The organism is Pseudomonas sp. Hz4, from assembly GCF_054898165.1.
In genome coordinates, this window is the sequence record NZ_CM142719.1 from 1 (window position 1) to 56852 (window position 56852).

Below are 56852 nucleotides of genomic sequence, written 5' to 3' on the forward strand. Positions count from 1 at the left end.
ATGTCCCGACTCAATCCCCGGCAGCAAGAAGCCGTGAGCTACGTCGGCGGCCCTCTTTTGGTGCTCGCCGGCGCAGGCTCCGGCAAGACCAGCGTGATCACCCGCAAAATTGCGCATCTGATCCAGAACTGCGGCATCCGCGCCCAGTACATTGTCGCCATGACCTTTACCAACAAGGCGGCGCGCGAGATGAAGGAGCGGGTCGGCACCCTGCTCAAGGGCGGCGAGGGTCGCGGCCTGACGGTCTGCACCTTCCACAACCTGGGCCTGAACATCATCCGCAAGGAACATGCACGACTGGGCTACAAACCGGGTTTCTCGATCTTCGACGAGACCGACGTCAAAGCCCTGATGACCGACATCATGCAGAAGGAATACTCGGGCGACGACGGCGTCGACGAGATCAAGAACATGATCGGCTCATGGAAAAACGACCTGATCCTGCCGCCCGAAGCTCTGGAAAACGCACGCAACCCCAAGGAACAGACCGCCGCCATCGTCTACACCCACTATCAGCGCACGCTCAAGGCGTTCAACGCGGTGGACTTCGACGACCTGATCCTGCAGCCGGTAAAGCTGTTCCAGGAACACCCCGACATCCTCGAAAAATGGCAGAACAAAGTCCGCTACCTGCTGGTAGACGAATACCAAGACACCAACGCCAGCCAGTATTTGCTGGTGAAGCTGCTGATCGGCACGCGCAACCAGTTCACCGTGGTCGGTGACGACGACCAGTCGATCTATGCCTGGCGCGGCGCGCGGCCGGAAAACCTGATGCTGCTCAAGGACGATTACCCGTCCCTGAAAGTGGTGATGCTGGAGCAAAACTATCGCTCCACCAGCCGTATCCTGCGCTGCGCCAACGTACTGATCTCGAACAACCCGCATGAATTCGAGAAGCAGCTGTGGAGCGAGATGGGCCACGGCGACGAGATCCGCGTGATCCGTTGCCGCAACGAAGACGCCGAAGCCGAACGCGTGGCGGTCGAACTGCTGACCCTGCATCTGCGCACGGATCGGCCGTACAGCGATTTCGCGATTCTGTATCGCGGTAACTACCAGGCCAAGCTGATCGAACTGAAGCTGCAACACCACCAGATTCCGTATCGCCTGTCCGGTGGCAACAGCTTTTTCGGACGTCAGGAAGTAAAAGACCTGATGGCCTACTTCCGCCTGATCGTGAACCCGGACGACGACAACGCCTTCCTGCGGGTGATCAACGTCCCACGCCGGGAGATCGGTTCGACCACACTGGAAAAGCTTGGCAACTACGCCACCGGGCGAAAAATCTCGATGTACGCCGCCACCGATGAAATCGGTCTGGGCGAGCATCTGGATGCCCGCTTCACTGATCGCCTGTCGCGCTTCAAGCGTTTCATGGACAAGGTCCGCGAGCAGTGCACCGGCGAAGACCCGATCTCGGCGCTGCGCAGCATGGTCATGGACATCGACTACGAGAACTGGCTGCGCACCAACAGCTCCAGCGACAAGGCCGCCGATTACCGCATGGGTAACGTCTGGTTCCTGATCGAGGCGTTGAAGAACACGCTCGAAAAAGACGAAGAAGGCGAGATGACCGTCGAAGACGCCATCGGCAAACTCGTCCTGCGCGACATGCTGGAACGTCAGCAGGAAGAGGAAGACGGCGCCGAAGGTGTGCAGATGATGACCCTGCACGCCTCCAAGGGTCTGGAATTTCCTTACGTGTTCATCATGGGCATGGAAGAGGAAATCCTCCCGCACCGCTCCAGTATCGAAGCCGACACCATCGAAGAAGAACGCCGCCTGGCGTACGTCGGAATTACCCGAGCGCGTCAGACGCTGGCCTTCACCTTCGCTGCCAAGCGTAAGCAATACGGCGAGATCATCGATTGCGCACCGAGCCGCTTCCTCGATGAACTGCCACCGGACGACCTGGCCTGGGAAGGCACCGACGACACACCGGTTGAAGTCAAAGCTGTTCGCGGTAATACCGCATTGGCGGATATACGCGCGATGTTAAAGCGCTAGAATCGACTACTTTTTAACCAGCCTTAGACGCACAGCCGTCCTTAGAGGAAAGCTTCATGGAAGCACTGCACAAGAAAATTCGCGAAGAGGGCATCGTGCTTTCCGACCAGGTCCTGAAAGTCGACGCCTTTCTGAACCACCAGATCGACCCGGCCCTGATGAAGCTGATCGGCGACGAATTCGCCACGCTGTTCAAGGATTCGGGCATCACCAAGATCGTCACCATCGAAGCCTCGGGCATTGCTCCGGCGATCATGACCGGTCTGAACCTTGGCGTGCCGGTGATTTTCGCCCGCAAGCATCAGTCCCTGACCCTGACCGAAAACCTGCTGTCGGCGACCGTTTATTCGTTCACCAAACAGACCGAAAGCACCGTGGCGATCTCCCCCCGCCACCTGACCAGCAGCGATCGCGTGCTGATCATCGATGACTTTTTGGCCAACGGTAAGGCGTCGCAAGCGCTGATCTCGATCATCAAACAGGCCGGCGCTACGGTGGCTGGTTTGGGTATCGTGATCGAGAAGTCGTTCCAGGGCGGCCGTGCGGAACTGGATGCGCAGGGTTATCGCGTTGAATCGTTGGCTCGGGTTCAATCGTTGAAGGATGGCGTTGTAACCTTCATCGAATAACCCTCGCTGATGATCGTTCCCACGCTCCGCGTGGGAATGCCTCAAGGGACGCTCCGCGTTCCAGCTTTCGAATGGGACGCGGAGCGTCCCGGGCTGCATTCCCACGCAGAGCGTGGGAACGATCAGTCACAATCAGGTTTGCGTGGTGGCTTTCAGGCCGGTGAGCAGCAGCCGCTGAAACAAATCCTCTTTCAGCCCTTCCGGGTTGGTCAGCTGCATTCGTTCCAGATGCTCGGGAAACTCGGACGCCTGCGGCGCATCCAGTGCAGCTTTGCCCAGTTCCAGAATCTCCGTGAGCTTGAACTTGCTCTTCAACCAGTTCAGCGCCCGCAACAGGTCCCGCTCTTCAGCGGTGAAATCACAGCCCAACGGATACTCCGGAAACAAATTCGGATGCAGCGCCTGAATCGCCTGCAAACGCTGCGGGCTGTTATCGGTGAACCGTGGATCAATGCGGAAGTTCTTCGGCAGTTTACCAACGTTCTGCGCTTGCTCGATCAACCCCGGCTGGAAACGTGAATCGCTGATGTTCAGCAACGCCTCGATCACTGCCGCATCGGTCTTGCCCCGCAGATCGGCGATGCCGTACTCGGTGACCACGATGTCTCGCAGGTGTCGCGGGATCGTGCAATGGCCGTACTCCCAGACGATGTTCGAACTCACCTCACCGCCCGACTCGCGCCAGCTGCGCAGGAGCAACACCGAACGTGCCCCTTCCAGCGCATGGCCCTGGGCGACGAAGTTGTATTGCCCGCCGACACCGCTGAGCACTCGCCCGTCTTCGAGCTGATCGGCCACGCCTGCGCCTAGCAAGGTCATGGTAAACACGGTGTTGATGAAGCGCGCATCAAGGCGCTGCAAGCGTTTGAGTTCTTCCTGACCATAGAGCTCGTTGATGTAGCTGATGCGGGTCATGTTGAATTCGAGCCGCTTGCTTTGCGGCAGCTCGCGCAGGCGCTCATAGAAACTGCGCGGCCCGAGGAAAAACCCGCCATGCACCGAGATACCGTCAGTCTGCGCGGCTTCGTCCAGCGTGCCGGCATTCGCTTGTTGCTGGGTCGGCACATCGGGGTAGACTTTACGCCGCACAATCCCGGCGTCGGCCAGCACCAGCAAACCGTTGACGAACATTTCGCTGCAACCGTAAAGGCCTTTGGCGAAGGGTTCGACGCCGCCTTCGCGGTCGATGAGTTGCGCCCACTGGCTGAGATTCACGTCCGTCAGCAACGCCTTGTAACCGTCATTGTCAGCCTGCCGCGCCAGCAACGCAGCGGTCAGCGCATCGCCCATGGCACCGATGCCGATCTGCAAGGTGCCGCCATCGCGCACCAGCGTGCTGGCGTGCAGCCCGATGAAGTGATCCTGGAAACCCACCGGCATGTTCGGCGTGGAGAACAGCGTGGTGCTGTCCTTCTCGTCGATCAGCAGGTCAAACGTGTCGATACCGATTTCGGCATCGCCTGGCATGTAAGGCAAATCGTTGTGCACCTGGCCCACCAGCAGGATCGTTTCCCCCGCCGCCCGACGCTTGGCGATCATGGGGAACAGGTCGAGGGTGATGTCCGGGTTGCAGCTCAGGCTCAGGCGGTCGGGATGTTCGCTGTGGCTGGCCACCAACTGCGCCACTATGTTCAAACCGGCGGCGTTGATGTCCCGGGCGGCATGGCTGTAGTTACTGCTGACGTAATCCTGCTGGGCTTGTGTGCTGTGAAGCAGGCTGCCGGGCAGCATGAAGAACTGCTGAACATGGATGTTGGACGGCAGGCTGTCGCGGTGCAGGTCGGCAAGGAAAACCAGTTCCGGATAATCGCCGAAAACCCGCTCGATAAAGGGTTCGAGGAAGCGCTTTTGCAAACCGTCGCCCAAGGAAGGACGGCCCAGGCACAGGGCGGTGTAGATCGTCAGCTGCCGTTCGGGCAACTGCGCAATGCGTTGGAACAGCGCGTTGACGAAGTGGTTGGGTTTGCCCAGACCGAGGGGCAGGCCCATGTGGATATGCGCTGGCAACCGTGCCAATACGTCATCGACCGCCTGCTCGATAGAACACAGCTGCACCATCTGATCCTCCCTTATAGTCCGTGAATGGGGGATTGGACCGAGCTTGCCGGGCCTTTGCTGCAAAGAATAGTCCCAAGGTAAATCGCGGGCACAAAAAAGCCGCTCGCAAGCGGCTTTTTCGCTGAAGACGGAGGCTTATTTCAAGCCGGACATCTTCTGGATGGCGGCCTTGAGATCTGCATCAGAGCAGTCGGCGCAAGTACCTTTAGGCGGCATCGCGTTAAAGCCGGAGATCGCCTTCGCCAGCAAGCCATCAAGGCCGCCTTCTTTCTTGGCGCGGTCGCCCCAGGCTGCAGCATCACCGACTTTCGGCGCGCCCAACAGGCCGGTGCCGTGGCAAGCGTTGCAATGTTTTGCAATCACGGAATCAGGGGTTTTGGCATCACCACCACCCGCCGAAGCAGCGACTTCCATCCCCTTGCACTCTTTACCCTGAACGCAGACCTGGCCGACTGGCTCAAGGCGTTTAGCAATATCGTCGTTGGTCGCAGCTTGTGCGCTGACTGCCCAAAGGGCCAATACGGTTGCTGGTACGGCCAGCATTTTCATAATTAGATTCACGCGTTCACCCTCAATGGTGGCTAGTCACGCCCACGGCCACGGTTCGCAGGCGGGCGCAAGTATAACGGTAAGCCCGCCACACTGAAACAACCCCAAAGTCGAAGGGGTCTTATGCGTGGCGGAAAAACAACTCGGGCACCTGCGTAATGCTGGCGGGACGCCTCTTTTGTTAGAAATTCGCTGGCGTAGCTGCGCTGATTAGTCGCGCCGGCGCATCGAACGGATTACGGAAACGGTGCGGTTTAGTACTTTCAAAGTAGTAGCTGTCGCCGGCTTCGAGCACAAACGTTTCAAGTCCGACCACCAGTTCAAGTCGACCTTCGAGCAGAATCCCGGTTTCCTCACCCTCATGGGTGAGCATCTCGTCACCGGTGTCGGCGCCTGGCGGGTAGATTTCGTTGAGGAACGCGATGGCCCGGCTCGGATGAGCCCTGCCGACCAGCTTCATGGTCACTGCGCCATCGGAAATATCGATCAGCTCGTTGGCTTTGTAGACGATCTGAGTCGGTTTTTCCTGCAGGATCTCTTCGGAAAAGAACTCGACCATGGACATGGGAATCCCGCCCAGAACTTTGCGCAGCGAACTGATCGAGGGGCTGACGCTGTTCTTCTCGATCATCGAAATGGTGCTGTTGGTGACGCCCGCGCGTTTGGCGAGTTCACGCTGGGAAAGTCCTTTCAGCTTACGGATGGATTGCAGTCGTTCACCGACGTCCAAGCTTGCGCCTCCAAGATTCAGGTTGTTGGAATATTGAGCGTTATCATGGCGACAGCGTTCAGTATTTACAACACTTGGACCTGAATCCGGTTCGGCGAAGCGACTTTCGGTCGGAGCGCTTTGCGTCAAGCCCCGGAATAGAGCATTGGCACCCGGCGCAGGTTGCAGAAGATCTGGTAAGGAATCGTGCCCGCGGCCGCCGCCACGTCACTGGCGAGGATATTTTTGCCCCACAACTCGACGGTCGAACCGAGACCGGCTTGCGGCACATCGGTCAGGTCGATGCAGAGCATGTCCATCGACACGCGGCCAATCAACTGGCTGCGCTGCCCGGCAACCATCACAGGCGTACCGGTCGGAGCCTGACGTGGGTAGCCGTCGGCGTAACCCATGGCCACCACACCCACGCGCATCGGTTTCTGGGTGATGAACTTGGCGCCGTAACCGATCGGCTCGCCGGCCGGCAGTTCGCGCACGCAAATCACTTTCGATTCGAGGGTCATCACCGGTTGCAGGCGGGTCGCCACGGCATTGGCTTCTTCGAATGGCGTAGCGCCGTAGAGCATGATGCCCGGGCGCACCCAATCACTGGGAATCTGCGGCCAACCGAGCACTGCCGGCGAGTTGCGCAGGCTGACCTCGGCGGACAAGCCCTGACGCGCCGCTTCGAACACGGCGACCTGTTCGGCACTGGCCTGACTGTGCAGCTCATCGGCCCGGGCGAAGTGGCTCATCAAAACAATCTTCGCAACCTTGCCGCTGGCCAGCAGCCGTTGATAGGCCGCCTGATAATCCTTTGGATGCAAGCCAACCCGATGCATACCCGAGTCGAGCTTGAGCCAGACTGCGATCGGCTTGCTCAGTGCAGCGTTCTCGATGGCTTCGAGCTGCCACAGCGAATGCACCACGCACCAGAAGTCATGCTCAACGATCAGCGACAGCTCATCGGCCTCGAAAAACCCTTCCAGCAACAACACCGGCGCACGAATACCCGCGGCTCGCAGCTCCAGGGCCTCTTCAATGCAAGCCACGGCAAATCCGTCCGCGCAGGCTTCCAGTGCCTGGGCGCAACGCACCGCGCCATGGCCATAAGCATCGGCCTTGATCACCGCGAGGGCCTTGGCCCCCGTGACTTCACGGGCGATTTGGTAGTTGTGACGCAGGGCTTGAAGGTCGATCAGGGCACGGGCAGGACGCATGGCGGCAGACTTCTGGTCGGGTCATTGGGGAAGAAAAACCGGCGCTGGCTGATGGCGTGAACCGCCAGTAGCACCGGGAGAGGGATCTTTCTGACAGGCTTATGGCAGAGCGGCAACAACCGACAGCTCAACCAGTATTTCCGGTTCGCACAGCTTCGACTCAACTGTGGCACGGGCCGGTGCGACGCCTTTTGGCAGCCACTTGTCCCAGACCGCGTTCATGCCTTCAAAGTGTGCATCGATGTCTTTCAAGTAAATCGTCACCGACAGCAGGCGGCTCTTGTCGGTCCCGGCCAAGTCCAGCAAACGCTCGATGTTGGCAAGCGTTTCACGGGTCTGCTGTTCAATCCCGGCGTTCATATCGTCGCCGACCTGCCCTGCCAGATACACGGTACCGCTGTGGACTACGATCTGGCTCATGCGCTCATTGGTGAGCTGGCGCTGGATTGACATGTTTTGCTGACTCCTGAATTTTTTTGCCGTAACGGGAAATATCGAGGCCTTCGGCGCTGATTTGCGGCGTTTTCTTCACCATCAGATCAGCCAGCAAGCGACCGGAACCGCACGCCATGGTCCAACCAAGTGTGCCGTGACCCGTATTCAAAAACAGATTGCTGAACGGCGTAGCACCCACGATCGGCGTGCCGTCCGGGGTGGTCGGACGCAGACCGGTCCAGAAACTTGCCTGGGCCAGATCGCCGCCCTGAGGATAAAGGTCGTTGACGATCATCTCCAGGGTTTCGCGCCGACGCGGGTTCAGCGACAGGTCAAAACCGGCTATTTCAGCCATGCCGCCGACGCGGATGCGGTTGTCAAAACGGGTGATCGCGACCTTGTAGGTCTCATCGAGGATAGTCGAAGTCGGGGCCATCGCCGGGTTGGTGATCGGCACGGTCAGGGAGTAACCCTTGAGCGGATACACCGGAGCCCGGATGCCCAGCGGCTTGAGCAACTGCGGCGAATAGCTGCCCAGTGCCAGTACGTAGCGGTCAGCGGTTTCCAGCTTGCCGTCGATCCATACGCCGTTGACGCGATCACCGGCGTAGTCGAGCCGCTGAATGTCCTGGCCAAAACGGAATTCCACACCGAGTTTCACAGCCATTTCGGCCAGGTGGGTGGTGAAGATCTGGCAGTCGCCAGTTTGATCGTTCGGCAGGCGCAAGGCACCGGCGAGGATGTCGGTGACGCCGGCCAGCGCCGGTTCAACCCGAGCAATGCCAGCGCGGTCGAGCAGTTCGAACGGCACGCCGGACTCTTGCAAAACGGCGATGTCTTTCGCGGCGTTGTCGAGCTGAGCCTGGGTACGGAATAATTGTGTAGTACCGAGGCTGCGGCCTTCGTAGGCAATACCGGTTTCGGCGCGCAATTCGTCGAGGCAGTCACGGCTGTACTCGGACAGACGGACCATGCGCTCCTTGTTCACCGCATAACGGTTGGCAGTGCAGTTGCGCAGCATCTGCGCCATCCACAGGTACTGGTCGATGTCGGCGGTGGCCTTGATTGCCAGAGGCGCGTGGCGCTGCAACAGCCACTTGATGGCTTTGAGCGGAACACCCGGTGCGGCCCATGGCGAGGCATAACCCGGCGACACCTGGCCGGCGTTGGCGAAACTGGTCTCCATGGCAGGGGCTGGCTGACGGTCCACGACCACCACTTCAAACCCGGCTCGAGCCAGATAATAAGCACTGGCGGTACCGATGACGCCGCTACCCAAGACCATAACGCGCATTTTCATATCCTCATCGCGGCTTGCCGCTGACGTTCGTAGTTGTCGAGCATTGATGTGCGCAGTGTAAAAAAGATTAGGCAGTGCTTTTCACTATATAAGTGCCTATATTTGGCGACAATTCTCGGCAAAATCCCTTTTCACGGAGGCGCATCCCCTATGCGTACCAACACTCAAACGAAACGTGAGCTGGACAAGATCGACCGCAACATCTTGCGGATCCTGCAAGCGGACGGGCGCATCTCCTTCACCGAGCTGGGGGAAAAGGTCGGGCTCTCGACCACGCCGTGCACCGAGCGGGTCCGGCGTCTGGAGCGCGAAGGAATCATCATGGGCTACAACGCCCGGCTCAATCCGCAGCACCTCAAGGGCAGTCTTCTGGTGTTTGTCGAGATCAGCCTCGACTACAAATCCGGTGATACTTTCGAAGAGTTCCGACGCGCGGTCCTGAAGCTCCCCCATGTGCTGGAGTGCCACCTGGTGTCAGGGGATTTCGACTATCTGGTGAAGGCGCGGATTTCCGAGATGGCCTCGTACCGCAAACTGCTGGGCGACATCCTGCTCAAGTTGCCGCATGTGCGCGAATCCAAGAGCTATATCGTGATGGAAGAAGTGAAAGAGAGCCTGAATCTGCCGATTCCGGATTGAGCCCACGATCAAACGAGGACTTGCCGAGTGCTGGCCATGTACTCGTGAATTTGCTTCTCGACCCGCGGATGAATCAGCTCCACCGGTCCCCGCCCATTCGGACAAGGCAACGTCTTGGTGGTGCCGAACAGCCGACAGATCAGCGGCCGCTCGTCATACACGGTGCAGCCGTTGGGCCCCAAGTGGACGCAATTGAGTTCATCCATCGCGGCGTCCTGCTCGGCCCGGGTCTTGCGCGGCAGGCGAGACATTTCTTCCGGTGAGGTGGTCACCGGTCCACAGCAGTCATGGCAGCCGGGCACGCACTCGAACGAGGGAATCTGCTGCCGTAGCGTGCGAATTTTCTGACTGTTGCAGCTCATCGAAGCGGTGACCAAAAGCGGAATAGAGCGCGATTCTGACGCAAAAGCCCCAATCCAGACAGCACCGACCGACCAGTGTTGCCCGCGTCCGAAGGTCCGGCTTATGCTCCGTCAAATTTTCTAAACACAAGAATCAGGAACACGCACATGAATGCCCGTGCTCAGCAACCTGCCCCGAATCATCAGCACCCTGCCTCTTATTACGCCGCCAGCAGCCTGCCACAGCCCGATCGTCCGGTGCTCACAGGCGATTTGATGGCTGACGTGTGCGTGGTCGGTGGCGGGTTCTCCGGGTTGAATACGGCGCTCGAACTGGCCGAACGCGGCCTCAGCGTGATCCTGCTCGAAGCCCACAAAATCGGTTGGGGCGCCAGCGGACGCAATGGCGGGCAATTGATTCGTGGCGTCGGTCATGGCCTCGATCAGTTCGCTAACGTGGTCGGTGCGGACGGCGTGCGTCAGATGAAACTCATGGGCCTGGAAGCGGTTGAAATCGTCCGACAGCGGGTCGAGCGTTTTCAGATCGCTTGCGACCTGACTTGGGGCTACTGCGACCTGGCCAACAAGCCCCGCGACCTCGAAGGCTTTGCCGAAGACGCCGAAGCGCTGCGCGGCCTCGGTTATCGTTACGAAACCCGTCTGCTGCAAGCCAACGAAATGCACTCCGTGGTGGGGTCCGACCGCTACGTCGGCGGTTTGATCGACATGGGCTCGGGGCATCTGCATCCGCTGAACCTGGCTCTGGGCGAAGCGGCCGCCGCCCAGCAGTTGGGGGTGAAGCTGTTCGAACAATCGGCGGTCACCCGCATCGATTATGGCCCCGAGGTCAAGGTCCATACCGCCCAGGGCTCGGTTCGCGCCAAGACGCTGGTGCTGGGCTGCAACGCCTACCTCAATGAACTCAATCCCGAGCTCAGCGGCAAAGTGCTGCCCGCCGGCAGCTACATCATCGCCACCGAACCCTTGAGTGAAGAGCTGGCTCACTCGCTACTGCCGCAGAATATGGCGGTCTGCGATCAACGGGTGGCGCTGGATTACTACCGACTCTCGGCGGACCGACGCTTGCTGTTTGGCGGCGCCTGTCATTATTCAGGTCGCGACCCGAAGGACATCGCCGCGTACATGCAGCCGAAGATGCTGGAAGTTTTCCCGCAACTGGCCGGCGTGAAGATCGATTTTCAATGGGGCGGGATGATCGGCATCGGCGCCAATCGCCTGCCGCAGATCGGGCGGTTAAAGGATCAGCCGAACGTGTATTACGCCCAGGCTTATTCCGGTCATGGCGTGAATGCCACACACCTCGCGGGGCAACTGTTGGCTGAGGCTATCAGTGGTCAGCACAGTGGAGGCTTTGATCTGTTTGCCAAGGTGCCACATATCACCTTCCCGGGTGGTAAGCATTTGCGTTCGCCGTTGCTAGCGTTGGGAATGCTTTGGCATCGGCTTAAAGAGTTGGTCTGAGAATATGCCTGTGTTTCTTAGGGCCCAATCGCGAGCAAGCTCGCTCCCACAGTGAATTTGTGAACGACACAGATCACCTGTGGGAGCGAGCTTGCTCGCGATTGGGCCGGGAGAACACCACAGGACTCAGATCCGCCAAAAGGGTTTAAGCCCCTCCTCCCGGGCCGCTTCCCGATTCAACCCAACATCCCTGAGCTGCTCGGGCGTCAGCTCCAGCAACGCCTTGCGCGTGTGCAGACGATGCCAGAACAGACCCCAGCGACTCAGGCCGGACGGTGCGTTGCGCATGACCGCCTCGCATGCGCCGTTGTTTTGCCCTGCCGCCAGTTCCTGACTGTGTAATGTCAGCCGCACATCGCTCAAGCCGTTCATTTTGATTGCTCCTGTTTACTTGGGTAGCCAGAGCTTTCATGATGCGCGGACGACAAAAAGCATTACAGATTCAATGCCGTTGTATTAGTTCCATACAGATTTGCAGTATTGACCTCTGAATCGCTGATTTTTACCCCATCTGTACTGGTCAGCCCAACTACCCTACCGAGACTGCACCATGACCCTTTACGTCAACCTCGCCGAATTGCTCGGCACGCGTATCGAACAGGGCTTCTATCGCCCCGGTGACCGGTTGCCGTCGGTGCGGGCGTTGAGTGTCGAACACGGGGTCAGCCTGAGCACCGTGCAGCAGGCTTATCGGGTGTTGGAAGACAGCGGGCTGGCGACACCGAAACCGAAATCCGGGTACTTCGTGCCGGTCAGCCGTGAGCTGCCGGAACTGCCCGCCGTTGGCCGTCCGGCTCAACGCCCGGTGGACATCTCCCAGTGGGATCAGGTGCTGGAGTTGATTCGCGCAGTGCCACGCAAAGACGTGGTGCAGCTGGGCCGCGGCATGCCGGACATCACCTCGCCAACCATGAAGCCGCTGCTGCGCGGGCTGGCGCAGATCAGTCGGCGCCAGGACATGCCCGGCCTGTATTACGACAACATCCATGGCAATCTTGAACTGCGCGAACAGATTGCCCGCCTGATGCTCGATTCCGGTTGCCAGTTGAGCGCCGCAGACTTGGTGGTGACCACCGGTTGCCACGAAGCACTCTCCACCAGCATCCGCTCCATCTGTGAACCCGGCGACATCGTCGCGGTGGATTCGCCGAGCTTTCACGGCGCCATGCAGACCCTCAAGGGCCTGGGCATGAAAGCCCTGGAAATCCCCACCGACCCGATCACCGGTATCAGCCTTGATGCGCTGGAACTGGCCTTGGAACAATGGCCGATCAAGGCCATACAGTTGACGCCCAACTGCAACAACCCTTTGGGCTACATCATGCCGGAGTCGCGAAAACGTGCGTTGTTGACACTCGCACAGCGCTTCGACGTGGCGATCATCGAGGACGATGTGTATGGCGAACTGGCCTACAACTACCCGCGTCCACGCACGATCAAATCCTTCGACGAAGACGGCCGCGTCCTGCTGTGCAGTTCCTTTTCCAAGACCCTGGCGCCAGGGCTGCGTATCGGTTGGGTGGCACCGGGACGTTATCTGGAGCGGGTGTTGCACATGAAATACATCAGCACCGGCTCTACGGCGCCGCAACCGCAGATCGCGATTGCCGAATTTCTCAAGGCCGGGCACTTCGAACCGCATTTGCGGCGGATACGCACCCAATACCAGCGCAATCGCGACGTAATGATCGATTGGGTCAGCCGCTATTTTCCGCCCGGTACCCGCGCCAGTCGCCCGCAGGGCAGCTTCATGCTCTGGGTTGAGCTGCCGGAGGGCTTCGACACCCTGAAACTGAATCGTGCGCTGCACGATCAAGGCGTACAGATTGCCGTCGGCAGCATTTTTTCCGCCTCGGGCAAATACCGCAATTGCCTGCGCATAAACTACGCTGCCAAGCCCACACCGCAGATTGAAGACGCGGTACGCAAGGTTGGCACTGCGGCGATCAAACTGTTGGCCGAGACTCCCACGGACTGAGGAAGTCCTACCCCGCCCGGCAAACTACCTCGACGGTGGCGTAAGGCAAGGACGATTCGGGAAGCCCGGCGGTGTCGAGTTCAAGATGACAGGGTCGATTATCAGGCAGCATCACTTGCAGTCGAACTTCGTCAGGCGCATCGGCCAGGTACACCAGGCCGGCGTCCACCACGCTGGTCAGGTACTCGCCCTGGTTGCCATGAACCGATGCGCCTTTGGGCACCCAGTCGCCCTCGGCCGTACGCACATGCAGCATCAAACGACGCACCGAACTCACGCTGAAGTCCAGTCGCGGTACTGCGCCACGTCCGGCTTCGACTTCTTGATAGCCGTTGAGCACGTCCAAGTGACGCGGCAGGCTGACGGTGTCGATTTCGATACGACTGGTTTGGTAGGCCGGCAGGCTCGCCGCCACCGCCCGCCCGCCGCCATCGGTCCAGACCGGGCCTTGTGGCGTGCTGACTTTGACCCCGGCAGCATCGCCGACTTTGAGCAGGCCAAAGGTGTCACGCAACGGATAGGGTGACGGCGTCAGCCCTTCTTCATGGATCGCCAGGCCGCCGCGTAACGTGAGGTCGTAACTGTTGGCGCCAACGCCACTGCGCGAATAACCGAGGTCAACGCTGGTGTAACGGGGCAAGGCATTGAGGCGCCCGTTGAAATCCGTCTGACCACTGTCTGAACGGTCTGCACCGAGGCTGTAGCCCAGGGTATCGCTGATCTGTTCGGTATAACGGGCGCCGGTGCGCAGTCCGCTTCGCTCATCATGGCGCCCGTAGGTATTGAGGCTTCGGTTGCGCCCAAGGGGCAGACTGAGGCTGGCATAGAGGCCCGTGCCACGGGCGTCGTCACCGCTGTCGCGCTGCAAACTCAACGACAGGTTTGCACCACTGAACGCCCGTGACCACGAGGTGCTGACGCGCGAACGGTCCTGCCCGCCCCCCACGGCATACCGCGTCAGCGATCCGGAAAACGCTCCCCACAACGGATCGGAATGGCTCAACGACGCACCCCACTGGCGCTCAGAGCGACTATCGATGTCATCGGCAACAGACGCCAGTCCGGTGTCGGCCAGGTGTTGAAACCCTTGACTGCGCTGACTCGCCGTCAGGCTGGCGGACAACCCGGGACCCAATGCCGTGCTGAACATGGCTTGCAGCTCTCGGCCCTGACCGCTTTGTGGCGTTCGCGAACTCAGCTGCTGGAAACTCACCACTGAACTTCGCGTCAGCGCTTGCTGCACGCCCCAACCCAAGGATTGGTATTGACCAGCGCCCATCAACCCGCCACTCAACTGAGTCGCAGACCCCCACTGCCAGTCCTTGCTCACGGCAAAGAATGACGGCGCATCGCGCTCATCTCCGTCAAACCGTCGGACCTTGCCTGCCGCTATGCCATAGCCCGGCAACGTCCCGACGCTGACGGGGCGTACGTTGGCCGCCGGTACGCGGAAATCGCGCTGTTCGCCGCTCTCTTCGAAGACGCTGACCTCAAGGTCCAGTCGATTGCTGAGCAACGGCAAGTCGCGCAGAGTGAACGGCCCGCTGGGGACGAGGGTGGTGTAGATCACCACGCCACTCTGGCGCACCTCGACCCGCGCCGGCGAATAAGCCAGCCCTTGCACCGCCGTCCCGGCCCCCAGGCCTTCGCCATTGCGAAACGCGAGGGCCGTTTCCGGGAGGATCTGAAGGCCGGTGAACGCTTCCCCGGCAAACAGCGACGAACGCATGTTGAGCTGGCCCAGTTGCACGTTGGCCTGAAACCGCTCCCAGGTTCGCGAGGCCTGGGTATAAAGCGTTTCAAAACGCTCTACGCCCTGAAACGAGGTGTAGTTTTGCCGGCTGCGCACCACCCAATCGCCGGCGTTGAAGCCCAACTCGGTGCCAAGACTGCGAAACTGGCTGGATTGCCCGGAGGCAGAACTGGTGAGCATCAGCGCGTCGTAGTTGAGCAACCCGGCCATACCGCCCGAGGCCCAGGTTCGCGGCGGCGGCGCTGACGGGAGCAGCAGGTCGGTTGGCACCAACAGCTGCACTTGTTGTTTGCCCGGGGCTAGCTGTACCTGCACCCCCGCCAGACCATCAATGGCCCTTAAACACTGCGCACTGTCGGCGCTTGAGGGCAGATCCGATGGCGCGGCAATCCCGGCCTGATCAAGCAGATTTGAATCGAAGCATAATTGCCCGTCCGCATCGAAGGTCGCCACGACGTGTCCCGAAGGTGCGCCATTGACCCGCAGCGCCACTCGATTGCGCCCTGCCGAAAAGCGTGGCGCGCGACCAAAGTACTCCCCGACTTTCGGATCAATGCCACGTGCCTTGAGTACTGACTGGTCGAACTCGGTGGGTGCCTCACCCCAGGCGTTATCCATCGCCAACATGACCAGGGCAACGCCACCCACCAGACTCCAACCGCTGCCATGACTCACTACTGCAAACTCAGCGGCGCATCGTAGTTGCCGACGGCAAACCCATAGGTTGTCGCGGGAAATAGCCGTACATGGGTAGCCAGGATCGACGGCGCACTGAGGCTCAGCACCTCTCCTGGCAGGATATAGGTGCGCCCCAGGTCCAGCGTCGCGCCACCAGGAATCAGGTTCACTGACCTGGCCAGCCGTACCACATAGGGACTGGGATTGCTGACCCGCACTTGATTGCCGGCGCCCGTCCAGACCAACCGTTTCCAGGGCATGCGCTCTACCGGGAGATTGGCCGGACGCAGGATGACCGGGATGTTCTGCCGGATCCCGAGGCTGACGTGGGCATCACTCGCATTCTGCCGAGGCTTGATGCCTTCCAGCACCACACGCTTGAGCCGTTCGGTTTCCAGGGGTTTGGCACTACGCAGGATGAATCGCACTTGCTGGCTCTGACCCGGTTCGACGCGTGCCACCGGCGGGTTCAGCAACAACAGAGGTTCATTGTCCTCGGCGATATGTTCGATGGAGCTGTACAGCAACGCCGGTTGGTCGTCCGAGTTCCTGACGTTCAGGGTCGCCTCGCCCAACGCCTGGTCGATGACCACCACCGGCGTCTCGGGGATCATTCCGGCGGCATGCGAGCTCGGATTCGTGAACGACAGGCACAACGCGGCGCCGGCGCCGAGCACCTTGAAGGATTTAAAGGGGTACATGAAAGTCTCCAGAAGGCATCGACCGATGCTGTTAAACACAGCGCCAGCCGATACCCGGTGATGCAATGACGCCTGTCGATGACGGTTTTTCAGGCAAGCCGCCACCTAGGTTCGCGCCAGGCAAACCCCGTCAATCAGGCAGGTTCAGAGCACAGTGACGCAGTGGCTGCGTCGGCTCAGAGGTAATACATGTCAAAGGTGACCGAACCGTCGAGCAGGAACTCGTCGGTGGTCGGCGGCAGTTCGGAGGTGGCGCGAATGGCCGCGGCCACTTTCATCGGGAAGGTGTGCAGACGGGCTGCGGCCGGACCTGCCGTCGCACTCGGCCCCCAAGAGTAGGAGGTCGGCGCATTGGACATCAATCCACTGACCGGAACACGCCACACCGGGTTGGCCGGCGAACGCACCAGGAAAGTCTGCGGATTGCCGTCGGTCAGAGGCTGTCCAGTCAACAGACCGAAACCACCGATACCGATGCCCTGAGTACTGCCCAAGCCGTAGTAAAGAGCGTCGCTGGTCCGGCCATTGAACGTCAGACCCGCAACCTTGGTGGCGCCACGGTTATCGGTGACGGCGATTTCCACCGCAGCCGGCGCATCGCAAGCAATCTTCAGGGTGATATCCCGTGACGGCAGATTGTTTTGCGCGGTAGGGCTCAAGTTGGCGGAAAAGATTCGACCCAGATCGACATTGCTACCGCCGGCAAAAGCCGGAATGCACGATGTCGGGATGACCGTGCCGGAGACCGTCAGATCAACGCTGGCTGCCTGCACCGCCATAGGCGCCAGTGCAGCGGCCAAAACGCTTACCCAATAAAACTTTTTCATAATCAAATACCTGTGAGATAGCTGGAAACATGGACGCACGGGCCGCGCAAGAAAAAAGCCGCTGCCTGCTACCGCATCCGATGCCCAGTCATCATTCCGGGTTTTGTAGGACGTTTATGTAGGAAGCAACGTCAAATCAGCGCGGTTTTATCTACAGGCTTTGTAGTTTCTGAGGGCTCACGGAGAACCGTCGGACAACCCGAGACTTAAAGTCCTGCAAAAGTGATGAATCACAATGACGTGCCATACTTCGGTCATTGCAATCACTTGAGACGATCCGATTTGAGAGTCAGACCGGTCATGCCCTTCGTTCTGCTGCTCGCCTTGCTGCTCAATGGCTGTGCGAGCCTCGACGTCTCCCGCGAGCCCAGCCAGGCATTGCCGGCGGCAAATTCGGCGTTCGGCCGTTCGATCCAGGCGCAGGCTGCGCCCCATGAGGGGCAATCCGGCTTTCGCCTGCTGTCCGACAGCACCGAAGCCTTCACCGCTCGCGCCGAGCTGATTCGCAACGCCCAAAGCAGCCTCGATTTGCAGTACTACATCGTCCACGACGGCATCAGCACACGGATGCTGGTGGGCGAACTGCTCAAGGCTGCCGACCGCGGTGTGCGCGTACGCATTCTGCTCGACGACACCACCAGCGATGGCCTGGATCGGATTATTGCCACTCTGGCGGCGCATCCGCAGATCCAGATCCGTGTGTTCAACCCACTGCACCTGGGCCGCAGCACCGGCGTGACACGAACGGTGGGACGGTTGCTCAACCTCTCACAGCAACACCGACGCATGCACAACAAGCTCTGGCTGGCCGACAACAGCATGGCCATCGTCGGAGGCCGCAATCTGGGAGACGAGTATTTCAATGCCGAACCCAACCTGAATTTCACTGACATCGACATGCTCAGCGTCGGCCCGGTCGCCGAACAGCTTGGGCACAGTTTCGACCAATACTGGAACAGTGCGCTGAGCAAGCCGATTGAAGAATTTCTGTCCAGCAAACCGTCGCAAAAGGACCTGGAAAACACCCGGACCCGACTGCAAGAATCACTTGAGGAAACGCGCAAACAGAATCACGCGCTCTACCAGCAGTTGATGACCTTTACCACCCATCCGCGCCTGGACATCTGGCGCCGGGAGTTGATCTGGGCCTGGAACCAGGCGCTGTGGGATGCGCCAAGCAAGGTGCTGGCCGACGGCGAGCCCGACCCGCACTTGCTGCTGACCACGCAGCTGGCGCCCGAGCTCAATGGCGTCAGCAAAGAGCTGATCATGGTTTCGGCCTACTTTGTACCCGGTCAGCCGGGGCTGGTGTACCTGACGGGCCGCGCCGATGCCGGGGTGTCGGTGAAATTGCTGACCAACTCACTGGAAGCCACTGACGTGCCGGCGGTGCATGGCGGTTACGCGCCGTATCGCAAGGCACTGCTGGAGCATGGCGTGCAGCTGTTCGAATTGCGTCGCCAGCCCGGCGAAGGCGGCGGCAGCGGTCCGCATATTTTTTACAGCAAGTCCTACCGCGGCTCCGAATCCAGCCTGCACAGCAAGGCAATCATCTTCGACCAGCAGAAGTCTTTCATCGGCTCGTTCAATTTCGACCCGCGCTCGGTGCTGTGGAATACCGAAGTCGGGGTGCTGGTAGACAGCCCGGAACTCGCCGCACGCGTCCGCGAATTGGCTTTGCAAGGCATGGCGCCACCCCTGAGCTATCAGGCCAAGCTTGAGAATGGCCAGATTGTCTGGGTCACTGAAGATGACGGCAAACTGCACACCTTGACCAAGGAACCCGCAAGCTGGTGGCGGCGCTTCAATGCGTGGATGAGCACCACCGTCGGCCTGGAACGGATGCTCTAGGCCGGTTCGGTCACCGCGCCAAACGCGCCTTGGCGCGACAGCAGAATCACCAACCCCAGTGCTCCTGCCGCCATCAGCAGCGGCAACGCATGCCCGCTGATCCACTGACTGCCAGCACCGGCCGCCAGCGGCCCGATCAGGCAGCCGATACCCCACAGCTGCGCGATATGCGCATTGGCACGCACCAGTGCATCGTCGCGATAGCGCTCGCCGATCAGGATCAGTGACAAGGTGAACAAGCCGCCGGCACTGGCACCGAACAACACCCACAACGGCCAGATCAGCAACGTGTCGATCAACAACGGGATGGCCAAGCTCGAAATCAGCAGGACCACCGCACACCCGGTGAACAGCGTTCGTCGCGACAAGCGATCCGCCAGCGCGCCAATCGGCAATTGCAGCAAGGCATCACCCACCACCACCGTGCTGACCATCGCCAAGGCGATTTCCGTCGTGAAGCCCTGACGCAGGCAATAGACCGGCAACAAGGTCAGGATCATCGCTTCGAACGCCGCGAACAGCGACACCGCCCAGGCAATCGCCGGCAAGCCTCGGCAGAAGCCCAGCAAATCACTGAAGGTTACGCCGCAGGCTTCGCTGCTCGGTGCGCCACTGCGACCCAATAACAGGAACGGTGCCGCCGTCAGCAAGCCGACGCCGACCCAGAATCCGTAATCGTGTTCGGTGCCCACAACGCCCAGCAGCAACGGCCCGGCCAGCTGACTCAGTGCATAGCTGCTGCCATACAGCGCCACCAATCGCCCGCGCCATTGCTCGACCACCAGTTGGTTGATCCAGCTTTCACCGAGGATGAAGACCAGCGTCAGGATCACCCCGATCATCAGCCGCAATACCAGCCAAATCGGATAGCTCGGCAACAGCGCCAGTAAACCGATCGACAGCGCGCCGGCCCACAGGCAAAGGCGCATGAGGTTGGCCGTGCCCAGACGCGCGGCCAGATGACTGGAGATCTTGGCCCCCAGCAATACGCCCATGGCGGGCATCGCTGCCATAACGCCGATGGCGAAGGAGCCGTAACCCCAGTTTTCCAGGCGAAACGACACCAGCGGCATGCTGACGCCCAAGGCCAGGCCGACACTCAAGACAGACGCCAACACGGCGAAATAAGTCGCCCAACGCATGTTCCACGCTCCTGTGGATTGTTATTTTTTAACCGCCGCACAAAGCAATGTGGGAGCGAGCCTTGTGGTGAGGGGATTTATCCCCGTTGGGTCGCGCAGCGGCCCCAAAACCTGCAACAACGGAGTATCAGATACACCGCGTGCATTGGTTCTGCGACTGCTTCGCAGCCGAACGGGGATAAATCCCCTCACCACAAAGGCTTGCTCCCACAGGGATTTCTGTACGTTCGGGAGCCTGATTTGGCAGGCTCCCTTTAACGACTTACAACTTGATCCAGGTCGCCTTCAGTTCGGTGTACTTGTCGAACGCGTGCAGCGACTTGTCGCGACCGTTGCCGGACTGCTTGAAGCCACCGAACGGGGCCGTCATGTCGCCGCCGTCGTACTGGTTGACCCACACGCTACCGGCGCGCAGCGCTTTGGCGGTCAGGTGAGCCTTGGAAATATCCTTGGTCCACACCGCTGCAGCCAAACCATAAGGCGTGTCGTTGGCGATCTGGATGGCTTCTTCGGCGGTATCGAAAGTGATCACCGACAGCACTGGGCCGAAGATTTCTTCCTGAGCGATTTTCATCGCATTGCTGACGCCGTCGAAAATCGTCGGCTCAACGTAAGTGCCACCGGTTTCCTGAAGAATGCGCTTGCCGCCCGCCACCAGTTTGGCGCCGTCGGCGTGGCCGGATTCGATATAGGACAGCACGGTGTTCATCTGCTGCGTATCCACCAGCGCGCCGACATTGGTCGCCGGGTCCAGCGGGTTGCCCGGTTTCCAGGTTTTGAGGGCCTCGATCACCAGTGGCAGGAATTTATCCTTGATCGAACGCTCCACCAGCAGACGCGAGCCGGCGGTGCAGACTTCGCCCTGGTTGAAGGCGATGGCGCCGGCAGCCGATTCAGCGGCAGCTTGCAGGTCTGGAGCATCGGCGAACACGATGTTCGGGCTCTTGCCGCCGGCTTCGAGCCAGACGCGTTTCATGTTCGATTCGCCGGAGTAGATCAGCAATTGCTTGGCGATCTTGGTCGAACCGGTGAACACCAGGGTGTCCACGTCGTTGTGCAGGGCCAGGGCCTTGCCGACGGTGTGACCGTAACCTGGCAGGACGTTCAGCACGCCTTTCGGGATACCGGCCTCGACGGCCAGCGCAGCAATGCGGATAGCCGTCAGCGGCGATTTTTCGGACGGTTTGAGGATCACCGAGTTACCGGTGGACAGCGCCGGACCGAGTTTCCAGCAGGCCATCATCAGCGGGAAGTTCCACGGCACGATGGCGCCGACAACGCCGACCGGCTCGCGAGTGACCAGACCCAACTGATCGTGCGGGGTCGCGGCGACTTCGTCGTAGATCTTGTCGATGGCTTCACCGCTCCAGCTCAGGGCTTGAGCCGCGCCGGGAACGTCGATGTACAGGGAATCGCTGATCGGCTTGCCCATGTCCAGGGTTTCAAGCAAGGCCAGCTCTTCGGCGTGCTGTTTCAGCAGGCCAGCGAAACGAATCATGGTGGCTTTGCGTTTGGTCGGCGCCAGACGCGACCAGACGCCGGAATTGAAGGTGGCGCGGGCATTTTCAACAGCGCGCTGGGCATCGGCGGCGTCACAGCTGGCAATCTTGCCCAGCAGACGGCCATCGACCGGGCTGATGCACTCGAAGGTCTCGGCGGAGACAGCATCGGTGTATTCGCCATTGATGTAGGCGCGGCCTTCGATCTTCAGATCGCGAGCCCGTTGTTCCCAATCGGCACGAGTCAGGGTGGTCATACGAGTGTCCTCCTCTTGTTGAATACGAGCGCGCCGCGTTCTTCGCGGGCGTCCTCAGGAATTCCGCCCGGCCAGCCTGCATTTTCGGCCCAAGGCAACCGCCACCCTAAACCAGTGGCCGGGGTTGTTTCAATATATTTGACACAAGGTCGGCAAACGGCCTTGCGGTGTTCATTTTAATAAACATAGACTTTGGGTCTTTTCAGCCATCGCGCCGCAATCACGGGGAATTACAACAATGAATATCCAGGATGTCGTCGACTTCAGCCTCGCCACTACCGAGCCCGAGCGCTACAAACCGGACCAGGCAAAAATCCTGAAGGGCGATCCCGAACAAGTGGTCTACAACCACTACAACAGCCCTTGCGGCCAGTTGAATGCGGGCGTGTGGGAAGGCGCAGTCGGCCAGTGGCATGTGAACTTCACCGAGCATGAGTACTGCGAAATCATTCAGGGCGTTTCAGTGCTGCGCGACAACGAAGGCAACGGCAAGACCCTTCGTGCGGGTGATCGCTTCGTGATCCCGGCCGGGTTCAGAGGCACCTGGGAGGTGCTGGAGCCGTGCCGCAAAATCTATGTGGCGTTTGAACAGAAGGCCTGAGGCCTTTCTTCAAGCCACAAAAAAGGCCCGTATCTCGCGATACGGGCCTTTTTCGTAAGTCGGAAAAATCAATTACTTGATTTTGCCTTCTTTGTAGATCACGTGCTTACGAACAACCGGATCAAATTTCTTGATCTCGATTTTGTCCGGAGTAGTGCGCTTGTTCTTGTCGGTAGTGTAGAAGTGACCAGTACCGGCGCTCGAGATCAAACGAATCAATTCACGCATGATTATCTCCCTTAGATCTTGCCAGCTTTGCGGATTTCGGCCAGCACGACAGTGATGCCACGCTTGTCGATGATACGCATGCCTTTGGCAGATACGCGCAGACGCACGAAACGTTTCTCTTCTTCAACCCAGAAGCGGTGATGCTGCAGGTTCGGCAGGAAACGACGACGGGTTTTGTTGTTTGCGTGGGAAATGTTATTCCCAGTCACCGGACCCTTACCGGTAACTTGACATACTCTCGACATGCCTCAGCCCTCTAAAACCACATGCCCAACCCGGCATGGGTTGGCCGCTTAATCTCTCAGTCATTTGGCGCCAGGCGCCGCGTTTCTTTAGAGGTCTTACCGGCTACACCTACAAGTGAAGGAACCGGGCCCCTAGAAAAGAGCGCTGCTTTATACCAGAAAGACTAGAGAGCAACAACATTCCGTGTGCGTTGAGTTGATAAAAACCCCACTTTTCTGGCTCCGAGCGCCTTGGATAAAGGCTGTCGTCGACAGAGACCGCTCGTCGCAGAGAATCGGCCAACACGCCAATCCAGGATTTTTCTCAGCCCGCACTCACGGAAAACAATCGCCTATAGTCCCCTTAAAATGAAAAAGGGGATAGTCATTTGCAAAAGAGCCCACTAGGGTAAGCCTTTTCCAGACTGCACTTGCAGATGGGCCTTCGATCTGTAAAGGAATCCGACCATGCGCCTCGCTGCCCTACCGCTGTTGCTCGCCCCTCTTCTGCTGAGCCCAATGGCCCATGCCGCCGCGCTGAGCGTCTGCACCGAGGCAAGCCCGGAAGGGTTCGACGTGGTGCAATACAACTCGCTGACCACCACCAACGCCTCGGCTGACGTGCTGATGAACCGTCTGGTGGACTTCGATACCGCCAGCGGCAAAGTGGTTGCCAGCCTCGCGGACAGCTGGGAAATCACGCCAGACGGCCTGACCTATGTCTTCAAATTGCATCCGCAGGTGAAATTCCATCGCACCGAGTACTTCAGCCCGACACGCGAACTGACCGCCGAAGACGTGAAGTTCAGCTTCGACCGCATGCTCGACCCGGCAAACCCATGGCACAAAGTCGCCCAGAGCGGATTCCCGCACGCCCAATCGATGCAGTTGCCAGCGTTGATCAAGAAGATCGACGCCCTGGACCCGCTGACCGTGCGCTTCACCCTCGATCACCCGGATTCGACCTTCCTCGCGACGTTGAGCATGGGCTTCGCCTCGATTTACTCGGCCGAGTACGCCGACAAACTGATGAAGGCCGGCACGCCAGAGAAGCTCAACAGCCAGCCGATCGGCAGCGGTCCTTTCATCTTCACGCGCTTCCAGAAAGATGCCTCGATTCGCTACAAGGCTAACCCGGATTACTTCCGCGGCAAGCCGTCGGTGGACCCATTGATCTTCGCCATCACCCCGGATGCCAACGTACGGTTGCAGAAATTGCGCCGCAACGAGTGCCAGATCGCCCTGTCGCCCAAGCCTCTGGACGTACAGGCAGCGCTGAAAGAACCGACGCTGAAAGTCGAAAAGACTGACGCCTTCATGACCGCGTTCGTCGGCATCAACAGCCAGCATCCGCCGCTGGACAAGCCTGAAGTGCGCCAAGCGATCAACCTCGCCTTCGACAAGGCCAACTACGTCAAGGCCGTGTTCGAAGACACCGCCGAACCCGCCAATGGCCCCTACCCGCCTAACACCTGGAGCTATGCCAAAGGCTTGCCGGGCTACCCGTATGACGTCGAAAAGGCTCGGGCATTGATGGCCAAGGCGGGGCTCAAGGACGGTTTCCAGACCACCATCTGGACCCGACCATCCGGCAGCCTGCTCAACCCGAACCCGAGCCTCAGCGCTCAAATGCTCCAATCCGACCTCGCTGAGATCGGTATTCAGGCCGAGATTCGGGTAATCGAATGGGGCGAACTGATTCGCCGCGCCAAGGCTGGTGAACATGACCTGCTGTTCATGGGCTGGGCCGGCGACAACGGTGACCCGGACAACTTCCTCACGCCGCAGTTTTCCTGCGCCGCGGTCAAGTCCGGCACCAACTTCGCCCGCTACTGCAACCAGGACCTGGACAAGCTGATCAGCGCCGGCAAGACCACCGGCGAGCAAGGTGTGCGTACCAAGCTCTACGAACAGGCCCAGGCGCAGATCCAGCAGCAGGCACTGTGGCTGCCGCTGGCCCACCCAACCGCCTTCGCGCTGACGCGCAAAGACGTCGAGGGGTATCAAGTCAGCCCGTTCGGCCGCCAGGATTACTCGAAGGTAGTCCTCAAGCCATAAGCCCGACACAGAACCTGTGGGAGCGAGCTTGCTCGCGATGGCATCGTGTCAGTCACTCTATCCGGCGGCTGAACGTGCGCAATCGCGAGCAAGCTCGCTCCCACAGGGACTTGCTCAAGCCGCCCCTCCTCCTACATCCACCCGTACTCGGCCATGGACAACGGATCGCCATCGCCGATGATGAAATGGTCGAGCACCCGCACATCGATCAGGTCCAGCGCCTCTTGCAGGCGCTTGGTCAGCAGTCGGTCGGCCTGACTGGGGTTGGTGTTGCCCGACGGATGGTTGTGGCAGAGGATCAACGCTGCGGCGTTGTGGGCAAGTGCACGTTTGACCACCTGTCTTGGATGGACACTCGTGCTGTCGATAGAGCCGCGAAACAACGCTTCAAAGGCCAGCACTTGATGCTTGGAATCCAAAAACAGACACCCGAACACCTCGTGAGGCTCGTGGCGCAGCATCGACTTCAGGTAATCACGAACTGCCTGCGGATTTTCCAGTGCCGATTTTTGGCGCGCACGTTCGGCTAAATGCCGTCTGCCCATTTCCTGTACCGCTTGCAACTGAGCGAATTTCGCTGGTCCGAGCCCCAATTGTCTGCTGAATGCTTCCTGATCGGCCTCGAGCAGTGCGCGCAGGCTGCCAAACTGATTCAACAGGTGTCGCGCCAGATCTACCGCGCTTTTACCCGACACGCCGGTTCGTAAAAAAATCGCCAGCAATTCGGCGTCCGAAAGACACCCAGAGCCCAACTCAAGTAACCTCTCCCGCGGGCGCTCGGCCGCCGGCCAATCACGAATACTCATAGCACCTCCCTGTGTGTGGGCGCCGCTGTTCCGTAGCGGTCGCTGTGATATCGTAGCCCATCTTTTTTGCTGGCGATTTCATCCCTGGGGAGGGGGTATCGCCATGCAGTCACCATCGAATTGAAAGGCAGACCTATGCAGCGGCTGTATCGGAAACGCATCGTTCTGGGCGTCGGCGGCGGTATCGCTGCCTACAAGAGCGCCGACCTGGTTCGCCGCCTGATCGACCAAGGCGCCGAAGTGCGCGTGGTCATGACCCGTGGCGGCAGCGAGTTCATCACCCCGTTGACCATGCAGGCCTTGTCCGGACACCCGGTTCACCTCGATCTGCTGGACCCGGCGGCCGAAGCCGCGATGGGCCACATCGAGCTGGCCAAATGGGCCGACCTGGTGCTGATCGCCCCCGCCACCGCGGACCTGATCGCCCGTCTGGCCCAAGGCATTGCCAATGACCTGCTGACCACCTTGGTGCTGGCCACCGACGCCGTGGTCGCCGTTGCCCCGGCGATGAACCAGGCCATGTGGCGCGATCCAGCGACCCAGGCCAACCTGCAACTGCTCGAAAGCCGCCACCTGAAAGTCTTCGGCCCAGCCTCCGGCAGCCAGGCCTGTGGCGACGTCGGCATGGGCCGCATGCTCGAAGCCACCGATCTCGCCCAATGCGCAGCCGACTGCTTCCAGCGCCAGGCGCTGACCGGCAAACACGTGCTGATTACCGCCGGGCCGACCCAGGAAAACATCGACCCGGTGCGCTACATCACCAACCACAGCTCCGGAAAAATGGGCTTTGCCCTGGCCGAAGCCGCGGTAGAAGCCGGTGCCCGCGTGACGCTGATCACCGGTCCGGTGCACCTGCCAACGCCAGATCGCGTTACCCGCATCGACGTGGTCAGCGCCCGCGACATGCTCGCCGCTTGTGAAGCCGCGATCCCCTGCGATCTGTTCATCGCTTCTGCGGCAGTCGCGGACTACCGCCCGGAAGTCGTCGCCCCACAGAAACTCAAGAAAGACCCTACGAACGGCGACGGCTTGTTGCTACAGATGGTGCGTAACCCAGACATTCTGGCCACCATCGCCACCCGCCATGACCGTCCGTTCAGTGTCGGTTTCGCCGCTGAAACCGAACACCTGCTCGATTACGCTGCCCGCAAGTTGAAAGACAAGAACCTCGATTTAATCGTCGCCAACGACGTCGCCAACCCGAGCATTGGCTTCAACAGCGAAGAAAACGCCTGCAGCGTGATCGACCGCCAGCTACACGCCACACTTTTCGCCCAGACCAGCAAGAGCAAGATTGCCCGCCAGCTGATCACTTTTATCTCCGAACGTCTGAACCAGGTTTAATTTACATGCACGCTTTGCAAGCCAAGATCCTCGACCCCCGCATCGGTACCGACTTCCCGCTGCCGCAGTACGCCACACCAGGCTCCGCCGGCCTCGACCTACGCGCCATGCTGGAAAAAGACACCGTCATCAAGCCGGGCGAAACACTGCTGATTCCAACCGGGCTGTCGGTGTACATCGGCGATCCGGGCCTGGCGGCGCTGATTCTGCCGCGCTCCGGCCTGGGCCATAAGCACGGAATCGTGCTGGGCAACCTCGTCGGCCTGATCGACTCCGATTACCAGGGCCCGCTGATGGTGTCGTGCTGGAACCGTGGCCAGACCGACTTCAACATGGTGGTGGGTGAGCGTTTGGCCCAGCTGGTTTTGGTGCCGGTCGTTCAAGCGCACTTCGAGATGGTCGAAGAGTTCGTTGAAACCGAGCGCGGCGCTGGTGGTTTCGGGCATTCCGGCAGCCATTGATCACGGGGGTTCAGGCTGGGCTCCCTGCCCGGCTTGACGCCATGTTTTTGCATTCCAGGACGAAAATTGCACTAGCCTCATCTGGAAGGTTTACCGCCCAATATCAAGGCATTGGCCAGCCAATCACTTGCTAATGTTGGGGGCATGGCCTTTGCACACCACGAACTCTCAGTGGAAAACGCCGTCATACCCTTCAGTTTGAACCTGCCGACGAGTTCTTCGCAGCAGGTCCAGCCACCCTTCGAGATGGAGCATTACCAGTAATGAGCAGCCCAGCCCAAGTCGCACCCAAGTTCCCCGACAGCATCTTCCGGGCCTACGACATTCGCGGCACCGTCCCGGAATTCTTGAACGCTGAAACCGCTTATTGGCTAGGTCGCGCCATCGGCTCCCAGAGCCTGGCCCAGGACGAACCGAACGTTTCCGTTGGCCGTGACGGTCGCCTCTCCGGCCCCGAATTGGTGGAGCAACTGATCAAAGGCCTCGCCGACAGCGGTTGCCACGTCAGCGACGTCGGCCTGGTGCCAACACCTGCGCTGTACTACGCCGCCAACGTGCTGGAAGGCAAATCCGGCGTGATGCTCACAGGAAGCCACAACCCGTCGAATTACAACGGCTTCAAGATCGTCATCGCTGGCGACACCCTGGCCAACGAACAGATCCAGGCCCTGCACGAACGCCTCAAGACCAACAACCTGAGCAGCGGCAAGGGCAGCATCACCAAGGTCGAAATACTCGACCGCTACAACACCGAAATCGTCCAGGACATCAAACTGGCTCGTCGCCTCAAAGTGGTCGTCGATTGCGGTAACGGTGCGGCCGGCGTGATCGCCCCCCAGTTGATCGAAGCGCTGAACTGCGAAGTCATCCCGCTGTTCTGCGACGTCGACGGCAACTTCCCGAATCACCACCCGGACCCGGGCAAGCCTGAAAACCTCGTGGACCTGATCGCCAAGGTCAAGGAAACCAACGCTGACCTCGGCCTGGCTTTCGACGGCGATGGCGACCGCGTCGGCGTGGTGACGAACACCGGCAGCATCGTCTTCCCGGACCGCCTGCTGATGCTATTCGCCCGTGACGTACTGGCGCGCAACGCTGACGCGGAGATCATCTTCGACGTCAAATGCACCCGTCGCCTGACGCCGCTGATCAAGGAATACGGCGGCCGTCCGCTAATGTGGAAGACCGGTCACTCGTTGATCAAAAAGAAAATGAAACAAACCGGCGCTCTGCTGGCTGGCGAGATGAGCGGGCACATCTTCTTCAAGGAGCGCTGGTTCGGTTTCGACGACGGCATTTACAGCGCCGCGCGTCTGCTGGAGATCCTCAGCAAAGAAAAATCCACTGCGGAAGAGCTGTTTGCGACCTTCCCGAACGATATTTCTACGCCGGAAATCAATATCCATGTGACCGAAGAGAGCAAATTCAGCATCATTGATGCACTGCACGACGCGAAATGGGGCGAAGGCGCCAACCTGACCACCATTGACGGCGTGCGAGTCGACTACGCCAAAGGCTGGGGCCTGGTGCGCGCGTCCAACACCACACCGGTGCTGGTGCTGCGCTTCGAGGCCGATGACGAGGCTGAATTGCAGCGCATCAAGGATGTTTTCCACGTCCAACTGAAGCGTGTTGCACCTGATCTCCAACTACCGTTTTGACCTTCTGAAGCGCCCTTATTTGAAGTGCCGGAGCCCTGAATGACCCTCGAACGCGAAGCCGCCGCCAACACCGCCAAGGTCCTGTCCGAAGCGCTGCCTTACATTCGCCGCTACGTCGGCAAGACGCTGGTGATCAAATACGGCGGCAACGCGATGGAAAGCGAGGAGCTGAAAACCGGCTTCGCCCGCGACATTGTGCTGATGAAAGCTGTCGGCATTAACCCGGTGGTGGTTCACGGCGGCGGCCCGCAAATCGGCGACCTGCTCAAGCGTCTGTCGATCGAGAGCCATTTCATCGATGGCATGCGCGTGACTGATGCGCAAACCATGGATGTGGTGGAAATGGTCCTCGGCGGCCAGGTGAACAAGGACATCGTCAACCTGATCAACCGTCACGGCGGCAGCGCCATCGGCCTGACCGGTAAAGACGCCGAGCTGATTCGTGCGAAGAAACTCACCGTGACCCGCCAGACGCCGGAGATGACCCAACCGGAAATCATCGACATCGGCCAGGTCGGCGAAGTGGTCGGGATCAACACCGACCTGCTGAACTTGCTGGTCAAAGGCGATTTCATTCCGGTGATCGCGCCAATCGGCGTCGGCGCCAACGGCGAGTCGTACAACATCAACGCCGACCTGGTGGCCGGTAAAGTTGCCGAAGCGCTGAAAGCTGAAAAGCTGATGCTGCTGACCAACATCGCCGGCCTGATGGACAAGCAAGGCACGGTCCTGACCGGCCTGACCACCCAACAGGTCGACGACTTGATCGCCGACGGCACGATCTACGGAGGCATGCTGCCGAAGATCCGTTGCGCGCTGGAAGCGGTTCAGGGTGGTGTGGGCAGTTCGTTGATCATCGATGGTCGGGTGCCGAATGCAATTCTGCTTGAGATCTTCACCGATACGGGTGTGGGTACTTTGATCAGCAATCGCAAGCGTCACTGATTCCAGAACGTCAAAAGATCGCAACCCTTCGGCAGCACCCACGGATGTACGAATATTCCGTAGGAGCTGACGAAGTCTGCGATCTTTTTTTGTGCGCAGGAAATGCCTTACCTGACTCAGCGAAACGTCTGACATCGTAAAGGAATCAATCTGCATAGGATCTTCCCTGTACCCACAGGAGATCTCACCATGCAAAAAGTTTACGCACCCAATGGAAGCGACGTATCCGCAGGCACCTACGAATGCGCCGACTGCGGCTACGAATACTCCAACCAATCGAAAAAATCCTTGCCTCCTTGTCCGCAGCGCCTGGATTCAGTGCACCTAAAAAACGGCTGGAAAATCCTCACGGGCCAAGGGGACGCAGAAGAAGATCCTTACCCGAAGAAGTCCGGCAAGTGATCACGGGGGGCGAACCATGCAGATCTCGTTCACTATCGACGCCCAGGCTTTCGAACAGGAGCAAAAGGAGCCGGTCAAAAAGACATTGAGGATTTCCGACCACGAAATCGCTCACGCCCTACAGCGAATAGCCAAGGCGAGTCTGACCGAATACTTGAAAATGCTGGTCGAAGGAGGCATGCCCAGCAGAGCGGATGAGGCCAAGCAGGATCGCTTGCTGTATTTGATTCAAAGCTACTTCGGGCAGACCTTGCCGACCGAATCGCAGATATCGACGATTTTCCAGCTGACCCAGAGCCAAAGCAAAACCCTGCTGAAAAACACGGTTTCACGCTTTCGTAATCAGTTGGATGAGATCCTTCAACACAGCATGCGAGCGGTGATCGAGTCAGCGGAGCATGCGCAGACGGTTTATCTGGTGGTCATCAGCTCTGATGTCATCCGTGATGAGTTGAACATGCTGATCACTCAAAACGAGCCCACGTTCAAACCCATCACCAAACGCAAGGGCAGCGCCGGGCAGTTCGAAATCAGCGAGGATTCCCACGACCTGCTGTGCACAACGCTGGGGACCAATGCCGTTCAGTGACATCGTCGCGGTCAGCGGCTTGCTGCTGACCCTGACCACCTTTATGTTCAACCTGGCATGGCCGAGGCTGCATGAAGCGTTGGAACTGGATGAAAAACAGCCAGGTCCGCTCGCCAGAAAACGTAGCCGGAAAACCGTAGTGAACGTTTTGTTCGGCTGCACCCTTCCACTGACGACAGCCTTCATGGCGCTGTTTTACGTCAACTTCCCTGCCGCCGTGAGGATCATGGGAAGCAGTACGCTGGATCTGTGGGATTTTGATGTGGATCGCACGCTTTACGTGTTAGTCGATCTGGCGCTGCTGGTGTTTGCGCTGTTCAACTTGGGATTGGCACTAAAACTGATAGATAAATGGCGAAGACTGCGCTGACGACATAAAACAAAAGACCCCGCTCAGCCTGGCTGGGCGGGGTCTTTTTTTGCCTGCGCTCCTTGGTTCGTGCCTCAGACGCCGAACTGAGCCCGATAGGCTTCAACAGCTGGCAAATGCTGCTTGAGCTGCGGATCATCCGCCAGGAATTCCAGCACCTGGTTCAACGAAACAATGCTGACCACCGGAATACCGAAATCACGCTCCACTTCCTGGATGGCCGACAACTCGCCATTGCCACGCTCCTGACGGTTCAGGGCGATGAGCACGCCCGCAGCCTTGGCGCCGTCCTGGGACGCGATGATCTGCATCACCTCACGGATCGCCGTGCCTGCGGTGATCACGTCGTCGATGATCAGCACGTCGCCGGTCAACGGTGCGCCGACCAGGCTGCCGCCTTCGCCGTGGGCCTTGGCTTCCTTGCGGTTGAAGCACCATGGCAGATCACGGTCGTGATGTTCAGCCAGGGCCACTGCGGTGGTCGCCGCCAAAGGGATGCCTTTGTACGCGGGGCCAAACAATACATCGAACGAAATACCGCTCTCGACGATGGCTGCCGCGTAGAAACGACCCAGCTGCGCAAGGGCCGAACCGGAGTTGAACAGGCCGGCATTAAAGAAGTAAGGACTGGTGCGCCCGGACTTCAGGGTGAACTCGCCGAAGCGCAAAACGCCGCGATCGATGGCAAAACGAATGAAATCGCGCTGATACGCTTGCATGAAAAAAACCCCAAATACCACGGATTTAGCTAATTAGGTTGACGCCGTGTATCATACACGCACGCGATTTTTGGGGCCATTTATGCGGATCATCAGTGTGAACGTCAATGGTATTCAGGCTGCAGTGGAGCGAGGTTTGCTCAGTTGGCTGCAAGCACAGAATGCCGACGTCATCTGCCTGCAGGACACCCGCGCCTCCGCCTTTGAACTGGACGATCCAGCCTTCCAACTGGATGGCTACTTCCTTTATGCCTGCGAAGCCGAAGTTCCCGCCCAAGGTGGCGTGGCTTTGTATTCGCGGCTGCAACCGAAGGCAGTCATCAGCGGTCTCGGGTTCGAGACAGCCGACCGCTACGGGCGCTACCTGCAAGCCGATTTCGACAAGGTCAGCATCGCGACCTTGCTGCTCCCTTCGGGGCAGAATGGCGATGAAGACTTGAACCAGAAGTTCAAGCTAATGGACGATTTCGCCCGTTATCTGGATAAACAGCGACGCAAACGTCGCGAGTACATTTACTGTGGCTCGCTGTACGTGGCGCAACAGAAGCTGGATATCAAGAACTGGCGCGACAGCCAGCAATCCCCGGGTTTCCTGGCACCTGAACGTGCCTGGATGGACGAGATTGTCGGCAACATGGGCTATGTCGATGCCCTGCGCGAAGTCAGCCGTGAAGGTGACCAGTACAGCTGGTGGCCGGATAACGAACAGGCTGAAATGCTCAACCTCGGTTGGCGTTTCGACTATCAGTTGCTGACACCGGGTCTACGCCGCTTCGTACGTAGCGCGCGTTTGCCTCGCCAGCCACGGTTCTCGCAGCACGCGCCGCTGATCGTGGACTACGACTGGACGCTGACTATCTAAGCGTCTTTTCGCAGACACAAAAAAGCCGACTTCAGTGTCGGCTTTTTTGTGCGCGCTGAAAAAACCTGTGGGAGCGAGCTTGCTCTCACAGGGGATTGGTGATGCTGCTTATTTCACCAACCGCCAAGTGAAGGGATAGCGATAAGGCACCCCTTCATTGGACTTGAGCCCGGCAATGATGGACAGCACCATCGCCCCGATTAGTACTAGCGGCAGCAGCGCAAAACCGATCAACACCAGCATAAGCAGGTAACAGATACACGAGACCAGGGCCACGGTGATCTGAAAGTTCAGCGCTTCCTTGCCTTGGGCGTCGATGAAAGGATCGGTTTCACGCTTCCACTGCCAGAGTATCAACGGCCCAATCAGGTGACCAAACGGCAACCAGACGCCGAGAAACGCCGAGAGGTGACAAAACATCGCCCACTGCCGAACCTCTTTGCTCGGGGTGGGAAGCAGCTGTTGCTCGTCACTCATAACGTCCTCCTTGCCTGGAGCGGTCCGATCAGTCGGCCAGTGCAGCCGTTTGCAGTTCGAAGATTTCGGTCATGCCTTTCTTCGCCAGTTCCAGCATCGCGTTCAGCTCTTCCGGCTGGAACGGTGCGCCTTCGGCAGTGCCCTGAACTTCGATGAAGCCGCCAGTACTGGTCATCACCACGTTCAGGTCAGTCTCGGCAGCGGAGTCTTCCAGGTAATCGAGATCGAGCACAGGCTCGCCCTGATACATGCCCACCGATACGGCAGCGATCATTTGCTTCAACGGGTCGCCGCCTTTCAGGCCGCCGCGCTTCTTGATCACTTTCAACGCGTCGACCAGTGCAACCATCGCACCGGTGATGGACGCAGTGCGGGTGCCGCCGTCAGCCTGGATCACGTCGCAGTCGACGTACAAGGTGACGTCGCCCAGCTTGGACATGTCCAGCGAAGCACGCAGGGAACGGCCGATCAGACGCTGGATTTCCAGGGTACGGCCGCCTTGCTTGCCGCGGCTCGCTTCACGCTGGTTACGCTCGCCAGTGGCGCGCGGCAGCATGCCGTATTCAGCGGTCAACCAGCCTTGGCCCTGACCTTTGAGGAACCGCGGCACGCCGTTCTCGACGCTGACGGTGCAGATGACTTTGGTATCACCGAACTCGACCAGTACAGATCCCTCGGCGTGTTTGGTGTAGTTGCGGGTAATGCGGATCGAGCGGAGCTGATCGGCAGCGCGACCACTTGGACGTTTCATAGGGAGTACCTGTACGGGGGACGGAAAACTGCGGAGCATTATAGAGCCGCAGGGCCGTGAGTGGGCACTTCTAAAAAAATCCCCCGACGACTGAAGGCTCTGACCAGCACTCTACCGACGGGCTGCAGGCCTTTGTCACACCGTGTGTTTGGGCGCATCCGCCCCCACTGCGCTACAATCCTGCGCCTTTGCTGCCTCTCGGCTTAAATTCATATAGATCAGGCCTGCGAAACCTTTGGGCAACGCATGAACCTGCATTGCGAGGTACCTCCATGGTGCACAGCATGACCGCCTTCGCCCGCGTCGAAAAAGCCGGCGTCCAAGGCACCCTTAGCTGGGAACTGCGCTCGGTCAACAGCCGCTACCTGGAGCCGCACTTGCGTCTGCCGGAGTCCTTTCGCGACCTCGAAGGCACGGTCCGCGAAGCCCTGCGCCAGGGAATCTCCCGGGGCAAGCTCGAATGCACCCTGCGCTTCACCGAAGAAAACACCGACAAACCACTGCAAGTGGACCGCGAGCGCGCCGCACAACTGATCGCTGCCGCCGAGACCATCGCCGGCCTGATCAAGAATCCGGCCGCGCTGAACCCGCTGGAAGTCCTGGCCTGGCCCGGCGTGCTGGTGGGCGATGCGACCGACCCGCAAGCCTTGAATGCCGAAGCACTGGCGCTGTTCAACGAAGGTCTGAAAGAACTCAAGGCCGGCCGCGAGCGCGAAGGCGCGGAGCTGGCACGGTTGATCAATGATCGCCTGACCTCTATTGAAGAGGACGTGGTGACCCTGCGTGAACGGGTCCCGCAGATGCTCGCCACCCAGCGCCAGAAAGTCCTCGATCGCTTTGCCGACATGAAGGCCGAGATGGACCCGCAGCGACTGGAGCAGGAAATGGTGATGCTCGCGCAAAAGAGTGACGTCGCCGAAGAACTGGATCGCCTGAGCACTCACATCATCGAAGTTCGCCGGGTGCTCAAATCCGGTGGCGCTGCCGGTCGGCGCCTGGACTTCCTGATGCAGGAGCTCAACCGCGAAGCCAACACACTGGGCTCCAAAGCCTTCGACCCGCGCAGCACCCAGGCGGCGGTCAACCTCAAGGTGTTGATCGAGCAGATGCGCGAACAAGTGCAGAACATTGAGTAAGGCAAACCCGACATGACCCACAGCACCGGCACCCTGTACATCATTTCCGCACCTTCGGGCGCGGGCAAGAGCAGCCTGGTCAAGGCCCTGACCGACGCTAATCAAGAGATCCGCGTCTCCGTCTCCCATACCACCCGCGCCATGCGTCCCGGTGAAGTGAGCGGCGTGAACTACAACTTCGTGTCGCGCGAAGAGTTCGTGAAGATGATTGAACATGGGGATTTCCTCGAGCGCGCCGAAGTGTTCGGCAATCTCTACGGCACTTCGCAAAGCCACCTGCAGCAGACCCTGGACGAAGGCCATGACCTGATTCTGGAAATCGACTGGCAGGGTGCAGAGCAAGTGCGCAAGTTGATGCCCCAGGCCCGTTCGATCTTCATTCTGCCGCCGTCCCTGCAGGCCTTGCACCAGCGCCTGACCAATCGCGGCCAGGACAGCGACGAGGTCATCGAAGGCCGGATGCGTGAAGCCGTCAGCGAGATGAGTCACTACGTCGATTACGACTACCTGATCATCAATGACGATTTCGCCCACGCACTGAAGGATTTGCAGGCGATTTTCCGTGCCAATCAGCTGCATCAGAAGCGTCAGCAGCAGCGTAACGGAAAACTTTTGGCTGAATTGCTCGGCTAAACAGCGCTTCCCAAAACCGCTGCAAGGGCTTTACATTGGCACTTGCAGCGCGTTGAAGGGCTTGGTCAAAAAATCAGCGCTTCCCTAATCGCTGGTGATTTTTTAAACTGTCGAGTCCGCTCGCCCAACCGGGCAGCGCGCATATTGCATTCGCTCCGAGGAATACCATGGCCCGCGTAACCGTTGAAGATTGCCTAAACCACGTGGAAAACCGCTTTGAGCTGGTCATGCTGTCTACCAAGCGTGCCCGTCAACTGGCCACCGGCGGCAAAGAGCCACTGGTCCAGTGGGAAAACGACAAGCCTACCGTTGTAGCCTTGCGTGAAATCGCTGAAGGCCTGATGAGCTACGAGTTCATCGCCAACGCTGAAATCGTCGAAGACGAACCGCTGTTCGCAGCGTTCGAGGACGAGTCCAACGAGGCCGTCTAAGCCATGCCTGGTCGACGTAGCACGGCGCGGGGTCACAGCGAACGGCAGGATTCATCATGCCGAGCATAGACGCCCTCGCCGATCGCTTATCGACCTACCTCGGCAAGGACCAGGTCAACCTGGTCCGCCGAGCGTACTTCTACGCCGAACAAGCCCACGATGGCCAACGCCGCCGTAGCGGCGAGGCGTACGTCACGCACCCACTCGCGGTTGCGAATATTCTTGCCGACATGCACATGGACCATCAGAGCCTGATGGCTGCGATGCTGCATGACGTGATCGAAGACACCGGTATTGCCAAGGAAGCGCTGCAAGCGCAGTTCGGCGAAACCGTGGCCGAACTGGTCGACGGGGTCAGCAAACTGACCCAGATGAACTTCGAGACCAAAGCCGAAGCCCAGGCCGAAAACTTCCAGAAAATGGCCATGGCCATGGCCCGCGACATTCGCGTGATCCTGGTCAAGCTCGCCGACCGCCTGCACAACATGCGGACGCTGGAAGTCCTGTCCGGCGAAAAACGCCGACGGATTGCCAAGGAAACCCTGGAAATCTATGCGCCCATTGCCAACCGGCTGGGCATGCACGCCATCCGCATAGAATTCGAAGACCTCGGCTTCAAGGCGATGCACCCGATGCGCTCCGCACGGATCAACCAGGCGGTCAAACGCGCCCGGGGCAACCGCAAGGAAATCGTCAACAAGATCGAAGAATCACTCAGCCACTGCCTGGCCATCGACGGCATTCAGGGCGAGGTCAGCGGTCGTCAGAAACACCTCTACGGCATCTACAAGAAAATGCGCGGCAAGCGTCGGGCCTTCAACGAGATCATGGACGTCTATGCGTTCCGGATCATCGTCGACAAGGTCGATACCTGCTACCGCGTGCTGGGTGCTGTGCATAACTTATATAAACCACTGCCGGGGCGCTTCAAGGATTACATCGCGATCCCCAAGGCGAACGGCTACCAGTCGCTGCACACCACACTGTTCGGCATGCATGGTGTACCGATCGAGATCCAGATCCGCACCCGTGAAATGGAAGAGATGGCCAACAACGGCATCGCCGCCCATTGGCTGTACAAATCCAGCGACGACGAGCAGCCAAAAGGCACTCACGCCCGCGCCCGCCAGTGGGTCAAAGGCGTGCTGGAGATGCAGCAACGGGCCGGCAACTCGCTGGAATTCATCGAGAGCGTGAAGATTGACCTGTTCCCGGACGAGGTCTATGTGTTCACACCCAAAGGCCGGATCATGGAGCTGCCTAAAGGCTCCACGGCGGTCGACTTCGCGTACGCGGTGCACACCGACGTGGGCAACAGCTGCATTGCTTGTAGGATCAATCGTCGTCTCGCACCGCTGTCCGAACCGCTGCAAAGCGGCTCCACGGTCGAGATCGTCAGCGCCCCCGGCGCGCGGCCGAACCCGGCGTGGCTCAACTTCGTGGTCACCGGTAAGGCACGGACCCACATCCGCCATGCACTGAAACTGCAACGCCGCTCCGAATCCATCAGCCTCGGCGAACGCTTGCTGAACAAAGTGCTGAATGGCTTCGACAGTTCGCTGGAGAAAGTCGCGGCCGAGCGCGTCAAAGCGATGCTCACCGAGTACCGTCTCGAACTGATCGAAGACTTGCTCGAAGACATCGGCCTGGGCAATCGCATGGCTTACGTGGTGGCCCGTCGACTGCTGGGTGAAGGCGAGCAGCTGCCAAGCGCGGAAGGCCCGCTGGCGATTCGTGGCACCGAAGGTCTGGTGCTCAGTTACGCGAAGTGCTGCACACCGATTCCGGGCGACCCGATTGTCGGCCACCTGTCCGCGGGCAAAGGCATGGTCGTGCACTTGGACAACTGCCGCAACATCAGCGAAATCCGCCACAACCCGGAAAAATGCATCCAGCTCTCGTGGGCCAAGGATGTCACGGGCGAATTCAATGTCGAGCTGCGCGTCGAACTGGAACACCAGCGCGGCCTGATCGCTCTGCTGGCCAGCAGCGTCAACGCGGCCGACGGCAATATCGAAAAAATCAGCATGGACGAACGCGATGGTCGCATCAGCGTGGTTCAACTGGTGGTCAGCGTGCACGACCGCGTGCACCTGGCCCGCGTGATCAAGAAACTGCGCGCCCTGACCGGGGTGATTCGCATCACCCGCATGCGTGCGTAAGCCACTCATTACAAGGAGTCATTCATGACCAAAACAGTTATCACCAGCGACAAGGCCCCGGCTGCCATCGGTACTTACTCCCAGGCGATCAAGGCTGGCAACACCGTTTACATGTCGGGTCAAATTCCTCTGGACCCAAAAACCATGGAACTGGTTGAAGGCTTCGAAGCCCAGACCGTCCAGGTGTTCGAGAACCTCAAAGCCGTCGCCGAAGCCGCTGGTGGTTCGTTCAAGGACATCGTCAAACTGAACATCTTCCTCACCGACCTGAGCCACTTCGCCAAGGTCAACGAGATCATGGGCAAGTACTTTGACCAGCCTTATCCTGCCCGCGCCGCCATCGGCGTTGCGGCCCTGCCAAAGGGTTCGCAGGTTGAAATGGATGCCATTCTGGTCATCGAGTAATGCGTCCGGCGCAGCCCTTCACGGCTGCGCCGCTGCCGTACGTATAGAAAGCGTTTTGAAAGGATTCCACCATGCGCAAAGCGCTAGTTCTCTCACTGCTCGCCTTATTGTTGAGCGGTTGTGCCAGCGACCCTGCCGACCGTGATATCAGCGGCACCTGGATCAATCAGTCGGCGATCGATGCTGCATCCAAAGGCGGCCCCCTGCGCGAAGCGCTCCAGGCCTATGGTCCGAACCTGGAATGGGACGTCAACACCAAGGCCAGTCAGGCCCGCTACACCAATGGTTTTGAAAACGTCGACGGCAAGCTGCTGGGCGAAGAGTCCGGGGCCTGGAAAATCGACTTTTATGGCAGCTCCGCCAGCGAGCTGAAGCGTGACGGCAAGCAACTGAGCCAGGCCGCCAACGACAACGAGCCGGAGCAAATCTTCGACCGCGCTCAGGTTCAGGTGCCAGACGGCGCACCCATCGGCGCCAGCTTCGAGCGCGCGCTGTATTCGGCCTACATGGGCGGCAGCTGGAAAGTCGTCAGCGGTCCCGGTGAAGGCAATACCGTGCAATTCCAGGCTGACGGCCAAGTTGCCGGCCTGCCGGGTGCGGATCGCTATGCCTTGTGTCTGGCCGGTGATTGCGCTTCGATGAGCAGTGGTAACGACAACATGTGGCTGCAAGTGAATGGCCAGGGCAACACCTGGATCTTTGCGCGCAAGGGCAAAGAACTGGAGATCCTCCAGGCCGTAAACACGGCTCAGGCAGACGAGATGCCTTCGTTCACACCGGGTGAGCGCAAGTGGTTACTGGAAAAGCAGTAACCCGGCCTTAAGGCCAACAGAAATCCAATTGTAGGAGCGAGGCTTGCCCGCGAAGGCGATGTAACAGACAACATAGATGTTGGAAGTTATGACGCCTTCGCGGGCAAGCCTCGCTCCTACAGTTGTTTTGGGGGGTATGGGGGTCAGCAGCGGCCTTCAAGGATTGCGACATAACCCTCGCGGTAACTCGGATAGCGCGGCGTCCACCCCAACGCCTTCGCCCGAGCATTACTGCACTGCTTGCTGCCCGTGCGCCGTACGCTCGCGTCTTCAGCCCATTCAGTCACGCCCAAATACTCACGCAACCATCCCACTACCTCGGCCAGCGGTGCCGGCGCATCGTCGACGCCTATATAGAAGTCATCCAACGCCACCCCACGCCGATCCGCCTCAAGCAGAAACGCCATCAACCCCGCCGCGTCATCGGCGTGAATGCGGTTACCGTACAACGGTGGATCAATCGCCACGCGATAACCCCTGCGAACCTGCGTCAGCAGCCGTTCGCGGCCCGGGCCGTAAATGCCGGTCAAGCGCACGATGCTGGCCGGGATGCCGCTTTGGAGTGCCACTTGCTCAGCCTCCAGCATCAATCGACCTGAATAGCCTGCTGCAACGGTCGGCGAAGCCTCGTCGACCCACTCGCCATCCTGCTGGCCATACACACTGCTGCTGGAAACAAACAGCAGGCGATTGGGCACCTGACCGTAGTCGTTCAGCCAGTCCAGCACATGCTGCAAGCCTTGCACATAAGCGGCACGGTAACCGGCCTCATCGTGATCGGTAGCGGCGGCGCAATACACCAGATAATCCACCGCACCGACTGGCCAGGTCGCCGGGCAGTCTTCATTGAACAAGTCGCCGGCAACACCAATGACTCCCTCGGGTAAGCGCGAGACGTCACGCCTCAGGCCATGAACCTCCCACCCAGAAGCCACCAATTGCGTGGCCAGACGACTGCCGACATCACCGCAGCCGGCGATCAAAACAGAAGGCGCGGACATAAAAAAACTCCCATCAGAAAGGCACAGACTAGCGCTGACAATGGACAAGCGGCGAGCAATGAAGGAAAAAAGATATTCTATTACTTTTGTTAACGAGAATTACTTGCAATAATGCCTGCCACTTTTGTTCTCGGCCTCACGAGGCCTGGAAGAGCATCTACCGTATTTTTTTCTCAGGTCCGGCCAGCATGACACGCAATCAATTCCCCGCTTCGCCAACCAAACGACCTCGCGCCTTGCGCGTGGTGACCGCCCTGCTGATCAGCTTGATGCTGGCGCCGACCGCCGCGTTCGCTGACGCACAAGCTCCGGCCGCCACTGCTGCTCAAGCGCCAGCGGACCACGCCGCACCGGCCGTTACCCCGGCTCAAGCCGTAGACACCACCGCCGAAGACGTTCCTGAAGTCCTCGAAGCCGACAACTCCCTGGGCATGGCCCACGACCTGTCACCGTGGGGCATGTACCAAAACGCTGACATCATCGTGAAAATCGTGATGATCGGTCTGGCCATCGCGTCGATCATCACCTGGACCATCTGGATCGCCAAGGGTTTCGAGCTGATGAGCGCCAAGCGTCGTCTGCGCACTGAAATCGTCCACCTGAAAAAAGCCACCACCCTTAAAGAAGCCAGCGCTTCGGCAACCAAGGCCGGCACCCTCGCCAACTTGCTGGTGCACGATGCACTGGAAGAAATGAAGCTGTCGGCCAACAGCCGCGAGAAAGAAGGCATCAAGGAACGCGTCAGTTTCCGCCTCGAACGCCTGGTTGCGGCTTGCGGTCGTAACATGAGCAGCGGCACCGGCGTGCTCGCCACCATCGGTTCCACCGCGCCGTTCGTCGGGCTGTTCGGCACGGTGTGGGGCATCATGAACAGCTTCATCGGCATCGCCAAAACCCAGACCACCAACCTCGCCGTCGTCGCTCCCGGCATCGCCGAAGCCCTGCTGGCGACCGCACTGGGCCTGGTAGCCGCGATTCCGGCCGTTGTGATCTACAACGTCTTTGCCCGCTCCATCGCCGGTTACAAGGCGCAGGTGTCCGACGCTTCGGCGGAAGTCCTGCTGCTGGTCAGCCGCGACCTCGACCACCTGCCACCCGAGCGCAGCTCGCAACCGCACATGGTGAAAGTGGGGTAATCGGCCATGGGCCTGCATTTGAAAGAAGGCGCAGACGACGATCTGGCCGAGAACCACGAAATCAACGTCACGCCGTTTATCGACGTGATGCTGGTGCTGTTGATCATCTTCATGGTGGCGGCCCCGCTCGCCACCGTGGACATCAAGGTCGACCTGCCCGCCTCCAGCGCCAAACCGGCGCCACGGCCAGAGAAACCGGTGTTCCTCAGCGTCAAGGCTGACCAACGCCTGTTCCTCGGCGAAGACGAAGTGAAGGCCGAAGCACTCGGCGCCACTCTGGACGCCAAGACCAAGGGCAAGAAAGACACGACGATCTTCTTCCAGGCCGATAAAGGCGTGGACTACGGCGACCTGATGAGCGTGATGGACAACCTGCGCTCCGCCGGGTACCTGAAGGTGGGCCTGGTCGGACTCGAGACGGCAGTCAAGAAATGATCACGACGCGCCAAAAGCTGACGCGTTACAGCGCGAGCCTGGCCGTGGTGCTGGGCGTCCATGCGCTGGCCATTGCGCTGGCGCTGAACTGGACGTCGCGCCCACCGATCGAGCTGCCGCCGCAGGCGATGATGGTCGAGTTGGCGCCGGTTCCGGCCCCGCCACCGCCGGCCCCGCCGAAGGTCATAACGCCGCCAAAGCCACCCGCCCCGGTGGAAGAACTGCCGATACCGAAACTGGCTGAAGTGCCGAAGGCCGAAATTGCCGTGCCGAAACCGGTCAAACCCAAGCCCAAGCCTCAACCGCCCAAGCCTGTGGAGAAAAAGCCGGAACCGCCGAAAGAGAAGCCGTCCGAGGAAAAACCGAGCGACGCGCAACCGACTCAGGCGCCAACGGAGAAATCCGCACAACCGGCACCGGGTCCATCGCCAGCGCAGCAAGCGGCTAAGGCCAGCTGGCAGAGCGAATTGCTCGCGCATTTGGCCAAGCATAAGAAGTATCCAACCGCTGCAAGAATGCGGAACAAGGAAGGTGTGAACCGTCTACGTTTCGTGATGGATGCGCAAGGTAATGTGTTGTCGTTCGAACTGGCGAGCCCTTCCGGCAACGCCGATCTGGACCGCGCCACCCTGCAAATGATCCGCGAGGCTCAACCACTGCCCAAGCCACCAGCGGATATGCTGACCAACGGCTCCATCGAAATCGTTGCACCGTTTGTTTACTCGCTGGAAAAACGCCGCTGATCAATGTGGGAGCGAGCTCGCTCGCGATGGGGCCATCACATTCAACCTCTTCGTTGACTGTTGCACCGCCATCACGCGAGCAAGCTCGCTCCCACAGGTTCCCAATCCGGCCAAAAGGGTACTGAAAGGTGCCTTTTGTTTATCTGCCCGCGGCAAACCCGCATTGCCCGGTGCCACTTAACACACTCAGTCTGATAACGTGCGTCTATCGATTGCAGCCGGTATGCTTGGCCCGCAACTTCATGGACGCTTGCTATGACTCTTACAGAATTACGCTACATCGTTACCCTCGCCCAAGAGCAGCACTTTGGCCACGCGGCCGAGCGTTGCCATGTCAGCCAACCGACCCTGTCGGTGGGCGTGAAAAAGCTTGAAGACGAACTCGGTGTGCTGATTTTCGAGCGCAGCAAGAGTGCCGTGCGCCTGACCCCGGTCGGCGAAGGCATTGTCGCCCAGGCGCAAAAAGTCCTGGAGCAGGCCCAAGGCATCCGCGAACTGGCCCAGGCCGGCAAGAACCAGCTGACCGCCCCGCTGAAAGTCGGCGCGATCTACACCGTCGGCCCGTACCTGTTTCCGCACCTGATTCCACAACTGCACCGGGTCGCCCCGCAGATGCCGTTGTACATCGAAGAAAACTTCACCCACGTGCTGCGCGACAAACTGCGCAACGGCGAGCTCGACGCGATCATCATCGCCCTGCCGTTCAACGAAGCCGACGTGCTGACCCTGCAACTCTACGACGAGCCGTTCTACGTCCTGATGCCGGCCCAGCACCCCTGGACCCAAAAAAAATCCATCGACGCCAGCCTGCTAAACGACAAGAGCCTGCTGCTGCTCGGCGAAGGCCACTGCTTCCGCGATCAAGTGCTGGAAGCCTGCCCGACCCTGGCCAAAGGCAACGACGGCGCCAAGCACACCACGGTGGAATCCAGTTCCCTGGAAACCATTCGCCACATGGTCGCGTCCGGCCTGGGTATCTCGATTCTGCCGCTCTCGGCCGTCGACAGCCATCACTACGCCCCCGGCGTGATCGAAGTGCGCCCACTGACGCCCCCGGTGCCGTTTCGCACCGTGGCTATCGCCTGGCGCGCAAGCTTTCCGCGGCCGAAGGCGATTGAAATCCTCGCTGACTCCATTCGCCTGTGCTCGGTGGCCAAGCCGCAAGCACCGGTGGTTGCGGCCTAAGTCGCTGCCATGACCGAGTTGTCGCAAGTGTCGGTGACGGCACTCAAGGGTGTCGGCGAAGCCATGGCCGAGAAATTGGCCAAGGTCGGCCTGGAGAATCTCCAGGACGTGCTATTTCACCTGCCGTTACGCTATCAGGACCGCACTCGCGTGGTCCCGATCGGCCATTTGCGGCCGGGCCAGGACGCTGTGATCGAAGGAACCGTCAGCGGCGCCGACGTGGTCATGGGCCGCCGCCGAAGCCTGGTGGTGCGCCTGCAGGACGGCACCGGCGGGCTCAGCCTGCGTTTCTACCATTTCAGCAACGCCCAGAAAGAAGGCCTCAAACGCGGCACGCGCATTCGCTGCTACGGCGAAGCGCGGCCCGGTGCATCGGGGCTGGAAATCTATCACCCGGAATATCGCGCCATCACCGGCGACGAGCCGCCGCCGGTGGATGAAACCCTGACCCCGGTTTACCCGCTCACCGAAGGCCTGACCCAGCAGCGCTTGCGCCAGTTGTGCATGCAGACCCTGACGATGCTCGGCCCGACCAGCCTGCCCGACTGGCTGCCGACTGAACTGGCGCGGGACTATCAACTGGCACCGCTGGCCGATGCGATCCGCTACCTGCATCACCCACCCGCCGATGCCGATGTCGACGAACTCGCCCTCGGTCATCACTGGGCGCAGCACCGTCTGGCCTTCGAAGAACTGCTGACGCATCAACTGTCCCAGCAGCGCCTGCGCGCGAGCATGCGTTCCCTGCGCGCGCCGGCGATGCCAAATGCCACCCGGCTGCCGACCCAGTATCTGGCCAATCTTGGCTTCACGCCGACCGGCGCTCAGCAACGGGTCGGCAACGAAATCGCTTACGACCTCAATCAGCACGAGCCCATGTTGCGGCTGATTCAGGGCGACGTTGGCGCCGGTAAAACCGTGGTCGCAGCCCTCGCCGCCCTCCAGGCCTTGGAGGCCGGCTATCAAGTCGCGCTGATGGCGCCCACCGAGATTCTCGCCGAGCAGCATTTCATCACCTTCAAACGCTGGCTCGAACCGCTGGGCATCGAAGTCGCGTGGCTGGCCGGCAAGCTCAAAGGCAAGAACCGCGTGGCCGCGCTGGAACAGATCGCCAGCGGCACGCCGATGGTGGTCGGCACCCACGCGCTGTTCCAGGACGAGGTGAAATTCAAGAACCTGGCCTTGGTGATCATCGACGAACAACACCGCTTCGGCGTGCAACAGCGCTTGGCATTGCGGCAGAAAGGCGTCGGTGGGCGGATGTGTCCGCACCAGCTGATCATGACCGCGACACCGATTCCGCGGACGCTGGCCATGAGCGCCTACGCCGACCTCGACACCTCGATCCTCGACGAACTGCCGCCCGGTCGAACCCCGGTGAACACCGTGCTGATCACCGATACCCGGCGCGTCGAAGTCGTCGAGCGGGTGCGCGGTGCCTGCGCCGAAGGACGCCAGGCCTATTGGGTGTGCACGCTGATCGAAGAGTCGGAAGAGCTGACCTGCCAGGCCGCCGAAACCACTTACGAAGACCTCACCGCCGCCCTCGGCGAGCTGAAGGTCGGGCTCATCCACGGCCGCATGAAGCCCGTCGAGAAAGCCGCCGTCATGGCCGAATTCAAGGCCGGCAACCTGCAACTGTTGGTCGCAACCACGGTGATCGAAGTCGGCGTCGACGTGCCCAACGCCAGCCTGATGATCATCGAAAACCCTGAACGCCTCGGGCTCGCGCAGTTGCACCAGTTGCGCGGTCGCGTCGGCCGAGGCAGCGCCGCCAGCCATTGCGTGCTGCTTTACCATCCGCCGCTGTCACAGATCGGTCGTCAGCGACTGGGCATCATGCGCGAAACCAACGACGGTTTTGTCATCGCCGAAAAAGACCTCGAGCTGCGCGGCCCCGGCGAAATGCTCGGCACGCGCCAGACCGGCCTGCTGCAATTCAAGGTCGCCGACCTGATGCGCGACGCCGATCTGTTGCCCGCCGTGCGCGACGCCGCCCAGGCTTTACTTGAGCGCTGGCCGGATCACGTGAGCCCGCTGCTCGACCGCTGGCTACGTCATGGGCAGCAATACGGCCAAGTGTGAGCACCGTCGCAGTTTCTGAACCCTCGTTCTGAGCAAGCTGGTTATACTCCTGCCATTGTTTTAAAACGGATACAGACCATGACCGAAGTTGCCCTCGCACCCGCCACCCCGCACGCTCCGTCGGTTATTCGGCTGATGCTGGGCAAACTGGGTATCGCCTACGAAGAAGTCCTCGACCATCACGGGCTGAACGCCGCACGCAAAGTGCAGACAGTTCTGCTTGATGACGCCGTGGGCACGCTCATGGTGCTGTTCCCGCAGAGCCAGTTGCTGGACCTCAATAGCCTCGCCGAATTGACAGGCCGCCGCCTCACCGCCGTGTCCACCGAACGCCTGGTAAAAATGCTCGGCAAACACAACCTGAGCCTGCTGCCCGGCATGCCGGCGCTCACCAGTTCACCGTGCCTGTATGACGAAAGCCTGCTGCGCGAACCGAAGTTGCTGATCAACTCGGGCGAGCCGGGCGTGTTGCTGGAAGTCACCCGCGAAGACTTCAAGACCATGCTGACCAAGGCCAGCGCCGCCAACTTCGGCGAAGCGCTGACCAGCATTCGCCCGAACCTCGACCGCCCCGATGATGACCGTGAGGAAATCACCCAGGCCGTTCAAGCGTTCACCGCGCGGCGCATCCAGCAGCGTCTGGAAGAGACCATCGAAATTCCGCCGCTGGCCGAGACCGCGCAGAAAATCATCAAACTGCGCGTCGACCCCAACGCCACCATCGACGACATCACCGGCGTCGTCGAAACCGACCCGGCCCTGGCCGCACAAGTTGTGAGCTGGGCGGCGTCGCCGTACTACGCGTCGCCGGGCAAGATTCGTTCAGTGGAAGACGCGATCGTCCGGGTCCTGGGCTTCGACCTGGTGATCAACCTGGCGCTGGGCCTGGCCCTGGGCAAAACCCTGAGCCTGCCCAAGGACCATCCGCAACACACCACGCCGTACTGGCAGCAGTCGATCTACACCGCCGCCGTCATCGAAGGCCTGACCCGCGCCATGCCGCGCGCCCAGCGTCCGGAAGCCGGCCTGACCTACCTCGCCGGCCTGCTGCACAACTTCGGCTACTTGCTGCTGGCCCACGTCTTCCCGCCGCACTTCTCGTTGATCTGCCGCCACCTGGAAGTCAACCCGCACCTGTGCCACAGCTACGTCGAGCAACACTTGCTGGGCATCAGCCGTGAACAGATCGGCTCATGGCTGATGCGCTACTGGGACATGCCGGATGAACTGGCCACCGCCCTGCGCTTCCAGCACGACCCGGGCTACGACGGCGATTACGCCGAGTACCCGAACCTCGTGTGCCTGGCGGTGCGTTTGCTGCGTAGCCGTGGCGTCGGCTCCGGGCCAGATGAAGACATCCCGGACGCCTTGCTGGAACGCGTCGGCCTGACCCGCGAGAAAGCCAACGACGTCGTCAGCAAAGTCCTCGAAGCAGAAGTCCTGCTGCGTGAACTGGCTTCACAATTCACCCAGGCCTAAAACCAATCGCGGGCAAGCCACACTCCCACAGGATTTAGGTAATCCCTGTGGGAGCGGGCTTGCCCGCGATGAATCCACCTCGGTCTCACTGACCACCCCGATCGTTCCCACGCTCTGCGTGGTAATGCATCCCCTGACGCTCTGCGTCACAGCCACAACGCAAAACTCAAGCCTTAGCCTTCGCCTTCCGCGGCTTCAAATACTTGGTCAACCCCTGGAACCAGATCACCAGCGCAGGATTGCCCTTGATCTGAATCGACTTATCCTGAATCCCCGTCATAAACGCCAACTGCTTGTTCTTCGCCTGCATCGTCGCAAAGCCATACGCCGCGTCTTTAAAAGCAATCGCAAACGCCGGCTCGGCATACACGCCCGACTTGCTGGTAATGCGCTGATCCTTCACAAAAAAATGCCGCGCCACTTTCCCGTCCAGGGTCTGTAATTGGAATACAAGCTCCTTGTCACCCAACTGCTGCTGGAACGCAGGATTAGTCCGACTGGCCTTACCCATCAACAGACCCAGCATCCACAGAAGAAAACGAAATTTCATGCGTGCAGCCTCAAAAGAAAAATGAACGGCCGGCGCAGTGTAGCGGCTTCAAGCGAGAACGCCACCATTGCGCAGTGTTAGAAGAAGATACCCATCTTTTTGACGCCAATGACTACTAAGTCACGCCAATCTGATCGTTCCCACGCTCCGCGTGGGAATGCATTCCGTGACGCTCCGCGTCACCCATCCACCGCAAACATCCCTGACGAAACACGCCTTACACACTCCCACCTTGAACCTCTCCAACCTCTCGGACATTTCCTTCAACACGCCGGGCTGTTCATGAACTAGGCAGCCTTCGGCTTCACCGATAACCTCTGTTCGTCACCGCAAATTCGGTGACACGGATGTGCAAGTCCGGAACCAGGAGAGAATTTATTAACTCCGAGGATTTACACCATGACCAATCCAACAGCTAACTCGCCCGAAAACGAAGCCACATCCCCCTACGAATCCTTCGATTCCAAAAAACTCCACGAAGCCGCCGAACGCGCACTCGATCATCACCTCGGCACACCGCCGGATAAAAAATCCAAACGCCGCAATGGCGACCTCTTTAGCGTCTGCCCCGACATCAACACTGAAACCCTCCTCGCCAACGCCTCGGAAGACCTCTTGTCCATCAGCGCCATCGCCGCCGACCTCGCCGACGGTGTGGACGGCTCACGCCGCTCCGTAGCCCTGGCGCTCAGCCGCATGGCCGACGGGGTGCATTTGTTGGTTGAACGAGCGTTGGATCATCTGGATGAACCGGAAATGGCGGCGATTTTCGCACAGCAACAAAGCCGAGTCAGCTGACCTGTAGGAGCCCGCTCGCTAGCAATGGCGGCGAATCAATCAATGTAAAAAAGGGGACAGATTTACTTATGGAGGCAACCCACCTCTGAAACAATTCTGTCCCCTGTTTGCTTGAGTCTTCTAAATGATCCAGCTGCCTTTCACCCCGATCATCCGTTAGCGATTAAGGGGTAACTGAAAGCGCATTCGTACCGCGCAATTGGCTAGGTCTTCCCGTAACAAACGGAAATTCATGTTGCACTGCGCGTCGACATATTGCTTCCAAACCGGTTCGTCGAATTCACCCCCTCCCAGCAATTTCATTGAGGCCTTCAAGCCGCTTTCGCGATCCACTCCTGCCATCAACGATGCAGCTTTGTAAAAGCCATCATTCGGCAACCCTGTCTGTAGATAAATGAGCTCACCCAACCGGGCATTGGTTGCGCGCGCCAAACACGCAAGACTCTCGATAGGCGCCTCTGCTCCCGGTAAAGCGGACTGATAAATATCCTCGCAATACGCTTCTTTGAAGCGCACCCACTTCCTTTGCACATCGGTCAGTTGCTTCTTGTCCGCGGGAGCCAAACTGGCCAGAGCTTTCTTGTATTGCTCATTCAACACCGCATCTACTTTCTCGAAGGTTTGCTGGCCGCAAGTGATCAAGTCGGAATTGGTAAAGCTGTCGGGGTTGCACGATTCCTTGGCGCTACCGGAAGTACTTGGAGCAGCTGATACATTACCCGCCGGAGACTTAGCTTTTTCCGATGCGATGGGTAAGCAGTTGGACATACAAGCCATCGTCGACAGATCCGGCTCGTCACTTCCAGCAAATAGGTAGGTCGCAGCACCGACACGTTTTCGGGCGCTGTACACGGGAACACCGACGGCCAAGGATTTGGTGGGCACGAATACAGATGAATCTTCCGGCACCACTACCACTTTACCTTCAGCATCACCGCACAGCGCCTGCATAGCTGACTCGCTGAAAGACTCGCCGCTTGGGCGGGAGAATGGTTTAGAGTCGGGGCGGCAGTCGTAACCATGCCAGTAAGGCCCTGACTGTTCAGAAATGTCCAACGAGAAGATATAAATTCTCTGCAGGACAATCCTTCCACCGTCATAGCCAAACACCACCCAGCGGCGGGACTGAGCCCTGGAGAAATTTTCATTTGCCAGAATGTATCGACTGCCATCCCGGTAGAGCTCAAACGAACTCAACGCTCCAATCGACTCTGCTATGTCGGACAGCTTCTTGCCCGAATTGGCATCTACTAAGTAACCATTGCTATCCAGCACCACCGAGCAATGACTTGCGGTGCTACCTTCCTGTTTACAAGGCTGTAGAGATTGGAAGATCGGTTCAGCGGCAACGAGCGAGGGACACAAGAGCGTCACCAACAACAAAAACCTCCTCAAAACCATTCCCTGTGCTGATGCAACTTGAGGCAATGACATAAAGAAACTGGGGACAGAATTATTTATGAGCGACGTCAGCTTATTCACTTATAAATCCGCCCATCGTTTACTCTCCTACCTTTTTCAATTGGAAGCACTACGCTCAATCGCCTGTGTTGGTATAAGGGTTTCTTTCCCGGCTTTCTTCATCAAACCAATATATTCCTTATAGTACGCCTTCGACTTATTTTTTTCGGTCACCCACAATACATCGGCAATATTTAACTTAAGAACAATTCTATCTGGAGAAATCTGTTCAACCTTCTTCAATACCTGATATGCCAAACTTGTTTCACCAGCTTGACCTAATGCATAGCCAATATCGTTATAAGCCACGACAGTCGACTTGCTAACAGGAGAATCTTTAAATAACAGCTCAATCCGCTCGGAGCTCAAATATGATTTAATAGCCTCATAATCAGAGTCTTTCAACCGAATTATAGCGATCTCATGTGCTAGCGCTAGTGAATCCAAGGTCTTCCCAGACTCAAGCTCTAATAGTTTTTCACTAGCAATTTTACGTTTCGAATACCAGGCATAGCTTCTATCCCCCTCCTCCAAACTACCTTCATAGCCAGAAAGCGCTTGGGATAAAGCTTTGTTTTTTACAACCGACGTCACATCTTTACCAGAATAAACAAATGTTTCGTATTGGGTGCCATCAAGACCAATACCAGAGTGCTGAACAGTCCACGCACATTCAAATACAAAATAGTTTTCTTTACCTTGCACCGAATAGGCATCACTTATTTTTGGATCCCCGCCCTCAGGCTCACAAGTGTCTGGAATGCTATATCGCTGTCCGTTCGAACTGAGAAAGTTGCCCTTAACGGTTTTTCCATTTTCGCTTTCAATTGATACAAACTCAACCTTTTCTGCACCATGGAAACTTGGAGCCAAAGGATAGACTTTAATTTCCGCGACTGCGGACACGGAAAATCCTATCAAGGTGGCCAGGATAATTTTTCTCATTAGTTCAGCTCCGTTTCAATCATGCTACGTAACTCATTAAAAAGAGTAACTCGCTCCGTTAGGCCGATGGTTCCCCCATTAACTACTATCGAAATATCCGCGACGTGCTGGTTAATATTACTCTCCGTTCTGGTAGCGAGTGACTGTGCGATTCTAGAGTTCAAGTTATTTAGATCCCACCAAACAAAAGCCGACTCTATACCATAAGTAATACTATTAACAATCAAGTCCGGATCAGCTAAAAAATCCCGCGGGTCAGATGGATCTTTCTCATTATGAATCCTGGTATACTCGCGATAGTTGTTTTTTCCCGTCAACTGTATAATCCCCCTCCCCCGATACTTGTAACCTTCCTGACTCGCCTCATCGCCATTACCGTTCCTACTGGCGTAAACATAACTGCCTAAATTAACGGCATTATGCGCATATGTGCTTTCTTCACTCCAAAGCTTAGGCCGCAATCTGGGCAAAATTATGCACTCATCAGTGGCGTCATTATAGCCTTGCATGTTGTTCCTACATCCAAAAACCTTCCGCATCCGGACAGCACTATAATCCAGCACCTCCGACTTAACTTTGAATCCGCTTTCGTGACCAACTTGAGACAGAAGATGCGCGACCCTCAACGGTGTATTCACGCTATATAATTTTGCATATTTATTAAGAATTGGCAGTATAGTGTCGCAATAATCATCTGCAATAGAGGGCCTGGCTTTTTTCAGCATGGCCAATGTTATTAACTGTCGCTCAGACTTCCCGGAGAAATTACCGATCAGTGCAACTGGACTAATGTGCCAAACCTTAGCGTCATCGGTTATCCCATGCTGCCCTATAAGCTTGTCCCACCATCCAAGACTCTTGATTCTGAGTTTCTCTTCTTGCCACGCCTTGTTGGGATCCGAGTCGGCATGCCCCATGAGTTCGTCAAGCGCATCCCACTTCTCCGGCTTGAAATACCACTCATTTTCATAGTTAGTAACTAACTGAGAAATAGACTGGGCGTGCCAAGGTTTCTTCAGCGCATCTACAATCTCGTCTGACGATAGTTTTTTATCTCCGCTGGTATCAACAATTTTATACAGACGATCATTAACTGGACCAGTGACAGATTCGCTAACCTGCGGAAGAAATCTGGAGCGTTCCTCTTCCGTCAACTGCTCTTGAGCATGAAGGGTGGCAGCTAGGTGATCCGCGTTACTGACAGTCTCTTTAATGAACTCGAAACCTTCCCACTCCCAAGGAGTATGCCGAGATAGCGAGATATCAGGTTCAGCGAACCACCCACTGACAGGATTGCCATTTCCATCACCGAGCACCCCATCAAGCCGCCACCAAAATGTCGTGGTCGTCGTGGCTCCCATAACGATGGAGGCTTTGATTTTTTTATCTGTTGGCAGTGCTTCCAAAACGCTTACAGGAATAAATAAGTCGAACCCCGTCTTTACGCCGGAATCCGAAACTTTAGGTGGATTGGTGGCATTCATCCCCTGCTGGTGAGTTATCAATTGGCTATTTTTTGGAATTTTCACCACGGTCTTGGCTGTGGGTGCGAGACCAGAAACCTTTGGCAAGCAAGTATCTTTAAACGCTTTCACGTCTTCGCAACTAAAGACCTCCATATGCAGCAAATTCTTTGCCGCCGCATCGGAGTGATTTTGATATTTTCCGACATGCCCCAGAATGTCCCCTGCTTTGATTTTGAAAGTCGGAGTCAACTGGACAACTTCACCTCGAGGACTATGCGGCTCGCTCTTGGCTTCCAAAGAGTCCAGCCATACGAAGCCCGGCAGCTTTCCATCAGTACCAATAGTGAGTGCAGGAATGGCTTGACCACTCACAATCTCGACAAGCTTGCGGTACTTCCCGTGGGCTCCTTCCTCGCTGATCTTTATCTGAGTACCCACCGGTAGAAACGCGATTGGCAGACCATTGCTGGTTGCATCACGCACATTGGCGCCGGGCTTCTGATCGGGAGGAGCATCTTTAGCACTCTCCCCCACAAAATAACGGTCACCGCCCAGGTGTTTCAGTTCCCCTTTAAACACCCAGCCGGTATTTGGCGCCAAGCCAACATATTCCGGCGTGACACTGACTATCTCAAGCCATTTTTCTGCCGCAGTCGCAGGTTTCGTGAGAATCGTGGTGCCGCGAGGTAACACCGCCAGTACAGGAAATTGTCCTGATCCGCCCCCACGAACCCTTAGCCCAAGTGATTTATCTGGAGCATTTGCCTTGACCTGATACAGCCCCTTCCCCCAGAACTCCGGCCTCTTTAACGCAGGATTAGCTTTGTAACCTTCCCAGTCCAGCAAGTGCATATAGAGGCTGAAAAAGGTGAGGCTTGGGCCTGGCAAGGGGGCTACGGCAGGTGTAGATCCAGGCACCGTCGCTGGCGCAGGAGGGCCAGGCATTTCGAGCCGATGCTTAACCAACACAAAGCCTGTTGAAAAGACCGAATGCGTCGAGCCGAAGTCTGACTTTGGATAGGCCTCATCAATGCGATACGCCACAACCTCACCGTCGGCGATGCATCTGACTTCTGTCAGATCTTTCACCAAACCGGTTCCTTCATCGAAGTGAACGCCGCCATGCCAAAGACCGTTAGCCCCCAGTGGGTAATAACCATCTTTGGCTTTCGCCAATGCCGCGTAATACTGCATTGGGTCTTTCGCCTCTACCGCCCCGACCTTAAGGGGATACGACCACTTCTCAACTTTGCTCGTTGTCTCAGTCATTACCAATTACCTGAATTCTGTTCCCTGGTGGCTTGGATTGCCGTCGGTGTCTATTAGCCGGAAAAGTTGAGCATTCGCTTTGGTTTGCGCTTGATCTGTTCTTCAGGCGCATTCCCCAACGCCTGATCCATCAAACTCCCCGCCTTATCCTTATCCGCAGCCCCCGGCAGCACCGGTGGTTTAATCCCGATCCCGGTCCCACTCCCCGCCGAACCGCCAGCGTTGATTTTGATCACCGGCCCAACCACCGTAATCCCACCCGCATCCAGCTTGATAAAACTCCCCCCGGCCTTAACCGTAAGCTCCATCCCAGCCTCAATCACAATCTTGTCCCCAGCCTTCAGATGAATCTCTTTCCCAACGCTAGTCAGCTGCGCAGTCCCCAGCTTCACATGCTGGTTCTGCCCAATCGTCAGGTGGTCATCCATCCGCGCTTCAGTCTTGCGATCAGCAATCGTGGTGCGATGCTCTTCCGCCTTCAACTCGGTGTAGGTGTTCTTCTCCACCGTGTCGTGGCGTTCGTTACCCACGCGAATCTTCTGATCATGCTCAACGTTTTCATCCCAGTCCCGCTGAGCATGAATGTAGATCTGCTCGGCACCTTTCTTGTCTTCAATGCGAAGTTCGTTGTACCCACCACCACCCGGTGAGCTGAGGGTTTTGAACACGGTGCGGGTTTTGTTCGCCGGTAGGTCGTAGGGGACGAGGTTTTCCTTGTGGTACAGGCAGCCGGTGACGACGGGCTGGTCGGGGTCGCCTTCGAGGAAGGTGACGAGGACTTCCATGCCGATCCGCGGGATGGCGATGGCGCCGTAGCGGTCGCCGGCCCAGCTGCTCGAAACGCGCATCCAGCAGCTGGTTTTGTCATCAGCCAACCCTTCGCGGTCCCAGTGGAATTGCACTTTGATGCGGCCGTATTGGTCGCAGTGGATTTCTTCACCTTTGGGGCCGGTGACCATAGCGGTCTGGCTGCCGAGGACGCGGGGTTTCGGGTGTTGCAGCGCCGGGCGGTAGAACACGTCCCAGGGCGTGGCGAGGAAGCGGTTGCGGTAGCCCTGGTGGAAGTCGTCCTTGTTGGCGGTGGTGTCGCTGGTCACCGACTCTTCGAGGACTTGCGGCTGTTTGCCTTCGTGGAAGATTTCGGTGAGCAGCCAGAGGTCGTTCCACTCGGTGCGCGGGTGGTCGGAGAGCTCCAGGAAGTGGCCGCTGATCAATCGCGTCTGGTCGCCAAAGCCTTCGGCCTGGCGGTAGTCGGCGCGGTGGCGTTCGAGGGCGCGCTGGCTGAGGATTTTGCCGCGCGCGCGGTCGAGGAAGCGGCCGGGGTAGTCGTAGTCTTCGAGGTCTGGCTCGGTGCTTTCGCCGTCGGGTTTGTAGGCGGATTCGAGTTGCAGGCGCGGCTTTTCGAAATCGTAGTCGCGACGAGTCACACGGCCGGTGCGGGTTTCGAGGCGCAGTTTGAAACCTTTGATCACCGGTTCATCCGCGACCATGCCGCTGCCTTGCACATAAGCGGTGGGCTGCCCAAGTTTCGGGAACACGGTCTGGTCGTCACCGAATACCAAAAGATGACCTTTGGAACTGTGCTGGAAGTGGTAGTGAATGCCTTCTTCTTCGCACAGGCGCTGGATGAAGTGCAGGTCAGTTTCGTCGTACTGCACGCAGTAGTCGCGGTCCGGGCACGGCTGGCTGAGCTGGAAGCTGTAGGCGTTGCCTTTGATGCCGTGTTCATCGAGGATCAGCGCGATGATTTTCGGCGCCGACATCTGCTGGTAGATGCGCTGGTTGGTGCGGTGATGCAGGTATTGCAGTTGCGGCACCAGCGAGACTTTGTAGCGGGTCAGGCGTTTGCCGGCATCACCTTGGGCGACGCGGTAGATTTGGCCGTGGATGCCGCTGCCTTGCGGATCGAACGCGAGGAATGCCTGCTTGTGCAGGAGTTTTTCCAGGTCCAGATCGGGGTTTTCGCTGACCAGTTCCAGGTCGAAGCGATACGGCTGGCTGATGCCTTCGGTGCCGGTGAACGACAGCACTTGCAGGTCGTGCTCAAGGCCCTCGATGGCCAGGCTGAAATGGGTTTCGTTAGCTGAGTTGAACATTGCTTGCTCCCTGTTCGGTAGTCATCCGTTACGCCCGAAGTCGCAGACGTTGCAGCAAAGACGAGGTG

At 58.7% G+C, this 56852-nt stretch carries 54 protein-coding genes and 1 pseudogene (1 of these 55 running past the window's edge); 29 read left to right on the forward strand and 26 right to left on the reverse strand.

What is annotated here, in order from left to right; translation table 11 throughout:
• Both rep and ACYZTR_RS00010 read left to right on the forward strand, forming a co-directional pair.
• The gene (gene rep, locus ACYZTR_RS00005) at positions 1–2010 is read left to right on the forward strand and encodes a DNA helicase Rep (RefSeq protein WP_461975404.1); all 2010 of its coding nucleotides are present in this window, start codon (positions 1–3) and stop codon (positions 2008–2010) included.
• Positions 2011–2066: 56 nt separating this feature from the next.
• Positions 2067–2639 (forward strand): xanthine phosphoribosyltransferase, encoded by a 573-nt coding sequence (locus ACYZTR_RS00010; RefSeq protein ID WP_007934646.1) that lies wholly within the window; start codon positions 2067–2069, stop codon positions 2637–2639.
• A 132-nt stretch (positions 2640–2771) separates the two neighbouring features.
• On the opposite strand, the gene ACYZTR_RS00015 is transcribed toward ACYZTR_RS00010, so the two are convergent.
• From ACYZTR_RS00015 to dadA, 6 genes are all read right to left on the reverse strand, one after another.
• Positions 2772–4697 carry an acetyl-CoA hydrolase/transferase C-terminal domain-containing protein gene (locus ACYZTR_RS00015; RefSeq protein WP_461975406.1) on the reverse strand — a complete coding sequence of 642 codons (1926 nt, stop codon included), beginning with the start codon at positions 4695–4697 and terminating at the stop codon, positions 2772–2774.
• Positions 4698–4832: 135 nt separating this feature from the next.
• Positions 4833–5258: a c-type cytochrome gene (locus tag ACYZTR_RS00020; protein ID WP_461975408.1), complete on the reverse strand. Its 426-nt coding sequence runs from the start codon at positions 5256–5258 to the stop codon at positions 4833–4835.
• Positions 5259–5427: 169 nt separating this feature from the next.
• Positions 5428–5976 carry a cupin domain-containing protein gene (locus ACYZTR_RS00025; RefSeq protein ID WP_008150195.1) on the reverse strand — a complete coding sequence of 183 codons (549 nt, stop codon included), beginning with the start codon at positions 5974–5976 and terminating at the stop codon, positions 5428–5430.
• A 125-nt stretch (positions 5977–6101) separates the two neighbouring features.
• Complete coding sequence (gene alr, locus ACYZTR_RS00030) at positions 6102–7175, reverse strand: alanine racemase (RefSeq protein ID WP_461975410.1); 1074 nt, start codon at positions 7173–7175, stop codon at positions 6102–6104.
• A gap of 99 nt (positions 7176–7274) precedes the next feature.
• On the reverse strand, positions 7275–7628 hold the full coding sequence (locus ACYZTR_RS00035) for a RidA family protein (protein ID WP_008150191.1): 354 nt from the start codon (positions 7626–7628) through the stop codon (positions 7275–7277).
• Positions 7600–8904, reverse strand: coding sequence for a D-amino acid dehydrogenase (dadA, locus tag ACYZTR_RS00040; protein ID WP_461975413.1), 1305 nt, complete (start codon positions 8902–8904; stop codon positions 7600–7602). Before dadA ends, ACYZTR_RS00035 begins: the two co-directional genes overlap by 29 nt.
• Positions 8905–9060: 156 nt before the next feature.
• On the opposite strand from dadA, the gene ACYZTR_RS00045 reads away from it, so the two are divergent.
• A complete protein-coding gene (locus tag ACYZTR_RS00045) occupies positions 9061–9549 on the forward strand; it encodes an Lrp/AsnC ligand binding domain-containing protein (RefSeq protein ID WP_003206849.1) in 489 nt (162 codons plus the stop codon).
• Between the two features lie 8 nt (positions 9550–9557).
• Here the strand turns inward: ACYZTR_RS00045 and ACYZTR_RS00050 are convergent, their stop codons facing one another.
• A complete protein-coding gene (locus ACYZTR_RS00050; RefSeq protein ID WP_007947437.1) occupies positions 9558–9911 on the reverse strand; it encodes a YkgJ family cysteine cluster protein in 354 nt (117 codons plus the stop codon).
• 147 nt (positions 9912–10058) lie between these two features.
• Here ACYZTR_RS00050 and ACYZTR_RS00055 point away from each other — a divergent pair, with 147 nt between their 5' ends.
• A complete protein-coding gene (locus ACYZTR_RS00055; RefSeq protein ID WP_461975416.1) occupies positions 10059–11372 on the forward strand; it encodes an NAD(P)/FAD-dependent oxidoreductase in 1314 nt (437 codons plus the stop codon).
• A gap of 126 nt (positions 11373–11498) precedes the next feature.
• Here ACYZTR_RS00055 and ACYZTR_RS00060 read toward each other — a convergent pair whose 3' ends face one another.
• Complete coding sequence (locus ACYZTR_RS00060) at positions 11499–11744, reverse strand: DUF1127 domain-containing protein (RefSeq protein ID WP_461975418.1); 246 nt, start codon at positions 11742–11744, stop codon at positions 11499–11501.
• Between the two features lie 178 nt (positions 11745–11922).
• On the opposite strand from ACYZTR_RS00060, the gene ACYZTR_RS00065 reads away from it, so the two are divergent.
• Positions 11923–13350 carry an aminotransferase-like domain-containing protein gene (locus tag ACYZTR_RS00065; protein WP_461975420.1) on the forward strand — a complete coding sequence of 476 codons (1428 nt, stop codon included), beginning with the start codon at positions 11923–11925 and terminating at the stop codon, positions 13348–13350.
• 7 nt (positions 13351–13357) lie between these two features.
• On the opposite strand, the gene ACYZTR_RS00070 is transcribed toward ACYZTR_RS00065, so the two are convergent.
• From ACYZTR_RS00070 to ACYZTR_RS00080, 3 genes are all read right to left on the reverse strand, one after another.
• Positions 13358–15778, reverse strand: coding sequence for a fimbria/pilus outer membrane usher protein (locus ACYZTR_RS00070; RefSeq protein WP_461975422.1), 2421 nt, complete (start codon positions 15776–15778; stop codon positions 13358–13360).
• Positions 15778–16482 (reverse strand): fimbria/pilus chaperone family protein, encoded by a 705-nt coding sequence (locus ACYZTR_RS00075; protein WP_461975424.1) that lies wholly within the window; start codon positions 16480–16482, stop codon positions 15778–15780. Before ACYZTR_RS00075 ends, ACYZTR_RS00070 begins: the two co-directional genes overlap by 1 nt.
• Positions 16483–16658: 176 nt before the next feature.
• Positions 16659–17309 (reverse strand): DUF1120 domain-containing protein, encoded by a 651-nt coding sequence (locus ACYZTR_RS00080; RefSeq protein ID WP_461975426.1) that lies wholly within the window; start codon positions 17307–17309, stop codon positions 16659–16661.
• 300 nt (positions 17310–17609) lie between these two features.
• On the opposite strand from ACYZTR_RS00080, the gene ACYZTR_RS00085 reads away from it, so the two are divergent.
• Entirely contained in the window at positions 17610–19160 is a 1551-nt protein-coding gene (locus ACYZTR_RS00085; protein WP_461975428.1) for a phospholipase D family protein, read from the forward strand.
• Here the strand turns inward: ACYZTR_RS00085 and ACYZTR_RS00090 are convergent.
• Both ACYZTR_RS00090 and ACYZTR_RS00095 read right to left on the reverse strand, forming a co-directional pair.
• On the reverse strand, positions 19157–20302 hold the full coding sequence (locus ACYZTR_RS00090; RefSeq protein WP_461975430.1) for an MFS transporter: 1146 nt from the start codon (positions 20300–20302) through the stop codon (positions 19157–19159). The two genes, ACYZTR_RS00085 and ACYZTR_RS00090, sit on opposite strands and share 4 nt — an antisense overlap.
• A 262-nt stretch (positions 20303–20564) precedes the next feature.
• Positions 20565–22058 (reverse strand): aldehyde dehydrogenase, encoded by a 1494-nt coding sequence (locus ACYZTR_RS00095; protein ID WP_461975432.1) that lies wholly within the window; start codon positions 22056–22058, stop codon positions 20565–20567.
• Positions 22059–22296: 238 nt separating this feature from the next.
• Here ACYZTR_RS00095 and ACYZTR_RS00100 point away from each other — a divergent pair, with 238 nt between their 5' ends.
• Positions 22297–22659: a cupin domain-containing protein gene (locus tag ACYZTR_RS00100; protein WP_461975434.1), complete on the forward strand. Its 363-nt coding sequence runs from the start codon at positions 22297–22299 to the stop codon at positions 22657–22659.
• A 72-nt stretch (positions 22660–22731) separates the two neighbouring features.
• Here ACYZTR_RS00100 and rpmG read toward each other — a convergent pair whose 3' ends face one another.
• Complete coding sequence (gene rpmG / locus ACYZTR_RS00105; protein WP_007894709.1) at positions 22732–22887, reverse strand: 50S ribosomal protein L33; 156 nt, start codon at positions 22885–22887, stop codon at positions 22732–22734.
• Positions 22888–22898: 11 nt separating this feature from the next.
• A complete protein-coding gene (rpmB, locus tag ACYZTR_RS00110) occupies positions 22899–23132 on the reverse strand; it encodes a 50S ribosomal protein L28 (protein WP_007894701.1) in 234 nt (77 codons plus the stop codon).
• A gap of 447 nt (positions 23133–23579) precedes the next feature.
• Between rpmB and ACYZTR_RS00115 the strand changes: the two genes are divergently transcribed.
• A complete protein-coding gene (locus ACYZTR_RS00115) occupies positions 23580–25169 on the forward strand; it encodes an ABC transporter substrate-binding protein (protein ID WP_461975435.1) in 1590 nt (529 codons plus the stop codon).
• A gap of 131 nt (positions 25170–25300) precedes the next feature.
• On the opposite strand, the gene radC is transcribed toward ACYZTR_RS00115, so the two are convergent.
• Positions 25301–25975 (reverse strand): RadC family protein, encoded by a 675-nt coding sequence (radC, locus tag ACYZTR_RS00120; protein WP_461975437.1) that lies wholly within the window; start codon positions 25973–25975, stop codon positions 25301–25303.
• A 135-nt stretch (positions 25976–26110) separates the two neighbouring features.
• Here radC and coaBC point away from each other — a divergent pair, with 135 nt between their 5' ends.
• The 7 genes and pseudogenes from coaBC to ACYZTR_RS00155 all read left to right on the forward strand — a co-directional run bounded on the left by coaBC (position 26111) and on the right by ACYZTR_RS00155 (position 31747).
• Positions 26111–27319 (forward strand): bifunctional phosphopantothenoylcysteine decarboxylase/phosphopantothenate--cysteine ligase CoaBC, encoded by a 1209-nt coding sequence (coaBC, locus tag ACYZTR_RS00125; RefSeq protein ID WP_461975439.1) that lies wholly within the window; start codon positions 26111–26113, stop codon positions 27317–27319.
• A 5-nt stretch (positions 27320–27324) separates the two neighbouring features.
• The gene (dut, locus tag ACYZTR_RS00130) at positions 27325–27780 is read left to right on the forward strand and encodes a dUTP diphosphatase (RefSeq protein ID WP_134420907.1); all 456 of its coding nucleotides are present in this window, start codon (positions 27325–27327) and stop codon (positions 27778–27780) included.
• 257 nt (positions 27781–28037) lie between these two features.
• Positions 28038–29441, forward strand: a pseudogene (locus tag ACYZTR_RS00135) (phosphomannomutase/phosphoglucomutase); the annotation flags it as partial.
• Between the two features lie 39 nt (positions 29442–29480).
• Positions 29481–30386, forward strand: a complete 906-nt coding sequence (gene argB, locus ACYZTR_RS00140) for an acetylglutamate kinase (RefSeq protein WP_214379802.1) — start codon at positions 29481–29483, stop codon at positions 30384–30386.
• 189 nt (positions 30387–30575) lie between these two features.
• Complete coding sequence (locus ACYZTR_RS00145) at positions 30576–30788, forward strand: hypothetical protein (protein WP_054048452.1); 213 nt, start codon at positions 30576–30578, stop codon at positions 30786–30788.
• Between the two features lie 16 nt (positions 30789–30804).
• Positions 30805–31377: a hypothetical protein gene (locus tag ACYZTR_RS00150; protein WP_461975442.1), complete on the forward strand. Its 573-nt coding sequence runs from the start codon at positions 30805–30807 to the stop codon at positions 31375–31377.
• Positions 31364–31747 carry a hypothetical protein gene (locus ACYZTR_RS00155; protein WP_461975444.1) on the forward strand — a complete coding sequence of 128 codons (384 nt, stop codon included), beginning with the start codon at positions 31364–31366 and terminating at the stop codon, positions 31745–31747. Before ACYZTR_RS00150 ends, ACYZTR_RS00155 begins: the two co-directional genes overlap by 14 nt.
• 74 nt (positions 31748–31821) lie before the next feature.
• Here the strand turns inward: ACYZTR_RS00155 and pyrE are convergent, their stop codons facing one another.
• Positions 31822–32466 carry an orotate phosphoribosyltransferase gene (pyrE, locus tag ACYZTR_RS00160; protein ID WP_461975446.1) on the reverse strand — a complete coding sequence of 215 codons (645 nt, stop codon included), beginning with the start codon at positions 32464–32466 and terminating at the stop codon, positions 31822–31824.
• 82 nt (positions 32467–32548) lie between these two features.
• Between pyrE and ACYZTR_RS00165 the strand changes: the two genes are divergently transcribed.
• Positions 32549–33328 (forward strand): exodeoxyribonuclease III, encoded by a 780-nt coding sequence (locus ACYZTR_RS00165; protein WP_007934608.1) that lies wholly within the window; start codon positions 32549–32551, stop codon positions 33326–33328.
• A 108-nt stretch (positions 33329–33436) separates the two neighbouring features.
• Here ACYZTR_RS00165 and ACYZTR_RS00170 read toward each other — a convergent pair whose 3' ends face one another.
• Entirely contained in the window at positions 33437–33805 is a 369-nt protein-coding gene (locus ACYZTR_RS00170) for a DUF4870 domain-containing protein (protein ID WP_461975448.1), read from the reverse strand.
• 28 nt (positions 33806–33833) lie between these two features.
• On the reverse strand, positions 33834–34556 hold the full coding sequence (rph, locus tag ACYZTR_RS00175; protein ID WP_461975450.1) for a ribonuclease PH: 723 nt from the start codon (positions 34554–34556) through the stop codon (positions 33834–33836).
• Between the two features lie 272 nt (positions 34557–34828).
• On the opposite strand from rph, the gene ACYZTR_RS00180 reads away from it, so the two are divergent.
• The 6 genes from ACYZTR_RS00180 (at position 34829) to ACYZTR_RS00205 (ending at position 40135) form a co-directional block, all read left to right on the forward strand.
• Positions 34829–35692: a YicC/YloC family endoribonuclease gene (locus ACYZTR_RS00180; RefSeq protein ID WP_461975452.1), complete on the forward strand. Its 864-nt coding sequence runs from the start codon at positions 34829–34831 to the stop codon at positions 35690–35692.
• 12 nt (positions 35693–35704) lie between these two features.
• Entirely contained in the window at positions 35705–36325 is a 621-nt protein-coding gene (gene gmk / locus ACYZTR_RS00185; RefSeq protein ID WP_461975454.1) for a guanylate kinase, read from the forward strand.
• 167 nt (positions 36326–36492) lie between these two features.
• The gene (gene rpoZ / locus ACYZTR_RS00190; protein WP_007894670.1) at positions 36493–36756 is read left to right on the forward strand and encodes a DNA-directed RNA polymerase subunit omega; all 264 of its coding nucleotides are present in this window, start codon (positions 36493–36495) and stop codon (positions 36754–36756) included.
• 56 nt (positions 36757–36812) lie between these two features.
• Complete coding sequence (gene spoT / locus ACYZTR_RS00195) at positions 36813–38918, forward strand: bifunctional GTP diphosphokinase/guanosine-3',5'-bis pyrophosphate 3'-pyrophosphohydrolase (protein WP_461975456.1); 2106 nt, start codon at positions 36813–36815, stop codon at positions 38916–38918.
• Between the two features lie 24 nt (positions 38919–38942).
• Complete coding sequence (locus ACYZTR_RS00200; protein ID WP_003229509.1) at positions 38943–39323, forward strand: RidA family protein; 381 nt, start codon at positions 38943–38945, stop codon at positions 39321–39323.
• A gap of 71 nt (positions 39324–39394) precedes the next feature.
• Positions 39395–40135, forward strand: a complete 741-nt coding sequence (locus tag ACYZTR_RS00205) for a hypothetical protein (RefSeq protein ID WP_461975457.1) — start codon at positions 39395–39397, stop codon at positions 40133–40135.
• Positions 40136–40278: 143 nt separating this feature from the next.
• Here ACYZTR_RS00205 and ACYZTR_RS00210 read toward each other — a convergent pair whose 3' ends face one another.
• Positions 40279–41136: an SDR family oxidoreductase gene (locus ACYZTR_RS00210; protein WP_461975459.1), complete on the reverse strand. Its 858-nt coding sequence runs from the start codon at positions 41134–41136 to the stop codon at positions 40279–40281.
• Positions 41137–41324: 188 nt separating this feature from the next.
• Between ACYZTR_RS00210 and exbB the strand changes: the two genes are divergently transcribed.
• From exbB to ACYZTR_RS00240, 6 genes are all read left to right on the forward strand, one after another.
• Positions 41325–42272, forward strand: coding sequence for a tonB-system energizer ExbB (exbB, locus tag ACYZTR_RS00215; RefSeq protein WP_461975461.1), 948 nt, complete (start codon positions 41325–41327; stop codon positions 42270–42272).
• Positions 42273–42278: 6 nt separating this feature from the next.
• On the forward strand, positions 42279–42707 hold the full coding sequence (exbD, locus tag ACYZTR_RS00220) for a TonB system transport protein ExbD (RefSeq protein ID WP_129439980.1): 429 nt from the start codon (positions 42279–42281) through the stop codon (positions 42705–42707).
• A complete protein-coding gene (locus ACYZTR_RS00225) occupies positions 42704–43450 on the forward strand; it encodes an energy transducer TonB family protein (protein WP_461975463.1) in 747 nt (248 codons plus the stop codon). Before exbD ends, ACYZTR_RS00225 begins: the two co-directional genes overlap by 4 nt.
• Positions 43451–43705: 255 nt before the next feature.
• A complete protein-coding gene (locus tag ACYZTR_RS00230; RefSeq protein WP_461975465.1) occupies positions 43706–44635 on the forward strand; it encodes a LysR substrate-binding domain-containing protein in 930 nt (309 codons plus the stop codon).
• A gap of 9 nt (positions 44636–44644) precedes the next feature.
• The gene (gene recG, locus ACYZTR_RS00235; RefSeq protein WP_461975467.1) at positions 44645–46720 is read left to right on the forward strand and encodes an ATP-dependent DNA helicase RecG; all 2076 of its coding nucleotides are present in this window, start codon (positions 44645–44647) and stop codon (positions 46718–46720) included.
• A gap of 78 nt (positions 46721–46798) precedes the next feature.
• Positions 46799–48199 (forward strand): HDOD domain-containing protein, encoded by a 1401-nt coding sequence (locus tag ACYZTR_RS00240; protein ID WP_461975469.1) that lies wholly within the window; start codon positions 46799–46801, stop codon positions 48197–48199.
• A 166-nt stretch (positions 48200–48365) separates the two neighbouring features.
• On the opposite strand, the gene ACYZTR_RS00245 is transcribed toward ACYZTR_RS00240, so the two are convergent.
• On the reverse strand, positions 48366–48749 hold the full coding sequence (locus tag ACYZTR_RS00245; protein WP_038980709.1) for a hypothetical protein: 384 nt from the start codon (positions 48747–48749) through the stop codon (positions 48366–48368).
• 399 nt (positions 48750–49148) lie between these two features.
• On the opposite strand from ACYZTR_RS00245, the gene ACYZTR_RS00250 reads away from it, so the two are divergent.
• The gene (locus tag ACYZTR_RS00250) at positions 49149–49547 is read left to right on the forward strand and encodes a DUF6124 family protein (protein ID WP_461975471.1); all 399 of its coding nucleotides are present in this window, start codon (positions 49149–49151) and stop codon (positions 49545–49547) included.
• A gap of 156 nt (positions 49548–49703) precedes the next feature.
• Here the strand turns inward: ACYZTR_RS00250 and ACYZTR_RS00255 are convergent, their stop codons facing one another.
• The 5 genes in view from ACYZTR_RS00255 to ACYZTR_RS00275 are tightly spaced (at most 53 nt apart) and all read right to left on the reverse strand, a layout consistent with a single transcriptional unit that may run on beyond the window.
• Entirely contained in the window at positions 49704–51029 is a 1326-nt protein-coding gene (locus ACYZTR_RS00255) for a lysozyme inhibitor LprI family protein (protein ID WP_461975473.1), read from the reverse strand.
• 36 nt (positions 51030–51065) lie between these two features.
• Entirely contained in the window at positions 51066–51953 is an 888-nt protein-coding gene (locus ACYZTR_RS00260) for a tetratricopeptide repeat protein (protein ID WP_461975475.1), read from the reverse strand.
• Positions 51953–54688 carry a glycoside hydrolase family 19 protein gene (locus tag ACYZTR_RS00265; RefSeq protein ID WP_461975477.1) on the reverse strand — a complete coding sequence of 912 codons (2736 nt, stop codon included), beginning with the start codon at positions 54686–54688 and terminating at the stop codon, positions 51953–51955. The genes ACYZTR_RS00260 and ACYZTR_RS00265 overlap by 1 nt, the downstream gene beginning before the upstream one ends.
• 53 nt (positions 54689–54741) lie before the next feature.
• The gene (locus ACYZTR_RS00270) at positions 54742–56784 is read right to left on the reverse strand and encodes a type VI secretion system Vgr family protein (protein WP_461975479.1); all 2043 of its coding nucleotides are present in this window, start codon (positions 56782–56784) and stop codon (positions 54742–54744) included.
• Between the two features lie 28 nt (positions 56785–56812).
• A protein-coding gene (locus ACYZTR_RS00275; protein WP_461975481.1) for a serine/threonine-protein kinase crosses the window boundary here: on the reverse strand, positions 56813–56852 show its final stretch. The gene runs 977 nt beyond the window's last position; only the last 40 of its 1017 coding nucleotides appear in the window; its start codon lies off the right edge, out of view; the stop codon is at positions 56813–56815.

Coding starts and splice junctions, on each gene's coding strand:
- rep (WP_461975404.1), top strand. CDS start 1: ATGTCCCGACTCAATCCCCGGCAGCAAGAAGCCGTGAGCTACGTCGGC.
- ACYZTR_RS00010 (WP_007934646.1), top strand. CDS start 2,067: ATGGAAGCACTGCACAAGAAAATTCGCGAAGAGGGCATCGTGCTTTCC.
- ACYZTR_RS00015 (WP_461975406.1), bottom strand. CDS start 4,697: ATGGTGCAGCTGTGTTCTATCGAGCAGGCGGTCGATGACGTATTGGCA.
- alr (WP_461975410.1), bottom strand. CDS start 7,175: ATGCGTCCTGCCCGTGCCCTGATCGACCTTCAAGCCCTGCGTCACAAC.
- ACYZTR_RS00035 (WP_008150191.1), bottom strand. CDS start 7,628: ATGTCAATCCAGCGCCAGCTCACCAATGAGCGCATGAGCCAGATCGTA.
- dadA (WP_461975413.1), bottom strand. CDS start 8,904: ATGCGCGTTATGGTCTTGGGTAGCGGCGTCATCGGTACCGCCAGTGCT.
- ACYZTR_RS00045 (WP_003206849.1), top strand. CDS start 9,061: ATGCGTACCAACACTCAAACGAAACGTGAGCTGGACAAGATCGACCGC.
- ACYZTR_RS00050 (WP_007947437.1), bottom strand. CDS start 9,911: ATGAGCTGCAACAGTCAGAAAATTCGCACGCTACGGCAGCAGATTCCC.
- ACYZTR_RS00055 (WP_461975416.1), top strand. CDS start 10,059: ATGAATGCCCGTGCTCAGCAACCTGCCCCGAATCATCAGCACCCTGCC.
- ACYZTR_RS00060 (WP_461975418.1), bottom strand. CDS start 11,744: ATGAACGGCTTGAGCGATGTGCGGCTGACATTACACAGTCAGGAACTG.
- ACYZTR_RS00065 (WP_461975420.1), top strand. CDS start 11,923: ATGACCCTTTACGTCAACCTCGCCGAATTGCTCGGCACGCGTATCGAA.
- ACYZTR_RS00075 (WP_461975424.1), bottom strand. CDS start 16,482: ATGTACCCCTTTAAATCCTTCAAGGTGCTCGGCGCCGGCGCCGCGTTG.
- ACYZTR_RS00080 (WP_461975426.1), bottom strand. CDS start 17,309: ATGAAAAAGTTTTATTGGGTAAGCGTTTTGGCCGCTGCACTGGCGCCT.
- ACYZTR_RS00085 (WP_461975428.1), top strand. CDS start 17,610: ATGCCCTTCGTTCTGCTGCTCGCCTTGCTGCTCAATGGCTGTGCGAGC.
- ACYZTR_RS00090 (WP_461975430.1), bottom strand. CDS start 20,302: ATGCGTTGGGCGACTTATTTCGCCGTGTTGGCGTCTGTCTTGAGTGTC.
- ACYZTR_RS00095 (WP_461975432.1), bottom strand. CDS start 22,058: ATGACCACCCTGACTCGTGCCGATTGGGAACAACGGGCTCGCGATCTG.
- ACYZTR_RS00100 (WP_461975434.1), top strand. CDS start 22,297: ATGAATATCCAGGATGTCGTCGACTTCAGCCTCGCCACTACCGAGCCC.
- rpmG (WP_007894709.1), bottom strand. CDS start 22,887: ATGCGTGAATTGATTCGTTTGATCTCGAGCGCCGGTACTGGTCACTTC.
- rpmB (WP_007894701.1), bottom strand. CDS start 23,132: ATGTCGAGAGTATGTCAAGTTACCGGTAAGGGTCCGGTGACTGGGAAT.
- ACYZTR_RS00115 (WP_461975435.1), top strand. CDS start 23,580: ATGCGCCTCGCTGCCCTACCGCTGTTGCTCGCCCCTCTTCTGCTGAGC.
- radC (WP_461975437.1), bottom strand. CDS start 25,975: ATGAGTATTCGTGATTGGCCGGCGGCCGAGCGCCCGCGGGAGAGGTTA.
- coaBC (WP_461975439.1), top strand. CDS start 26,111: ATGCAGCGGCTGTATCGGAAACGCATCGTTCTGGGCGTCGGCGGCGGT.
- dut (WP_134420907.1), top strand. CDS start 27,325: ATGCACGCTTTGCAAGCCAAGATCCTCGACCCCCGCATCGGTACCGAC.
- argB (WP_214379802.1), top strand. CDS start 29,481: ATGACCCTCGAACGCGAAGCCGCCGCCAACACCGCCAAGGTCCTGTCC.
- ACYZTR_RS00145 (WP_054048452.1), top strand. CDS start 30,576: ATGCAAAAAGTTTACGCACCCAATGGAAGCGACGTATCCGCAGGCACC.
- ACYZTR_RS00150 (WP_461975442.1), top strand. CDS start 30,805: ATGCAGATCTCGTTCACTATCGACGCCCAGGCTTTCGAACAGGAGCAA.
- ACYZTR_RS00155 (WP_461975444.1), top strand. CDS start 31,364: ATGCCGTTCAGTGACATCGTCGCGGTCAGCGGCTTGCTGCTGACCCTG.
- pyrE (WP_461975446.1), bottom strand. CDS start 32,466: ATGCAAGCGTATCAGCGCGATTTCATTCGTTTTGCCATCGATCGCGGC.
- ACYZTR_RS00165 (WP_007934608.1), top strand. CDS start 32,549: ATGCGGATCATCAGTGTGAACGTCAATGGTATTCAGGCTGCAGTGGAG.
- ACYZTR_RS00170 (WP_461975448.1), bottom strand. CDS start 33,805: ATGAGTGACGAGCAACAGCTGCTTCCCACCCCGAGCAAAGAGGTTCGG.
- rph (WP_461975450.1), bottom strand. CDS start 34,556: ATGAAACGTCCAAGTGGTCGCGCTGCCGATCAGCTCCGCTCGATCCGC.
- ACYZTR_RS00180 (WP_461975452.1), top strand. CDS start 34,829: ATGGTGCACAGCATGACCGCCTTCGCCCGCGTCGAAAAAGCCGGCGTC.
- gmk (WP_461975454.1), top strand. CDS start 35,705: ATGACCCACAGCACCGGCACCCTGTACATCATTTCCGCACCTTCGGGC.
- rpoZ (WP_007894670.1), top strand. CDS start 36,493: ATGGCCCGCGTAACCGTTGAAGATTGCCTAAACCACGTGGAAAACCGC.
- spoT (WP_461975456.1), top strand. CDS start 36,813: ATGCCGAGCATAGACGCCCTCGCCGATCGCTTATCGACCTACCTCGGC.
- ACYZTR_RS00200 (WP_003229509.1), top strand. CDS start 38,943: ATGACCAAAACAGTTATCACCAGCGACAAGGCCCCGGCTGCCATCGGT.
- ACYZTR_RS00205 (WP_461975457.1), top strand. CDS start 39,395: ATGCGCAAAGCGCTAGTTCTCTCACTGCTCGCCTTATTGTTGAGCGGT.
- ACYZTR_RS00210 (WP_461975459.1), bottom strand. CDS start 41,136: ATGTCCGCGCCTTCTGTTTTGATCGCCGGCTGCGGTGATGTCGGCAGT.
- exbB (WP_461975461.1), top strand. CDS start 41,325: ATGACACGCAATCAATTCCCCGCTTCGCCAACCAAACGACCTCGCGCC.
- exbD (WP_129439980.1), top strand. CDS start 42,279: ATGGGCCTGCATTTGAAAGAAGGCGCAGACGACGATCTGGCCGAGAAC.
- ACYZTR_RS00225 (WP_461975463.1), top strand. CDS start 42,704: ATGATCACGACGCGCCAAAAGCTGACGCGTTACAGCGCGAGCCTGGCC.
- ACYZTR_RS00230 (WP_461975465.1), top strand. CDS start 43,706: ATGACTCTTACAGAATTACGCTACATCGTTACCCTCGCCCAAGAGCAG.
- recG (WP_461975467.1), top strand. CDS start 44,645: ATGACCGAGTTGTCGCAAGTGTCGGTGACGGCACTCAAGGGTGTCGGC.
- ACYZTR_RS00240 (WP_461975469.1), top strand. CDS start 46,799: ATGACCGAAGTTGCCCTCGCACCCGCCACCCCGCACGCTCCGTCGGTT.
- ACYZTR_RS00245 (WP_038980709.1), bottom strand. CDS start 48,749: ATGAAATTTCGTTTTCTTCTGTGGATGCTGGGTCTGTTGATGGGTAAG.
- ACYZTR_RS00250 (WP_461975471.1), top strand. CDS start 49,149: ATGACCAATCCAACAGCTAACTCGCCCGAAAACGAAGCCACATCCCCC.
- ACYZTR_RS00260 (WP_461975475.1), bottom strand. CDS start 51,953: ATGAGAAAAATTATCCTGGCCACCTTGATAGGATTTTCCGTGTCCGCA.
- ACYZTR_RS00265 (WP_461975477.1), bottom strand. CDS start 54,688: ATGACTGAGACAACGAGCAAAGTTGAGAAGTGGTCGTATCCCCTTAAG.
- ACYZTR_RS00270 (WP_461975479.1), bottom strand. CDS start 56,784: ATGTTCAACTCAGCTAACGAAACCCATTTCAGCCTGGCCATCGAGGGC.